Source organism: Kitasatospora sp. DSM 101779, assembly GCF_025655475.1.
Classification (GTDB): Bacteria; Actinomycetota; Actinomycetes; order Streptomycetales; family Streptomycetaceae; genus Kitasatospora.
In genome coordinates this window covers 7,016,530-7,067,521 of sequence record NZ_JAHTIK010000001.1, presented here as the reverse complement: position 1 = coordinate 7,067,521, position 50,992 = coordinate 7,016,530, and the positions used below count along the sequence as shown (strand labels likewise).

45 protein-coding genes are annotated in these 50,992 nt (G+C 75.2%); 14 read left to right on the top strand and 31 right to left on the bottom strand.

Going from position 1 to position 50,992, the window contains the following annotated elements:
- From KSNIM_RS32025 to KSNIM_RS32015, 3 genes are all read left to right on the top strand, one after another.
- On the top strand, nucleotides 1-576 hold a 576-nt coding region (locus KSNIM_RS32025), incomplete at its 5' end, for an MFS transporter (RefSeq protein WP_263106642.1).
- 29 nt (nucleotides 577-605) lie between these two features.
- Nucleotides 606-1,880, top strand: a complete 1,275-nt coding sequence (locus KSNIM_RS32020) for a cytochrome P450 family protein (RefSeq protein ID WP_263106641.1) — start codon at nucleotides 606-608, stop codon at nucleotides 1,878-1,880.
- Between the two features lie 61 nt (nucleotides 1,881-1,941).
- Nucleotides 1,942-2,904: an isocyanide synthase family protein gene (locus KSNIM_RS32015; RefSeq protein WP_263106640.1), complete on the top strand. Its 963-nt coding sequence runs from the start codon at nucleotides 1,942-1,944 to the stop codon at nucleotides 2,902-2,904.
- Between the two features lie 11 nt (nucleotides 2,905-2,915).
- On the opposite strand, the gene KSNIM_RS32010 is transcribed toward KSNIM_RS32015, so the two are convergent.
- The gene (locus KSNIM_RS32010; protein WP_263106639.1) at nucleotides 2,916-3,767 is read right to left on the bottom strand and encodes a hypothetical protein; all 852 of its coding nucleotides are present in this window, start codon (nucleotides 3,765-3,767) and stop codon (nucleotides 2,916-2,918) included.
- A gap of 177 nt (nucleotides 3,768-3,944) precedes the next feature.
- On the opposite strand from KSNIM_RS32010, the gene KSNIM_RS32005 reads away from it, so the two are divergent.
- Nucleotides 3,945-4,523, top strand: a complete 579-nt coding sequence (locus KSNIM_RS32005) for a hypothetical protein (RefSeq protein ID WP_263106638.1) — start codon at nucleotides 3,945-3,947, stop codon at nucleotides 4,521-4,523.
- A 19-nt stretch (nucleotides 4,524-4,542) separates the two neighbouring features.
- Here KSNIM_RS32005 and KSNIM_RS32000 read toward each other — a convergent pair whose 3' ends face one another.
- The 3 genes from KSNIM_RS32000 to KSNIM_RS31990 are packed head-to-tail and all read right to left on the bottom strand — an operon-like array spanning nucleotide 4,543 to nucleotide 7,466.
- Nucleotides 4,543-5,322 carry an ABC transporter ATP-binding protein gene (locus KSNIM_RS32000; RefSeq protein WP_263106637.1) on the bottom strand — a complete coding sequence of 260 codons (780 nt, stop codon included), beginning with the start codon at nucleotides 5,320-5,322 and terminating at the stop codon, nucleotides 4,543-4,545.
- Nucleotides 5,319-6,389 carry a FecCD family ABC transporter permease gene (locus KSNIM_RS31995; RefSeq protein WP_263106636.1) on the bottom strand — a complete coding sequence of 357 codons (1,071 nt, stop codon included), beginning with the start codon at nucleotides 6,387-6,389 and terminating at the stop codon, nucleotides 5,319-5,321. Before KSNIM_RS31995 ends, KSNIM_RS32000 begins: the two co-directional genes overlap by 4 nt.
- Nucleotides 6,390-7,466, bottom strand: a complete 1,077-nt coding sequence (locus tag KSNIM_RS31990) for an ABC transporter substrate-binding protein (protein ID WP_263106635.1) — start codon at nucleotides 7,464-7,466, stop codon at nucleotides 6,390-6,392.
- A 289-nt stretch (nucleotides 7,467-7,755) separates the two neighbouring features.
- Between KSNIM_RS31990 and KSNIM_RS31985 the strand changes: the two genes are divergently transcribed.
- The gene (locus tag KSNIM_RS31985) at nucleotides 7,756-8,403 is read left to right on the top strand and encodes a DUF4360 domain-containing protein (protein WP_411543897.1); all 648 of its coding nucleotides are present in this window, start codon (nucleotides 7,756-7,758) and stop codon (nucleotides 8,401-8,403) included.
- A 378-nt stretch (nucleotides 8,404-8,781) separates the two neighbouring features.
- Here the strand turns inward: KSNIM_RS31985 and KSNIM_RS31980 are convergent, their stop codons facing one another.
- Nucleotides 8,782-9,978 (bottom strand): ROK family transcriptional regulator, encoded by a 1,197-nt coding sequence (locus tag KSNIM_RS31980; protein WP_263106634.1) that lies wholly within the window; start codon nucleotides 9,976-9,978, stop codon nucleotides 8,782-8,784.
- A gap of 222 nt (nucleotides 9,979-10,200) precedes the next feature.
- On the opposite strand from KSNIM_RS31980, the gene KSNIM_RS31975 reads away from it, so the two are divergent.
- Entirely contained in the window at nucleotides 10,201-10,416 is a 216-nt protein-coding gene (locus KSNIM_RS31975) for a hypothetical protein (RefSeq protein ID WP_263106633.1), read from the top strand.
- Here KSNIM_RS31975 and KSNIM_RS31970 read toward each other — a convergent pair.
- Nucleotides 10,394-11,665: an MFS transporter gene (locus KSNIM_RS31970; protein ID WP_263106632.1), complete on the bottom strand. Its 1,272-nt coding sequence runs from the start codon at nucleotides 11,663-11,665 to the stop codon at nucleotides 10,394-10,396. The two genes, KSNIM_RS31975 and KSNIM_RS31970, sit on opposite strands and share 23 nt — an antisense overlap.
- A gap of 129 nt (nucleotides 11,666-11,794) precedes the next feature.
- Here KSNIM_RS31970 and KSNIM_RS31965 point away from each other — a divergent pair, with 129 nt between their 5' ends.
- Nucleotides 11,795-12,550 (top strand): AraC family transcriptional regulator, encoded by a 756-nt coding sequence (locus KSNIM_RS31965; protein WP_263106631.1) that lies wholly within the window; start codon nucleotides 11,795-11,797, stop codon nucleotides 12,548-12,550.
- Nucleotides 12,551-12,570: 20 nt separating this feature from the next.
- Here KSNIM_RS31965 and KSNIM_RS31960 read toward each other — a convergent pair whose 3' ends face one another.
- Entirely contained in the window at nucleotides 12,571-12,735 is a 165-nt protein-coding gene (locus KSNIM_RS31960) for a hypothetical protein (RefSeq protein WP_263106630.1), read from the bottom strand.
- 81 nt (nucleotides 12,736-12,816) lie between these two features.
- On the bottom strand, nucleotides 12,817-13,302 hold the full coding sequence (locus KSNIM_RS31955) for a MarR family winged helix-turn-helix transcriptional regulator (RefSeq protein ID WP_263106629.1): 486 nt from the start codon (nucleotides 13,300-13,302) through the stop codon (nucleotides 12,817-12,819).
- A 62-nt stretch (nucleotides 13,303-13,364) separates the two neighbouring features.
- Here KSNIM_RS31955 and KSNIM_RS31950 point away from each other — a divergent pair, with 62 nt between their 5' ends.
- Nucleotides 13,365-14,807, top strand: a complete 1,443-nt coding sequence (locus KSNIM_RS31950; RefSeq protein WP_263106628.1) for a DHA2 family efflux MFS transporter permease subunit — start codon at nucleotides 13,365-13,367, stop codon at nucleotides 14,805-14,807.
- A gap of 304 nt (nucleotides 14,808-15,111) precedes the next feature.
- On the top strand, nucleotides 15,112-17,709 hold the full coding sequence (rph, locus tag KSNIM_RS31945) for a rifamycin-inactivating phosphotransferase (protein ID WP_263106627.1): 2,598 nt from the start codon (nucleotides 15,112-15,114) through the stop codon (nucleotides 17,707-17,709).
- Between the two features lie 66 nt (nucleotides 17,710-17,775).
- On the opposite strand, the gene KSNIM_RS31940 is transcribed toward rph, so the two are convergent.
- From KSNIM_RS31940 to dacB, 8 genes are all read right to left on the bottom strand, one after another.
- A complete protein-coding gene (locus tag KSNIM_RS31940; RefSeq protein WP_263106626.1) occupies nucleotides 17,776-18,210 on the bottom strand; it encodes a VOC family protein in 435 nt (144 codons plus the stop codon).
- Nucleotides 18,211-18,295: 85 nt separating this feature from the next.
- On the bottom strand, nucleotides 18,296-19,618 hold the full coding sequence (locus KSNIM_RS31935) for a M20/M25/M40 family metallo-hydrolase (RefSeq protein WP_263106625.1): 1,323 nt from the start codon (nucleotides 19,616-19,618) through the stop codon (nucleotides 18,296-18,298).
- Between the two features lie 120 nt (nucleotides 19,619-19,738).
- Nucleotides 19,739-20,572 carry a M55 family metallopeptidase gene (locus tag KSNIM_RS31930; protein ID WP_263106624.1) on the bottom strand — a complete coding sequence of 278 codons (834 nt, stop codon included), beginning with the start codon at nucleotides 20,570-20,572 and terminating at the stop codon, nucleotides 19,739-19,741.
- The gene (locus KSNIM_RS31925) at nucleotides 20,560-21,534 is read right to left on the bottom strand and encodes an LD-carboxypeptidase (RefSeq protein WP_263106623.1); all 975 of its coding nucleotides are present in this window, start codon (nucleotides 21,532-21,534) and stop codon (nucleotides 20,560-20,562) included. The genes KSNIM_RS31930 and KSNIM_RS31925 overlap by 13 nt, the downstream gene beginning before the upstream one ends.
- Nucleotides 21,535-21,541: 7 nt before the next feature.
- Nucleotides 21,542-22,498, bottom strand: coding sequence for an ABC transporter permease (locus tag KSNIM_RS31920; protein WP_263106622.1), 957 nt, complete (start codon nucleotides 22,496-22,498; stop codon nucleotides 21,542-21,544).
- The gene (locus KSNIM_RS31915; protein WP_263106621.1) at nucleotides 22,488-23,417 is read right to left on the bottom strand and encodes an ABC transporter permease; all 930 of its coding nucleotides are present in this window, start codon (nucleotides 23,415-23,417) and stop codon (nucleotides 22,488-22,490) included. The genes KSNIM_RS31920 and KSNIM_RS31915 overlap by 11 nt, the downstream gene beginning before the upstream one ends.
- A 52-nt stretch (nucleotides 23,418-23,469) precedes the next feature.
- Nucleotides 23,470-25,101 carry an ABC transporter substrate-binding protein gene (locus tag KSNIM_RS31910; protein WP_263106620.1) on the bottom strand — a complete coding sequence of 544 codons (1,632 nt, stop codon included), beginning with the start codon at nucleotides 25,099-25,101 and terminating at the stop codon, nucleotides 23,470-23,472.
- Nucleotides 25,095-26,660 carry a D-alanyl-D-alanine carboxypeptidase/D-alanyl-D-alanine-endopeptidase gene (gene dacB / locus KSNIM_RS31905; protein WP_263106619.1) on the bottom strand — a complete coding sequence of 522 codons (1,566 nt, stop codon included), beginning with the start codon at nucleotides 26,658-26,660 and terminating at the stop codon, nucleotides 25,095-25,097. Before dacB ends, KSNIM_RS31910 begins: the two co-directional genes overlap by 7 nt.
- 206 nt (nucleotides 26,661-26,866) lie before the next feature.
- Here dacB and KSNIM_RS31900 point away from each other — a divergent pair, with 206 nt between their 5' ends.
- Entirely contained in the window at nucleotides 26,867-28,369 is a 1,503-nt protein-coding gene (locus KSNIM_RS31900) for a glycoside hydrolase family 10 protein (protein WP_263106618.1), read from the top strand.
- A 78-nt stretch (nucleotides 28,370-28,447) separates the two neighbouring features.
- Here KSNIM_RS31900 and KSNIM_RS31895 read toward each other — a convergent pair whose 3' ends face one another.
- Nucleotides 28,448-29,026, bottom strand: a complete 579-nt coding sequence (locus tag KSNIM_RS31895; protein WP_263106617.1) for a chloramphenicol phosphotransferase CPT family protein — start codon at nucleotides 29,024-29,026, stop codon at nucleotides 28,448-28,450.
- 92 nt (nucleotides 29,027-29,118) lie between these two features.
- Between KSNIM_RS31895 and KSNIM_RS31890 the strand changes: the two genes are divergently transcribed.
- Nucleotides 29,119-30,129 carry a hypothetical protein gene (locus tag KSNIM_RS31890; protein ID WP_263106616.1) on the top strand — a complete coding sequence of 337 codons (1,011 nt, stop codon included), beginning with the start codon at nucleotides 29,119-29,121 and terminating at the stop codon, nucleotides 30,127-30,129.
- 103 nt (nucleotides 30,130-30,232) lie between these two features.
- On the opposite strand, the gene KSNIM_RS31885 is transcribed toward KSNIM_RS31890, so the two are convergent.
- Nucleotides 30,233-32,149, bottom strand: a complete 1,917-nt coding sequence (locus KSNIM_RS31885; protein WP_263106615.1) for a glycoside hydrolase family 5 protein — start codon at nucleotides 32,147-32,149, stop codon at nucleotides 30,233-30,235.
- Between the two features lie 135 nt (nucleotides 32,150-32,284).
- Complete coding sequence (locus KSNIM_RS31880; protein ID WP_263106614.1) at nucleotides 32,285-33,499, bottom strand: serine hydrolase domain-containing protein; 1,215 nt, start codon at nucleotides 33,497-33,499, stop codon at nucleotides 32,285-32,287.
- Between the two features lie 201 nt (nucleotides 33,500-33,700).
- Between KSNIM_RS31880 and KSNIM_RS31875 the strand changes: the two genes are divergently transcribed.
- A complete protein-coding gene (locus tag KSNIM_RS31875; RefSeq protein ID WP_263106613.1) occupies nucleotides 33,701-34,243 on the top strand; it encodes an AAA family ATPase in 543 nt (180 codons plus the stop codon).
- 145 nt (nucleotides 34,244-34,388) lie between these two features.
- Here KSNIM_RS31875 and KSNIM_RS31870 read toward each other — a convergent pair whose 3' ends face one another.
- The 12 genes from KSNIM_RS31870 to KSNIM_RS31815 all read right to left on the bottom strand — a co-directional run bounded on the left by KSNIM_RS31870 (nucleotide 34,389) and on the right by KSNIM_RS31815 (nucleotide 48,898).
- Nucleotides 34,389-36,386 (bottom strand): acyl-CoA dehydrogenase family protein, encoded by a 1,998-nt coding sequence (locus tag KSNIM_RS31870; protein WP_263106611.1) that lies wholly within the window; start codon nucleotides 36,384-36,386, stop codon nucleotides 34,389-34,391.
- A 64-nt stretch (nucleotides 36,387-36,450) separates the two neighbouring features.
- Entirely contained in the window at nucleotides 36,451-39,783 is a 3,333-nt protein-coding gene (locus KSNIM_RS31865) for a non-ribosomal peptide synthetase (RefSeq protein ID WP_263106610.1), read from the bottom strand.
- Nucleotides 39,780-40,940, bottom strand: coding sequence for a M20/M25/M40 family metallo-hydrolase (locus tag KSNIM_RS31860; RefSeq protein WP_263106609.1), 1,161 nt, complete (start codon nucleotides 40,938-40,940; stop codon nucleotides 39,780-39,782). The genes KSNIM_RS31865 and KSNIM_RS31860 overlap by 4 nt, the downstream gene beginning before the upstream one ends.
- The gene (locus KSNIM_RS31855; RefSeq protein ID WP_263106608.1) at nucleotides 40,937-41,782 is read right to left on the bottom strand and encodes a [LysW]-aminoadipate kinase; all 846 of its coding nucleotides are present in this window, start codon (nucleotides 41,780-41,782) and stop codon (nucleotides 40,937-40,939) included. Before KSNIM_RS31855 ends, KSNIM_RS31860 begins: the two co-directional genes overlap by 4 nt.
- A gap of 33 nt (nucleotides 41,783-41,815) precedes the next feature.
- The gene (argC, locus tag KSNIM_RS31850) at nucleotides 41,816-42,847 is read right to left on the bottom strand and encodes an N-acetyl-gamma-glutamyl-phosphate reductase (RefSeq protein WP_263106606.1); all 1,032 of its coding nucleotides are present in this window, start codon (nucleotides 42,845-42,847) and stop codon (nucleotides 41,816-41,818) included.
- Complete coding sequence (lysX, locus tag KSNIM_RS31845) at nucleotides 42,844-43,713, bottom strand: lysine biosynthesis protein LysX (RefSeq protein ID WP_263106605.1); 870 nt, start codon at nucleotides 43,711-43,713, stop codon at nucleotides 42,844-42,846. The genes argC and lysX overlap by 4 nt, the downstream gene beginning before the upstream one ends.
- Nucleotides 43,710-43,889: a lysine biosynthesis protein LysW gene (locus KSNIM_RS31840; protein ID WP_263106603.1), complete on the bottom strand. Its 180-nt coding sequence runs from the start codon at nucleotides 43,887-43,889 to the stop codon at nucleotides 43,710-43,712. Before KSNIM_RS31840 ends, lysX begins: the two co-directional genes overlap by 4 nt.
- 34 nt (nucleotides 43,890-43,923) lie before the next feature.
- A complete protein-coding gene (locus tag KSNIM_RS31835) occupies nucleotides 43,924-44,934 on the bottom strand; it encodes a transketolase family protein (RefSeq protein ID WP_263106602.1) in 1,011 nt (336 codons plus the stop codon).
- On the bottom strand, nucleotides 44,931-45,833 hold the full coding sequence (locus tag KSNIM_RS31830; protein ID WP_263106601.1) for a transketolase: 903 nt from the start codon (nucleotides 45,831-45,833) through the stop codon (nucleotides 44,931-44,933). The genes KSNIM_RS31835 and KSNIM_RS31830 overlap by 4 nt, the downstream gene beginning before the upstream one ends.
- Nucleotides 45,830-47,122 (bottom strand): DegT/DnrJ/EryC1/StrS family aminotransferase, encoded by a 1,293-nt coding sequence (locus KSNIM_RS31825; RefSeq protein ID WP_263106600.1) that lies wholly within the window; start codon nucleotides 47,120-47,122, stop codon nucleotides 45,830-45,832. The genes KSNIM_RS31830 and KSNIM_RS31825 overlap by 4 nt, the downstream gene beginning before the upstream one ends.
- Nucleotides 47,123-47,187: 65 nt before the next feature.
- On the bottom strand, nucleotides 47,188-48,252 hold the full coding sequence (locus tag KSNIM_RS31820) for a BtrH N-terminal domain-containing protein (RefSeq protein ID WP_263106599.1): 1,065 nt from the start codon (nucleotides 48,250-48,252) through the stop codon (nucleotides 47,188-47,190).
- Nucleotides 48,242-48,898, bottom strand: coding sequence for a hypothetical protein (locus tag KSNIM_RS31815; protein WP_263106597.1), 657 nt, complete (start codon nucleotides 48,896-48,898; stop codon nucleotides 48,242-48,244). The genes KSNIM_RS31820 and KSNIM_RS31815 overlap by 11 nt, the downstream gene beginning before the upstream one ends.
- Before the next feature lie 330 nt (nucleotides 48,899-49,228).
- Here KSNIM_RS31815 and KSNIM_RS31810 point away from each other — a divergent pair, with 330 nt between their 5' ends.
- Nucleotides 49,229-49,984: a sulfotransferase family protein gene (locus KSNIM_RS31810; protein WP_263106595.1), complete on the top strand. Its 756-nt coding sequence runs from the start codon at nucleotides 49,229-49,231 to the stop codon at nucleotides 49,982-49,984.
- A 51-nt stretch (nucleotides 49,985-50,035) separates the two neighbouring features.
- The gene (locus KSNIM_RS31805; protein WP_263106594.1) at nucleotides 50,036-50,959 is read left to right on the top strand and encodes an alpha/beta fold hydrolase; all 924 of its coding nucleotides are present in this window, start codon (nucleotides 50,036-50,038) and stop codon (nucleotides 50,957-50,959) included.
- The last annotated feature ends 33 nt before the right edge of the window (nucleotides 50,960-50,992 follow it).

Sequence of the window (50,992 nt, the reverse complement as noted above, 5' to 3'; positions counted from 1 at the left end):
CCCGCCGGCCGCGCCACCGCCGCCCTGCTGGCGCCGGTGCACGGCGCGGTGGCGGCCCTCGCGGCCGGTGTCGCCGCCATGCAGTACCTCACCGCGCTGGGCCTCCAGCGGGACACCGCGGCCAGCGCCACCGCGGCCGGCCTCGCCATGCTCTGCTTCCCGCTCGCGATGGCCCTGGCCGGCCGGGCCGGCGGGCGGGTCGCCGACCGCCTGGGCACCCGGTGGACCGCCTGTACGGGTGCCGCCGTCACCACCGCCGGACTGCTGCTCCTGCTCGGCTCCGACGGGACGCCGCCGGACAGCGCCTGGCGGCTCGCCCTCGCCGGCTGCGGCATGGGCCTGTACGGCGGCCCGGTGCAGGCCCTGGCGCTCGCCGCCGCCCCGCCGGGGCAGATCGGCGCCGCCGGCTCCGCCGTCCAGCTCGCCCGCAGCCTCGGCTTCGCCCTCGGCCCGGCGCTGGCCACCGCCACCGCCACCGCCGGCGATGGGAGCCCGCGCACCGGCCTGGCCGCGGCCGCGGCCTGTGTCGGCACGGCGGCGGTGCTGCTCGCCGCCAGCGGCCGTCCGACGTCCTGACCGTCCGTCACTTCCGGAGGAGTTCCGCCATGCCCGCGCCCGAACCCGTCTGCCCGTTCGCCGACGGCGCCCCCACCGAGCCGGTGCCGCTGTCCGGCCGGGAGTACAAGCGCGACCCGTACCCGCTCTACCGCCGGCTGCGCGAGGCCGGTCCGGTGCACCGGGTGCGCTTCCCGAGCGGTGTGGCCGCCTGGCTGGTCACCGGCTACACGGCCGCCCGGGACGCCCTGACCGATCCGCGGCTGGGCAAGAACCACGCGCTCGGCAACAAGGCCTGGCGCCGGCGTGCCTCGATCATGCCCGAGCCGCAGCACTCACAGCTCCAGGTCCACCTGCTGCACCAGGACGCCCCCCGGCACACCGAGCTGCGCGCCCTGCTCGGCGACGCCTTCGCACCCCGCCGGGTCGCCGAACTCCGCCCGCGGTTCCAGCAGTTCGCCGACATGCTGGTGGACGCACTGCCCGCCACCGGCGGCGCCGACCTGGTCGCGGGGTTCGCCGCCCGGTTCCCGTTCCTGGTGCTCGCCGAAGTGATCGGCCTGCCGGAGGAGTTGGCGGCCCGCTTCGACCGGGACTGGGGCAAGGTCGTCCAGCCGGTCGGCCCCGAGGACCCGGGCCGTCCGGCCTACGAGGCCCGGCTGCGGGCGCTCCAGGGGTACATCGCCGACGTGGTCGCCGCCAAGCGCGCCGGGCGCGCCGGGTGCACGGACGGGGGCCTGCTGGGCCGGCTGGTCACCGCCCACGACGACGGCGCGCTGACCCGCGAGGAACTGGACTCGATGTTCTTCCAACTCCTCGTCGCCGGCCAGGAACCGGTCACCAACCAGATCTCCATCATGCTGATGACGCTGCTCCGCCACCCCGGGCAACTGGACCGGCTGCGGGCCGAACCCGGGCTGCTGCCCCGAGCGGTCGAGGAACTGCTGCGCCACGACGGCGCGTTCGAGCTCACCACCTGGCGCTTCTTCGCCGAGGACAGCGACCTGCACGGCACCCGCATCCCGGCCGGCGACTCGGTGATCGTCTCGCTGGCGGCAGCGGGACGCGACGGATCGCAGTTCCCGGACGCCGACGCTCTCGACCTCGGCCGCACACCCAACGCCCACCTGGCCTTCGGCCACGGCACGCACTTCTGCCCCGGCGCCGCGCTCGCCCGCGCCGAACTGCAGATCGCCCTCGGCACCCTGCTCTCCCGGCTGCCGGGGCTCCGCCCCGCCGGGGACCTCGACGCCGTCGAGTGGATCCCCGCCGTCCTCGCCCGCGGCGTCGACCGCCTCCCGGTGGCCTACGACCGCCGGCTCTGAGCGCGGCCCCACGACCACCACCTGACCACCGCCAGCACCCACCACACCTCCGGAGTCCCGCATGCCGCCCGCCGGCACCCTCACCGCGCCGCCCCGCACCCCGACCCCGACCACGGTCGAACGCACCAGCAGCGCCGTCCTGGAGCTGCTGCTCCCCCACCGGCGCTCCTCCGGCGGCGCCCGCGACCTGCCCGCCACCGCCTTCCCGGCCCAACTCCGGCGGATCGCCGACTTCGTGGCCGCCGGGGAGCCGGTCGTCCTCACCCTGCCGGGCTTCCCCTGCAAGTCGCCCAGCCCGGCGAAGGTGCTCGGACACCTGCCGGACGAGGGCGAGCGGCTCTCCCTCGCCTTCCTGGACGGGCTCTGCGCACAGGTCGCCCGTGTCCACCCGCCGGGCGCCCGCCTGGTGATCTGCTCGGACGGCCACGTCTTCGGCGACCTCGTCGGGGTGCCGGACACGCACATCGACGAGTACGCCGACGAACTCGCCGCCACCGTACGGCGCGGGGGCCTGCGGCGGCTCTCCCTCTTCGACCTGCGCGACGTCCTCGGCGACCTGCCGTACGACGCCAAACGCGCCCTGGTCGACGCCCGCTACGCCCCGACGCTGGAGGAGCTGCGGGCCGAGGTCCGCAGCGACCCGGACGCGCTCGCGCTGTACCGCGGCATCACCCGCTTCCTGCTCGACGACACGGTCGGCTTCACCGGCACCCGGTCCGCACTCCAGCGGGAGTGCCGGCGCCGCGCGTACGAGGTCGTCCGGCGCAGCCGCGCCTGGGGCGCCCTGATCGAGGAGCACCACCCGCGGGCCGTCCGGCTCTCCATCCACCCGCAGCGGGCCGGCGCCGAGAAGTTCGGCCTGCGGCTGCTCGACAGCGCCGACCCGTGGACCACGCCGTGGCACTCCTGCCTGGTGCACCACCCCGACGGCAGAACGGAGTTGATGCACCGCGTCGAGGCCGAACGGCTCGGCCGCACGGTGCTGCGCGACGGCCGGCCGAGCCACGTCGAGGCCCGCGGCTGAGGGCCGGCCGCTCAGATACGGGGCCGGCCGGTCAGGTCCCGGGTGGTGCGGGGGTCGAGGTCGGCGGCGAGGCGGGCCAGGTGGTGGCGCCGGTCGTCGTCGAGGCCGAGGGCGGGGTCGTCCGCGACGCGCAGCAGGGCCGCCGCGGCGGCGCCGCGTCCGGCGGGCCCGAGTGCGGTGGTGAGCGCCTGACGGCGGGCGTCCTCGTCCTGGCTGCCCTGGTGGGCGAGGACCAGTTCGAAGACGTAGAAGGCCCGTTCGGTGACGCCCCGGTGGGCGTGCCGGGCCCGGGGGTCCGCGGAGTCGTCGATGCCGAGGGCGAGCCGGGCGCCGTCCACGGCCTTCTGCCGGGCGGCCCGGGCGGCCCCAGCGCGTTCGCCCGAGGCGACGGTCTCGGTCAGTTCGTCGGCCAGCAGGGGGAGTTCCTCGGCCCGGCGGTCGGCCGCGGTGGACGGCATCGCGGCCGTCAGGGCGCAGGCCGCGAGCAGGGCGGTCCGCTCCCCCGGGTGCAGGTCGGGCGGGGCGGCCGTACCCGCCGCGCCGAGGACCACGGCTGCGGTGAGGCTGCGGTACTCCTGTTCGTCCAGCCGGCCGGCGCCGCCGACGACGTCCTGGCTGCTGGCCCGTGCGATCACCCGGGCGGTCCCTTCCAGGGCCCGGCCGTGGGCGGCGGCGGCCTGCCGACCGGCGAGGCGGCGAACCCAGGCGGCGGCCCGTGCACCGGCCGCGGCGGCACGGTGCATCGCGGCGAGTTCCTCGCCGGCGGTCGCCCGCGCACCCTGCTCGAAGCCCCGTCCCACCACCCGGGCGACCTGGTCGAAGGTGGCCGGCAGCGGCAGCCAGGGCAGTGGAGAGATCGTCATACCGGGTCCAACCGTCGGGCGCCCGGGCGGGTCACGGTCCGGGCCGCAGCCGACGTCCCACCGGGCCCGCTCCCGTTCCGGTGTGCGTCCGCCGAACACCGCAGCGGGCCGCAAGGAGGGCCGCGCCGAGGGAAAACGCCTGGCGGCGCGATCGTCCGGCCCGGAGAATCCACCCGCATGGGAGCCGACATCCACGGCTTCGTGGAGTGCCGGGCCACCCACGGAGTGCTCGACGAGGACGACGACATCCGCTGGTGGCCGGCGGTGGGCCTCGATCTGCTGTACGGCGGCCGGTGCTACGACGCCTTCGGCTGCCTGTTCGGCGTGCGCAACCACGCCGGGTTCCGCCCGCTCGCCGACGGGCGGGGCCTGCCCGAGGACGTGACGGCCGAGGTCCGGCGGGAGTACGAGGCCCGGGGCCGGGACGCCCACGGCGCGTCCTGGATCTCCTGGGCGGAGCTTGCGGCAGTGGACTGGGACGAGCCGGCCGAGGCCGTGGACGCGCGGGTCGAGGAGTACTCCCTGGTGCCGACCCGCGGCTGGGTGCTGACCGGCAAGTCCTTCCGCGACGCCGGGGGCCGGCCGGAGGGCGCCGCCTGGATCCAGGACGGGAAGCTGCTGCGCACCGTCCGCATGGTGCGCCGCGACGCCGTGCCCGCGGACGGCCCGTGGGCCCCGGTGTGGCAGGTCATGGGTGCCCTCGCCGGGGTCCACGGCGCGGCGAACGTCAGGCTGGTGGTCTGGTTCGACAACTGACGCACTGACCTCGGGCCGTTCAGCGGCCGGTCCGGCCCCGGTGGTCGAAGGCGATCAACGGGTCGCCGGTGAGCGGGTGTTCGACCACCGCGGCGCGGACGCCGAAGACTTCGGCGAGCAGCTCGGTGGTGAGCACCTCGCGCGGCGGGCCGGAGGCGACCACGGCGCCGTGGTGCAGCACGTGCAGGCGGTCGCAGAGCGAGGCCGCGGCGTTGAGGTCGTGCAGCGAGATCAAGGTGGTGCGGCGGCGGGCCCTGAGCAGGGCCAGCAAGTCGATCTGGTGCTGCACGTCGAGGTGGTTGGTGGGCTCGTCCAGCACGAGGACCTCCGGTTGCTGGGCGAAGGCCCGTGCCAGCAGTGCCCGTTGGCGTTCGCCGCCGGAGAGCGAGGCGAAGCCGCGGTGTTCCTGGCCCTGCAGGCCGACCTCGGCGATCGCCGCGGCCACCAGCTCGCGGTCGGCCGCGGACTCGCCGGCGAAGGCCCGCTGGTAGGGGGTGCGGCCCAGCGCGACCATCTCGCGGACGGTGAAGTCGGCCTCCGCGCCGCGCTCCTGCGGCAGCGCGGCGACCTGCCGGGCGGCCTCGGAGGCGCCGAGCGAGCGCAGGTCACGGCCGGCCAGCAGCACCCGGCCCGCGTGCGGCCGCAGGTGGCGGTAGACCGTGCGCAGCAGGGTGGACTTGCCGCTGCCGTTGGGGCCGACCAGGCCGACGGTCTCCCCCTCGGCGGCGACCAGCCGGGCACCGGTGAGCACCTCCCGGCCGGCCAGCCGGACGGTCAGGTCCTCGATGTCGATCCTCATCGGTGCTCCGGTCGTCGGTCGAGCAGGTACAGCAGGACGGGCGCGCCGAGCAGCGCGGTGACCACGCCGATCGGGACCTCCTGGGTGGCGAGGGCCGTCCGGGCGAGGGTGTCGACCGCGGTGAGCAGCACGGCGCCGGTGAGCGCGGCGAGCGGCAGCAGCCGCCGGTGGTCGCCGCCGACGAGCAGCCGGCAGACGTGCGGCACGAGCAGGCCGACGAACCCGATCGCCCCCGACACGGCGACCATCACGCCGGTCAGCAGGCTGGTGACGGTGAACAGTTCGCGGCGCAGCCGGGCGACGTCGACCCCGAGGCCGGTGGCGGTCTCGTCGCCGACCGCCAGCGCGTTCAGCGCCCGGGCGCGGGCCTGCAGGTGGACGGCGCCGAGCAGCACCGCCGCTGCGGGCAGCGCGAGTTGGCTCCAGGTGGTGCCGCCGAGGCTGCCCATCAGCCAGAACAGCACGCCGCGGGTGCGCTGCTCGTCGCCGGCCTGCAGGACGAGGAAGCTGGTGAACCCGGCGAGGAACTGGCCGATGCCGATCCCGGCGAGCACCAGCCGCAGTGGGGCGAATCCTCCGCCGCGCCGGGCGATCGTCCAGACCAGGGCGAAGGCGGTGAGCGCGCCGGCGAAGGCCGCGCCGGAGAGGCCGAGTCCGAGGCCGCCCCCGGCCGCGGTGCCGAGCACGGTGACGGCGACGGCGCCGAGCGTGGCACCGGAGGAGATGCCGAGCAGGTAGGGGTCGGCGAGCGGGTTCCGGACGAGGGCCTGGACGGCGGTGCCCACGAGGCCGAGTCCGGCGCCGACGACGGCCGCCAGCAGGGCGCGCGGCGCGCGCAGTTGCCAGACGATCAGGTCGCGGGTGCCGGGCTCCGGCGGGCGGCCGGTGAGGTGGCGGGTGACGACGCTCCACACCTCGCCCGGCGGGACGTCCACCGCGCCGAGCGAGACGGCGAGGGTCAGCGCGAGCGCCAGGGCGAGGACGAGGACGCCGGCCGTCGTACCGGTGCGCAGGGTGGCGGACCGGTGCACGGCCGGGGCCGCGTCCGGTGCTCCGGTGGCGGCCATCTACCGGCCGTCCACGGTGAGGCCGGGGTGCACGGCGCGGGCGACGGCGAGGACGGTGTCGGCGTTGCGGACGCCCGCGATGGTGGTCACCTCGGAGCCGATCCGGACGAAGTGGCCCTCGCGGACGGCCTTCAGCTCCCTGGTCGCGGGGAAGTCGCGGAGGAAGGCCTCGGCCTGTTCGTAGGCCTTGCGGGTCTCCGCCTCGCTGCCGCGGTTGCGCACGCCGAGCTGGATCCAGTCGGGGTCGGCGGCGACGACGTCCTCCCAGGAGACGGGTTTGAAGGTGCCCTTGCAGTCGGCGAAGACGTTGCGGGCGCCGGCGAGGGTGATCACCGCGTTGGCGACCTGGCGGCCGCAGGCGGCCATCGGCTGCTTGGTGCCGGCATCGGCGTCGAAGAAGAAGTAGGAGGGGCGGCGGTCGGCGGGGACGGCGGCGACCGCGGTGCGGACGGCGCCGACGGTGCGCTCCATCCGGGCCACCAGTTCCTCGGCGCGGGCCGTGGTGCCGGTGATCGCACCGAGCCGCCGGATGTCGGCCGTCACCTCGGAGAGGTCCTGCTGCGGGCCGGGGAGCCGGTCGGCGCAGGCGGTGGAGTGCAGTTGGACGTGCTTGATGCCGGCCGCGGCGAACTCCTGCCCGGTGGGGGCGGCGCCCATCGCTCCGCCCATGGCGCCCATCGAGGCGAAGGTGTCGACGTACAGGTCGGCGCCGGAGCCGAGCAGCTTCTCCTTGGCGATGACGGCGCGTCCGAGGACGGGGACGGCTGCGGCGCGCTCCGCGAGATCGGCGGGCATCGTGCCGGTGCCCGGCGGGAATCCGGTGCCGATCACCCGGTCTCCGGCGCCGAGCTGGAGCAGCATTTCGAGGGCGGCTGCGTTGCTGGTGACGATCTTCCGGGGCGCCGTGTCGAAGACGGTCTCCGCGCCGGCGCAGTCGGCGACCCGGACGGGGAATCCGCCGGCGGCGGCCGGTGGGGCGGAGCCCGCGTCCGTGGCCGGGGTGCCGCCGCTGCTCGCGCAGGCCGAGGTGAGCAGGGCGAGGGCGGCGGCCAGGCCGCACAGGGCGCGAGCGCGCATGGGTGTCTCCGGGTGGTCCGTGGTGCTGGGGCGGCGGCTGCCGGCCCGGTGCAGGTAGTCGGACGGATCCGGCCCGCGGTTCCGGCCGGGGAGGGGATTTCGGCGCGGGCCCGACCGGTGGGGAGCGTCCCGCCGTTCGTCCACGCTCCGTCAGGGATTCCTGACGGAGCGTCGTCGCCCCTCTGTACGCGGGACCGGTGGTCGTGATGACATGTACGCGACAGACCGCCGGGGCGGAGTCCCGCCCGGCGGCCGTGCACGATCGGAAGGAAACGCCTTGATCGTTCGCATGCTCGTCGCCGTCGGCGCCACCGCCGCCTCGCTGGTCGCCGCGCCCGCGGCCTCGGCCGCGGCGCCCACCGGTCCGTGGACCACCCCTCCGCCGCCGGACAAGATCGTGATCAATGTGGCCACCGTCAACGGCTCCGGGTGTCCGGCCGGTACGGCCGCGGTCGCGGTCTCCCCCGACAACACTGCCTTCACCGTGACCTACAGCCAGTACCTGGCACAGGTGGGCGTCGGCTCCAAGCCGACCGACTTCCGCAAGAACTGCCAGCTGAACCTGAACGTGCACGTCCCACAGGGCTTCACCTACGCCATCGCCTCCGCCGACTACCGCGGCTTCGCCCACCTGGAGCGCGGCGCCGTCGGCACGCAGAAGGCCAACTACTACTTCCAGGGTTCGCCGCAGACCACCTCCAGCAACCACCAGTTCAAGGGCCCGCTGGACGACAGCTGGCAGGCCACCGACTCGGTGGACGTGGCCGCCCTGGTCTTCGCGCCCTGCGGCGAGCAGCGCAACTTCAACATCAACACCGAGCTGCGGCTCAACGCCGGGACCTCCGACACCAACAAGACCACCAGCTTCATGACGATGGACTCCACCGACGGCGACATCAACACCGTCTACCACCTGGCCTGGAAGACCTGCCCCTGACCCTGCCGCACCGTCCCGACTCCCGCTCGGTCCCGCCCCCCCCGGCCACCATCGGGGCCGAGCGGGCCCACGCACCAGCAGCACGTCACAGCAGGGGGCGCCGAGGAGAGCCGGCGCCCCCTGCACCAGGTGCCCGGGCGGGGCCGCCGCGCACGCGGGCCGGCCGGCCCGGCCCCCTGTCGCCCGCCTCCGCGGTCGGTGCACCCGGCGCCCTCGGACCGCCCTCACAGCCTTTGCGTGGACGGGCATTCCTGTCCCAGCCGCAGTCCGGCGACAGCACCCGGACAGCGTCGCGCGGGCCACCGGCCACACCGCGGTGCACCGCATCCGGAGTGCCGCATAGGGAGTGCCGCGCCCGGGGCCGGCGGCCGTCCCGGGTCAGGCGGTGACGGTACGGCGGGCCTCGGCGGCGGTGACCAGGGCGCCGTGGAGCTCGGCGCGGACGCCGAGGGTGCCGGCGGTGATCTCGACGGCGTCGGCGACCGCGGGCTGGGCGTAGCGGTCGATGGACTCGCGGACGCCGGTCACCAGGGGCGTGCCGGCCTGGCCGAGCTCCCCGCCGATGATGATCGCGGCGGGGTTGAGGCAGTTGACCAGGTCGGCCAGCACACGGCCGAGGGTCCGGCCGGCGTCGGTGATCACCCGGGCCGCGGCCGGGCGGCCGCCGAGTTCGGCGAGCGGCGGGATCTCCGCGGGCACGTTGCCGCGGTCGGCGCTGGCCAGGACGTGGGTGAGCCGGCGCCGGACCTCCGCGACGGAGACGACCGTCTCCAGGCAGCCGCGGTTGCCACAGCGGCACCAGTTGGTGGCGCCGGGCAGCTGGATGTGGCCGATCTCGCCGGCGAGGCCGGTGGCGCCGCGGTAGAACTGGCCGCCGAGCACGAGGCCGCTGCCGACGCCGTGCGAGGCCTTGACGTAGATGAGGTCGTTGAGGCCGCGGCCGGCGCCGAGGGCGCGCTCGCCGCGGGCGCCCATCTCGGCGTCGTTCGCCACCGCGACGGGCAGGCGGAGCCGGCGGGCGAGTTCGGCGGCCGGGTCGAGGCCGATCCACTTGGCGAGGATGGTGGGCGCCCGGACGGCCCGGGTACGCAGGTCCATGGCGGCAGGGATGCCGGCCGCGGCCGCACCGACGGCGTCCGGCCGGCAGCCGGCCTGCCGCATCGCCTCGACGGCGAGGTCGGCGGCGGTGTCCAGGGCGCGCTGCGGATGGTCGTCGATGTCGAGCAGGGCGGTGGCCTCGCCGAGCACGGTGCCCTCGCCGGTGCCGACCGCGGCGGTGATGTGGGCGTGCCCCAGGTCGAGGCCGAGGACGAGTCCGGTGTCGCGGCTGAGCGTGACCACGGCGGCCGGGCGGCCACGGCCGGTGACGGGGCCGGTGGGGGCGGGCTGCTCGGTGACGGCGCCCTCGGCGCGCAGGTCCGCGACCGCACTGCTGACCGCGGACCGTGAGAGGCCGGTGAGCCGCCCCAGGTCGGCGCGGCTGAGCGCGCCGTACTCGGCGAGCACGGCGAGCAGGGCGGTGCGGGTGCGCAGCCGCCGGGCGGACAGGGCGGCCGACTCGTGGAGGTCGCTCATACATGCACCGTACTGGCTCCCGAACGAATTCATCCGTCGGACGGAATATTTACTCCATATCTCGTCCTCTTGACGGACATATTTCGCCCTCATACGGTGATACGGATCGCACAGGTCCGAACGCCACGGAGCTCCAACGCCCGTCACGTCCGCACGGGAGAGGAAGCACGTCCGATGACCAAGAGGTCCCGACCGGCAGCGCCCCATCTGTTCCGCTGGCGGGTGGAAATACCGCACCAGTCCGGCGACGCCGGGCCGGACGGCACGCCCGACACCGGTGTCCACCTCTTCATCGTCGACGCCTCCGAGGCCGACCACGCGTTGGAGCAGGCACTCGCCCGCGCGGAGTCCGAGGACGCCCGCCGGCACCGCCGCCACACCCCGCTCGCAGTGGACCTGCACCGGGTCTCCGTGGTCAAGCTCTGCCACGTGGCCTGAACCGCCCGGTCCCGGCCCCGTCCGGCTCCACCAGAGCGTACGCCAGCAGCAGGCCGAGCACCGGCACCGCGCACAGCGCCGCCAGGACGCCCTGCGGCCCGTGCGCCCTGGCGAGCAGCCCGAGCAGCGGCCCGCAGAGCCCGCCGGCGCTCACGCCGAGCCCCAGGGTGACCCCGGCCGCGGTGCCGGGTCGCGCCGGCAGGTAGTCCTGGCCCAGCTTCACCATCACCGCGAACGGCACGTTGAGCGCCGCCCCGGTCAGCACCGCGAACAGCAGCGGCACCAGGCCGCCCGGCGCCAGGCACAGACCCGCCAGCGCGGGCAGGGTCAGCGCGGTGCCCAGCCGCACGGCGGCCACCGCACCGATCCGGTCCGCCAGCCTGCCGCCGAGCAGCGTTCCGGCGACGCCACCCCCGAGGAAGCCCGCCAGCGCCGTCCCGGCGAGCGCGTGCGAGGCGTGCAGGTCGCGCAGCCAGTGCAGCTCCAGGAAGGTGCTGACCCCGAAGAACACCACCGAACGCGCCACCTCGACGCCGGTCAGCACCAGGAAGGGCGGCCACCGGTCGGGCCCGGCCGGAACGGTCGCCGCCGCGGGGGCCGCGGCCCGCTGCCGCTGCCGGTGGCGCAGCAGCACCCAGCCGGCGATCAGCGCCGGCGGCACGAACAGCACCGTGGAGCGCACGCCCCAGACCGCCAGCACCGGCGTGGCCAGCACCGGCGCGAGGAAGAAGCCGACGCTGCCGCCCGCCGCGAACACGCTCATCGCCGTGGTGCTGCCGCCCGCCGCCTCCCGCGCGGACCGCCCGGCCGCCGGGTGGAACATCGCCACCCCGAGGCCGGAGAGCAGCACCAGCAGCCAGACCGCGGCGTACGAGGAGACCAGCCCCGCCGCCCCGAGACCGACCCCGGCCAGGGCCACGCCGAGGGCGGCCGTCCCGCCCAGCCGCCAGCGGTCCACGGCCAGCCCGACGAACGGCTGCGGCACCGCGCTGCCGACGGTGGCCGCCATCGCGAGCCCGCCGACGGCCACGTAGTCGTAGCCGCGGTCGAGCGCGAAGTACGGCACCACCGCGGGGACGAGCCCCTGGTAGAAGTCGTCGACGGCGTGCGCGGCGCCCCACAGGCCCATCCGCCGCCAGATCCCGCCCGGCGCCGGGGACGCCTCGGGCGGCCCGGGTGCCTCGGCTGGTTCGGATCGTGCGTGCGCCGTGCCGGTGTCCGTCCGGCGTGCGGTGCCGTCCAGGGTCATCCCGTCTCCTCAAGGGGTTCGTCGACTCAAGGGCTCGTTGCCCCAAGGGCTCGTCGGCCCGGGGGCTCGTCGACGGTGACCAGCCTGGCCCGGGGCGCCGGGTACGGGCTTCCGATACTCTGCCGATCCATGTCGCCAACCCGCCAAGAGCTCACCGGTCCGACCCGGCAGCCGCTGGCCCACCGCGAGCGGATCGGCTGGCACTTCCACACCGTCAACCAGCTGATCTGCCCGGGGCGCGGCGTGCTGGAGGTGTCCACCCCGCAGGGCAGCTGGGCGGTGCCCGCGCACCGCGGGGTCTGGCTGCCGGCCGGCGTGCCGCACGCCCACCGGGCCCACGGGCCCAGCGAGTTGCGCAGCCTGAGCTTCCCCGCCGAGGTGAATCCGCTGGGGCTGGCGCGGCCGGCGGTGCTGGCGGTGAGCCGACTGCTGTGGGAGGTGGTCGAGGTGCTGAGCGGTCCCGAGCCGCCGCAGGGCGAGCAGTTCCGTGCGCTGGAACGGGTGGCGCTCGACCAGCTGTGCCGGGCACCCGCCCTCGGCCTGGAGCTGCCGACGCCCTCGGACCCGCGGCTGCGGGACCTCGCCGACATCCTGGCCGCGGACCCGGCCGACGACCGGACACTCGCGCAACTCGGCGCCGCCGTGGGCGCCTCCGAACGCACGCTGAGCCGACTGTTCCGGCGGGAGACCGGGATGAGCTTCCCGCAGTGGCGGGCGCAGCTGCGGCTGCACCACGCACTGACCCTGCTGGCGGCGGGGCGTTCGGTGACTTCGGTGGCGGTGGCCTCCGGCTGGTCCTCGCCGAGCGCGTTCGTCGAGGCGTTCCGGCTGGCCTTCGGCACCACGCCCGGCCGCTACCAGCGGGAGGGCGGCCCCCTGCGGTGAGGCCGCCCGCCGCCCGGTCTTCAGGCCTGGTCGTCCTCCCTCTCACTGCGGGCGCCGGCCCGCGCGGCGGCGAGGAAGACGGCGAGGGCGAGGACGGGGCAGGCGAGGCCGAGGCCCAGCAGGACGTAACGCGAGGTGATCTCCTCCTTCGGGTCAGGATCACCTTCGGCAGGACGATCCGTCACCCTGACGGCCGAACCGTCGGTTTCACCCGTCCGATACCCGGACGCGGCACAGCCTTGCCGCGGCCGGGAGCACCGCAGGTGTCACACGTCGGCGTCGGCGTCGGCAGCCGCCCCCTCGCCGACGGCGGTGCGGATGCGGGCGAGCAGGGTGCGCAGGTGCTCGCGCTCGGCCGGGTCGAGGGTACCGGTGGCGGTGGCCAGGGCCGCGCGGTCGAGCTCTTCGGCCTCACGGTGCCGGCGGGCGCCCTCCTCGGTGAGGGTGAGCAGGAAGGCGCGGCGGTCCTCCGGGTGCCGGACCCGTTCGACGAGGCCGTCCCGCTCCAGGCTGTCGACGATCGTGGTGGTGGTCCGCGGGGCGTTGCCGACCAGCTCGGCGAGGTCGCGCATGCGCAGCGGCTCACCGGCCCGGGCCAGCACCCGCAGGGTGCGCAGCCGCGAGACGGAGGCGCCGTGCTCGCGCAGCCTGCCGTCCACGAAGGCGCGGAGCCGCTGCGTGGTGGCGAAGAGTTCGTCCACCAGGACGTCACTGCTGCCGAAGTCGCGCTGATCCGCCTGCCGCTGTGCCATGCCGTGTCCGTCCCCGTCCCCAGTCTTTCTGAGCATCATCATAGTGAGTATGCTCAGCTTCTATGAGCACCCGCCTGAGCCAGCGCCGTGTCGTGCCCATCATGACGGTCCTGACCACCTTCATCTGCATCGTCGACGGTGCGATCACCACCGTCGCGCTGCCCGGCATCGCCCGGCAGTTCGCGCTGACCCCGGCCGCGCTGACCGGGGTCGTCGTGGTCTACCCGGTCTGCCTGGCGATGGCGGTCCCGGCCTCGGCCTGGCTGGTGGAGCGGTTCGGCGGCCGGCGGATGCTGCTGCTCTCGCTCGCCGCCTTCACCGCCGCCTCCGCCCTGTGCGGCGCCGCGCCGGGTCTGGGGGCCCTGGTCGGCGCCCGGGCACTGCAGGGCCTGGCCGCCGGTCTGCTGATGCCGACCTCGCAGGCACTGCTCTTCCGCACCTTCACCCAGGCCGAACAGGTCCGGCTCGCCCGGCTGCTGATCATCCCCCAGCAGATCGCCCCGGCCGTCGCCCCGCTGCTCGGCGGCGCGCTCGTCACCGGGCTGTCCTGGCGCTGGGTGTTCTGGGTCAACGTCCCGGTCGGCGTGGCCGCGGTGCTCTTCGGCCTCGTCTTCCTCGCCGAGCACCGTGACCACGCCGCCGGGCGGCTCGACCTGCCGGGCCTGCTGCTGAGCGCCGCGGGCACCGCCACGCTGATGTACGGCGTCTGCACCGGGCCGGAGCTGGGCTGGGTGCGGCCGCAGGTGCTCGGCGTCCTGGCGGCCGGCGCCGCGCTGCTCTCGGCGGCGGTCACGGTGGAACTCCGTACGGCGGAGCCGATCCTGCGGCTGCGGCTGTTCCGCGACCGGCTGTTCCGCGACACCAACCTGATCTGCCTGGTCGGCTACGTGCCCGTCATGGGCGCGATGTTCCTCGGCCCGATCTACATCCAGGAGGCCCGCGGCGGCAGTGCGCTGGACAGCGGCAGCACCACCTTCACCGAGGCGTTCGGGGTGCTGCTCACCATGCAGCTGGTCGGCGCGGTGTACGCCCGGGTCGGCCCGCGGGTGATCATCGGCGCCGGGATGCTGGGCGTGGCGGGGGTGCTGCTGCTGTTCGCCGCCGCGGACGAGCACACCGGGCTGTGGGCCTTCCGCGGCTACATGTTTCTGCTCGGCCTGGCGATGGGCGGGATGTTCGTGCCCACCACCCTCGCGTCGTTCAGCACGGTCGCGAAGGCGGACGTCGCCCACGCCGCCACCCTCAACACCGTCGTCCGGCAGACCGGCAACGCGCTCGCCCCCGCCGTCGTGACCACCGTCCTGGTGCTCGGCGCGGGCGGCCCCGAACAGGCCCACCCGCCGCTGGCGGCCTACCGGACGGCCTACCTCGTCCTTGCCGCGATCGCGGTGGCCACCGGCCTGTTCGCCTTCACCGTTCCCGACGCCCAGGCCCGCCGTGCCGCGGTCGCCCCACCGGCGGAAGGCACCTCGGCGCCCACCCGCGAGCGGGCGGCACGCCTCTGAGCCGCCGGCACCGTGGTTGCGTCCGCCGGTACCGCGATCGGATCCTCCGGCCCCGTGGCCGCATCCGCCGGCCGGCGGCGCGTCCGCCCGGGCGAACGACGCCTACCCCTACCCGGCGTGCCACCGCTTCGCGAGGTGCTCGTCGGGTCCACTGGACGGCATACGGCAAAGGCAAGGAGAACGCTCTCCTTGCCACTCCCAACGTATAGCGCGCCGGGGGGCTTGCCGCAAGACCCGGGTCGCGGCGCAGAATCGTCGGCCCACGGCCGGTGCGACGGAGCACGGCCGCCCCGGAGGTGTCGCAGTGGTCGAGCAGTACGTGGTGGATCTTCACGAGGTCGACGGGACGCAGGTCGCGCTCGTCGGCGGGAAGGGCGCGCAGTTGGGCGGGCTGTCGCGGATCGAGGGCGTCCGGGTGCCGGCCGGCTTCTGCGTGACCACGGACGCCTACCGGCGGATCGTGGCGCGGGCGCCGTCGCTCGACGACCTGCTCGACCGGCTGTCACTCGTGGACCCGGACGACCGGGAGGCGGTCCGTACGCTCAGCGCGCGGATCCGCCGGACCGTCGAACGGACCGCCGTCCCGGACGATGTCGCGGCGGCGATCACCGGCGCGCTCGGCCGGTTCGGCGACCAGGCCGCCTACGCCGTCCGGTCCAGCGCGACGGCGGAGGACCTGCCGACGGCCTCCTTCGCCGGCCAGCAGGACACCTACCTGAACGTCGTGGGGCCGGCGGCCGTCCTCCGGCACGTCAGCCGGTGCTGGGCCTCGCTGTTCACCGAGCGGGCCGTGACCTACCGCCGGCGCAACGGCATCGACCACCGTACGGTCCGGATGGCCGTGGTCGTGCAGCGGATGGTCCTCCCCCGGGCGGCCGGCGTCCTGTTCACCGCCGACCCCGTCACGGGCAATCGGACGGTCGCCACCGTGGACGCCGGCCTCGGCCTCGGCGAGGCCCTGGTCTCCGGCCTGGTGAACCCGGACGTCTTCGCGGTGCGGAACGGCGAGGTCGTCACCAGGACGATCGTCGCCAAACGGCGCGCCCTCCGGGCCCTGCCGGGCGGCGGCGTGCAGGAGGTCGCGGTCGATCCGCAGCTCCAGGAGCAGCCGGCGCTGACGGATGCACAGGTCCTGCGGCTCGTAGGGCTCGGACGCCGGATCGAAGCGCACCTCGGCCGCCCGCAGGACATCGAATGGTGCCTGGCCGACGACGACTTCCGGATCGTCCAGAGCCGGCCGATCACCACCCTGTTCCCCGTCCCCGAGGCCGGCGACCGGGAGAACCACGTCTACGTCTCCGTCGGCCACGGGCAGATGATGACCGACCCCATGAAGCCCCTGGGGCTCTCCATGTGGCAGCTGACGGCCATGGTGCCGATGCACGAGGCCGGCGGGAGGCTGTACGTCGACGTCACCCGGCGCCTGGCCTCGCCCGCGAGCCGCGCCGGCCTCCTGGACGTCCTCGGCCGGGGCGATCCGCTGATCAGGGACGCCCTGGAGACCGTCCTCGCCCGCGACGGCTTCGTCCCGTCGCTCCCGGACGCGGGCCCCGGCGTACCGCCGGCCGGCGGTACGCCCGCCCCGATCGCGACCGACCCGGCCGTCGTCGCCGAGCTGATCGAGCGCAGCCGGGCCTCCGTCGCCGCCCTGGAGAGCGACATCCGGACGAAGACCGGACCTGCGCTGTTCGACTTCCTGCTGGAGGCCTTCGAGGAGCACCGGCGGATCCTCGCCGATCCGCTGAGCATGCAGGCGATCATGGCGGGGATGGAGGCCACCTGGTGGCTCAACGACAAGCTGCAGGAGTGGCTGGGCGAGAGGAACGCGGCCGACACGCTCACGCTCTCCGCCCCCGGCAACATCACCTCGGAGATGGGCCTGGCGCTGCTCGACGTCGCGGACGCGATCCGCCCGCACCCGGAGGTGGTGGCCTTCCTGCAGGACGTCCGGGACGAGGACTTCCTGGACGGGCTGGCGAAGCTCGCGGGCGGCGCGGGAGCGCGCGACGCCGTCGAGGCGTACCTCGACCGGTACGGCATGCGCTGCGTCGGCGAGATCGACATCACCCGGCCGCGCTGGCGCGAGCGACCCACCACGCTCGTGCCCGTGATCCTCGACAACGTCAGGAACTTCGAGCCGGGCGCCGCCGAGCGGCGCTTCGAGCAGGGGCGGCACAAGGCGCAGCAGAAGGAACAGGACGTGCTGTCGCGCCTGCGGGCCCTGCCGGACGGGGACCGGAAGGCCGACGAGACCGCGCGGATGATCGACCGGGTCCGCACCTTCATCGGCTACCGGGAGTACCCGAAGTACGGCATCGTCAGCCGCTACTTCCTCTACAAGCAGGCCCTGCTGGCGGAGGCCGGGCGCCTGGTGCAGGCCGGCGTGCTCGCCGAGCCGGAGGACGTCTACTACCTCACGTTCCAGGAGTTCCGCGAGGTCGTGCGCTCGCACCGGGTGGACGAGCGGCTCGTACGGCAGCGCAAGGACGCGTTCCGGTCGTACCACGCGCTCACCCCGCCCCGGGTGCTCACCTCGGACGGCGAGGCCCTGACCGGGGCGTACCGGCGCGACGACGTGCCGGCCGGCGCCCTGGTCGGCCTACCGGTCTCCGCCGGGACGATCGAGGGAAGGGCCCGCGTCGTCCTCGACATGGCGGACGCCGATCTCGAGGCGGGCGACATCCTGGTCACGACCTTCACGGACCCCAGCTGGTCGCCGCTGTTCGTCGCGGTCGCGGGCCTGGTGACGGAGGTCGGCGGACTGATGACCCACGGCGCGGTGATCGCCCGCGAGTACGGCCTGCCGGCCGTCGTGGGCGTGGAGCGGGCCACCCGGCTGATCCGGGACGGGCAGCGGATCCGGGTGCACGGAACCGACGGCTACGTCGAGATCCTGCCGTGACCGCCGCGGACCGGGGAAGGCCCGTCCCGGGGGAGACGGGGCCCACCGTGCCGACCCGCAGGGTGCTCAGTCGAGACAGAACTCGTTGCCCTCGACGTCCTGCATCACCATGCACGACTCGTTGTCCTCGTCGGCCGTCAGCAGTCGCACCCGTACCGCGCCGAGTGCGACCAGCCGTGCGCACTCGGCCTCGAGCACGGCCAGCCGCTCCTCACCCACGAGGCCGGTGCCGACCCGCACGTCGAGGTGCACCCGGTTCTTGACGACCTTGCCCTCGGGAACGCGCTGGAAATACAGTCGCGGGCCGACACCCGCCGGATCTGCGCATGCGGACCAGGCACCCCGGTCCGCGGGCGGCAGCGAGCGGTCGAACTCGTCCCAGCTGTCGAACCCCTTCGGGGGCTGCGGGACGACGTACCCCAGCACCTCGCACCAGAAGCGGGCGACCCGCTCGGGTTCTGCGCAGTCGAACGTGACCTGGACCTGCCTCACCGATGCCATTCGGCCACCATAACAGCGGTGTCTGCTCAATCACCGGTGGGTGTGCGCAGGTTGACGGGCAGAGCCTGTCGTGAGTGACGGTGTCTCAGTAGCCGCCGAGGAAACGGTCCAGGACGCGCACCCCGAAGGAGAGCCCCGCCACGGGGACGCGTTCGTCGACGCCGTGGAACATCGTCGGGTAGTCGAGCTCCGGGTCGAGCAGCAGGGGCGCGAAGCCGTAGCAGGTGATGCCCAGCCGGTTGAAGGTCTTGGCGTCGGTGCCGCCGGACATCAGGTAGGGCACCGGATGTCCGGCCGGGTCCTCGGCGCGCAGGGCTGCGGCCATCGCGGCGAACGCCGGGCCGGAGTGGTCGGCCGCGACGGCCTCCTCCAGGTTGATGAACTCCCGTGTCACGCCCGGCCCGAGGAGTCGCTCGACGGTCTCCAGGTACTCCTCGCGGGTCCCGGGCAGGAAGCGCCCGTCGACCTGGGCGGACGCGCTGCCGGGCACCACGTTCACCTTCTGCCCGGCCTGCAGCACCGTCGGCACCGCCGAGTTGCGCACGGTGTGGGCGAACAGCGCACCGGCCCGGCCGAGTCGGGCCGCCTCGGCCTCCAGGCGGTCCCGGTCGATCCGGGTGCCGAGGACGCCCTCGAGTTCGGTGATCAGCGCCTCCACCGGCGGGGTGAGCCGGACGGGCCAGGAGTGCGCGGCGAGCCGGGACAGCGCGTGCACCAGGGTGGCGACGGCGTTGTCCGCACCGGCGCGGGAGCCGTGCCCGGCGGTGCCGGTCGCGGTCAGCCGCATCCAGGCGGTGCAGCGTTCGCCGACCGCCACCGGGTAGAGCCGCCGCGTGCCGCCCGCTTCCCCCGCCGGCACCGAGTAACCCCCGGATTCGCCGATCGCCTCCGTGCAGCCCTCGAACCACTCCCGGTGCCGCTCGGCCGCGAAGCGGGCGCCGTACTCGCCGGTCGACTCCTCGTCGGCGAGGAAGGCGAGCACCAGGTCGCGGCGCGGTCGCCGCCCGGTGCGGGCCCAGTCACGGACGAGCGCCAGCGTCATCGCCAGGGTGCCCTTCATGTCCACCGCGCCGCGGCCCCACAGGCAGCCGTCGGCGAGTTCGCCGGAGAGCGGGTGGTGCGTCCAGTCGTCGGGGTCGAAGGGCACGGTGTCCAGATGGCCGTGGACGAGCAGCGGCGCCAGCGTGCGGTCGGTGCCGGCGACCCGGGCGAGCACGTTCGCCCGGCGCGGCGCGGACTCGGTGAGCAGCGGGTCGAGTCCGGCCTCGGCGAGCCGGGCGGAGACGTACTCGGCGGTGGCCCGCTCGCCCGGCCCGCTGCCGTCGCCGGGGTTCACGGTGTCGAGGCGCAGCAGCTCGTGGCAGAGCACGGCGACGTCGGTGTCGAGGGCCTGCGGGGTGACGGTCACGGGTGGCTCCCTGTCGGGCACGGTCGGGTTCTGGGCCGTACCGGCCCAGGAGGCGCTTGGGTGGTCACTTCAGGGGCGCGTGGGGCCCCTGAAGTGACCCCGCCCATGACCGATCACGCCCTATCCGTACTGCTGCTCGGCGGCCGCGCGGGCGACCACCGTGCAGACCTTGAAGGTGCGGGCGGCGCGGGTGGCGCCGGGCGCGGTGTAGCCGACGGTGCACGGGCCGACGAGTTCGACGGTGGGCACCGCTGCGACCGCCTCGGCCTGCTGGGTGGCGTGGAAGTCGATCTCGAACCGGTGCGGGCCGGTGACGGGCTCGGGGCGGCCGAGCATCCGGTGGTCGCGCATGGCGAGCTCCGCCCGGTCGCGGATCAGCGCGGCGCTGCGCTCCGGCGGCAGGCAGACCGCGGCGTACCTGCTGACGCACTCCTTGACGGCGGCGGTACGGGCCTCGGGTGCCCAGGCCGCCGCGGCGGTGCAGGTGAGGTCGTCGCCGGTGACGAGGATGACGGGGACGCCGTGCTCGGCGGCGATCAGTGCGTTCATTCGGCCCTCGTCGGCGTCCGTGCCGTCGATCCGGAAGCCGGTGAGGCCGGCGCCCAGGTAGGTGTGGGCGAGGACGCCGCGCTCGCCGGCACCGGTGTGGTAGCCGAGGAGGACCGCGGCGTCGGCGTCCTGGACGCCCTGCATCATGCCGAGCGGCTTGTGCCGGCCGATCAGCAGCCGGGCCCGGGGGTCGAGTTCCTCCAGCAGGATGTTGCGCTGGGTCTCGTGCGCCTCGTTGACCAGCACCTCCTCGGCACCGCCCGCGAACAGGCCGGCGATGCAGGCGTTGACGTCACCGGTGAGCAGTCGGCGCATCCGCTGCCAGGCGGGCGCGCCCGGTTCGACGTCCTCCGGCCAGGTGGTGCCGGTGGCGCCCTCCATGTCGGCGGAGATCAGGACGCGCACGCGGCCTCCTCGGCGGTCGGCCGGCCCGGGGAGGGCCGCGGGGCGAGCGGGGGTTCGAGCAGGGTGAGCACGCCGTCGCCGAGTTCTGCGGCGGTGCCGAGCGGGACGGTGAGCTGGAGCGGGCCGTGCCCGGCGGGCAGGCCGGCCGCGACCGGGATGCCGAGGCCGCCGAGCCGGTCGGCGAGCACCGCGCGGACCTCCTCCTCCGGTCCGCAGTCGGTGAAGTCGCCGAGCACGATGCCGGCGGCCCGGCCGAGCACGCCCGCGCGCACCAGCTGGGTGAGGATGCGGTCGAGCCGGTACGGCTCCTCGCCGGTCTCCTCCAGCAGCAGCAGGCAGCCGTCCGGCGGCAGGGCGGTCGGGGTGCCGACGGAGGCGGCGAGCAGGCTGGCGTTGCCGCCGGCCAGCCGGCCGCGGGCGGTGCCGGGGGCCAGCACTTCGCCGGTGAGCGGCAGTTCGGTGACCCGCTCGGGGTGGAAGAGCACGGTGCGCAGGTGGTCGGCGCTGGCCGGGCTGTCGACCAGGGCGCCGGTGGCGGGCATCGGGGCGTGCAGGGTGCTGGTCCCGAGCCGGACGGCGAAGGCCTCGTGCAGGGCGGTGATGTCGCTGGAGCCGATCAGCAGGGCGGGTTCGGCGGCGGCGGCGATCGCCTTCCAGTCGACCAGGTCGACCATCCGCTGGGTGCCGTAGCCGCCGCGGGCGCAGAGGACGGCGCGCACGCCGGGGTCGGCGCAGGCCTCGGTGAGGTCGGCGGCGCGGTCCTCGTCACGGCCGGCCAGGTGGCCGAGGTGGCTGTCGCGGACGTGCGGCAACACCGTCACCTCCAGTCCCCAGGAGGCGAGCAGGGCCGCGCCGCGGTCGAGGAGTTCGGGGTCGGGCGGGCCGGCGGGGGCAGCGACGGCGACCCGGTCGCCGGGGCGCAGGGCCTGCGGCACCGCTCGGGGGCGGTCGGGGGTCGGCATACGGGCCTCATCTCAGCTTCGGGTCGTACGCGTCCCGGACGGCGTCGCCGAGCAGGATGAAGCTCAGCACGGTCGCCGACAGGAACAGCGCGGGGAAGGCGAGCAGGTGCGGGAAGTCCAGGACGTACGCCTGGGCCGCGTTGAGCTGCAGACCCCAGGAGACCGCAGGGTACTGCAGGCCGACGCCGAGGAAGTCCAACGTGGCCTCGCCGGAGATGACGTTTCCGACGTTCAGCATGGCGACCACCACCACCGGGGTGACGGCGTTCGGCAGCAGGTGGCGGGTCATCAGGCGCAGCGGTCCGGCTCCGGTGGAGCGGGCGGCCTGCACGTAGTCGGCCTGTTTGAGGCCGATGACCTGGGCGCGCATCACCCGGGTCATGGTGGTCCAGCCGAGGGCGACGAGGACGAGGGTCATCGCGCCGAGCCCGTGGTCGGGGAAGGCGACCAGGACGACGGTGGCGCCGAGCACGAAGGGCAGGCCGAAGAAGACGTCGGTGAGGCCGGAGAGCAGGGTGTCCACCCAGCCGCCGAAGAAGCCGGCCAGCATGCCGAGCAGGAGGGAGAGCAGCAGGGCGCCGGCGGTGACGGCGAGGCCGATGACCAGCGAGGGGCGGCTGCCGCGGACGACCTGGCCGAGGTAGTCGCAGCCCTGCAGGTCGAAGCCGAAGGGGTGGTGCAGGTTGGGGCCGACCCGGGAGTCGGCGAGTTCGCAGCGGCCGCTGTCGTCGGTGAGCAGGGCGACGAACGGCTCCGGGAGGGCGGCCATCAGCGCCATCACCAGCAGCACACCGGTGCAGGCGAGGACGAGCGGGCGCCTGCGCAGGTCCCGCCAGGCGCCGGCGGAGGGGGACTCGCCGCGACGGGGGCGCCGCTTCGGCGGCAGCGAGAGGTCCCGGACGGGTGCGGGCGGCGCCGGGGCGGGGGCGGGCGGCGGTGCGGGGGCCTGCGGGCTACTGGTCATGGCGGATCCTCGGGTCGAGCAGGCCGTACAGGACGTCGACGACCAGGTTGGCCAGGCAGTAGACCAGCACCAGGGCGGTGGTGATGCCGACCACGGTCGGGCCCTCGCGCAACTGGATCGCCTGGAAGACCTGTTGGCCGACGCCGGGCAGGTTGAACACGTACTCGGTGACGACGGCACCGGCCATCAGCGAGCCCAGCTCGATGCCGAGGAAGGTCACCACCGGGATCAGCGAGTTGCGCAGGGTGTGCCGGACGACCACCCTCCACCGGGGCAGGCCCTTGGCGCCGGCGGTGCGCACGTAGTCGGCGCGCAGGTTCTCCAGCAGGGAGGCGCGGGTGAGCCGGGCGACGTAGGCGACGCCGAAGGAGGCGAGGACCAGCCCGGGCAGCAGGTAGGCGGTCGGCCAGCCGTCCTCGGCGCCGGCCACCGGGAACCAGCCGAGCTTGACGCCGAACAGCAGTTGGGCGAGGTAGCCGACGATGTACACCGGCACGGCGATCACCAGGGTGGTGCCGGCCAGGACGGCGTTGTCCGCCCAGCGGCCCTTGCGCAGCGCCGCCCAGACGCCGAGCGCGACGCCGAGGACGGTCTCCAGGAACCAGGCGGTGAGGCCGAGCCGCAGGGTGACCTGCCAGCGGCCGGCCAGGGTGTCGGCGACCGGCTCGCCGGTGAAGGTCCGGCCGAGGTCGCCGGTCAGCAGGCCGCCCAGGTACTTGGCGTACTGCACGACGAGCGGGTCGTCGAGGTGGTAGCGGCGGTGCAGTTCGGCGAGGACGGCGGCCGGCACCGGCCGGTCCCCGGCGAGGCCCTGGATCGGGTCGCCGGGCAGCACGAACACCATGGCGTGGATGAGGAAGGTGGTCGCCAGCAGTACGGGAACGGCGTACAGCAGGCGGCGGGCGATGTATCGGCCCATCGGCGGGCGCCCCCGGATCGTGTGGTCGCGACGGTGGTGGGAGAGGCCTCGGTCAGTGCCGCACGGTCACCTTCTCCAGGTGCAGCCCGGCGACGTACGGGTCGACGAGGACGTTGCCGATCCGGCTGCTCCAGGCGGTCTGGTCCTGCCAGTTCCAGAGCGGGATCAGCGGCAGCGCCCGGAGCGCGATGGACTCGGCCTCGTGGTAGTGCTCCTCGGACTCGGCGGCGGTCGGCGCCGCGTTGCCGAGGGCGAGCGCCCGGTCGAAGGCCGGATCGGACCAGCCGGAACGGTTGTTGGGGCCGAGCAGCCCGGCGAGGTAGTTCTGCACGCTGGGGTAGTCGACCACCCAGTTCTGCCGGTACGGCCCGGTCGCCTTGTGCCCGTTGAGGATCGGGCCGAGGTCGGCGCCGGACATCTTGCGGAAGGCGATGGCGCGGATGCCGAGGTTCTGCTTGAGCTCGTTGGCCACCGCGGTCATCCACTGCTCGTACGTCGGGTCGGAGTTGGCGAAGTACAGCTCCAGGGTGCCGGTGAAGCCTCCGGCCCGGTCGAACAGTTCCTTGGCGCGCTCCGGCCGGTACTCGCAGGTCTCGCCGCAGGCACCGGCCCGGTGGCCGGGGATCATCCCGGCGACCAGCGAGTCGGCGGGCGCGAACACCTCGTTGAAGATGGCCCGGGTGATGCCCCGGCGGTCGATCGCCATCGAAATGGCCTGCCGCAGCTCGGGTTTGGCGTAGCGGGTGTCCCAGAGCGGCAGGCCGAGGTAGTCCATGGTGCCGCTGGGCCGCACCGAGTACCGCTTGCCGAAGGTGCGCTTCGCCTCGTACGCCCGGGAGGGCGGCACGCTGGCCATGAAGTCGACGTGACCGGCCCGCAGTTCGGTGAAGGCGGTGTCCTTGCTGGTGAAGATCCGGAAGTGCACGCCGTCGGCGGTGGCCGGGCGCGGGCCGGTGTATCCCCCGGCGCGGCGCAGGTCGATCCGCTGCTGGTGCCGCCAGTCGCCGTCCATCGCGAACGGGCCGTTGCCGACCGGGTGCAGGTCGTACCCGGCCGGGTCGGCGAACGCGGCCTTCGGCAGCGGCGCGAACGCGGGGAAGGCGAGCAGCATCGGGAACTGGCTGAACGGCGCGCCGAGGGTGACCTTCAGGGTGCTGTCGTCGACCACCTCCAGGCCGGACAGCCGGTCGGTCGGGGGCTTGGCTCCGTCCGCGGGGTTGAGCGCGGCGTAGCCGTCGATCTGGCTGAAGTAGCCGTTGGCCTCCCAGCCGTTGGGGCCGTACGCCGCCGCGTTCCAGGCGTCGGCGTAGCTGGCCGCGGTGACCGGCTCTCCGTTGTGGAAGCGGGCGCCGGGCCGGAAGTGCAGCGTCCACACCCGTTGGTCGTCGGTGCTGATCGACTCGGCGGCGAGCGGCACCGCGTGGCCGTCGGCCGGGTCCAGCGCGAGCGGGGTGTCGAACAGCCCCTCCAGTACCTGCAGGGAGTAACTGCTGGTCGTACGGCCGGGGGTGAGGTGGTCCGGCTCGGTGAGGGCGACGGTGAACGTCCCGCCGGGCACGTCCGGGACGGGCCCGGGGTCCTCGTCCGAGCGGCGGACGCAGCCCGCGGCGGCCGAGCCGGCGACGGCGAGCAGGGCGAGGGCGAGCAGGGCGGCCGGCAGCCGGCCGGCGCGGGCCGTCAGCACCTGGCCTCCACCAGGCAGGCGGTCTCCCAGTCCCGTGCCGACACCTCGGCCGGCGGGGCGGTGCGGACGGTCGCCGCGGAACCCCCGGCCAGTCGGACGGCGAAGGCGTCGATCACCGGACGGGGGCTGCTGCCCGCGAAGCCGTTGACCAGCACGGCGAAGGCCAGGGTGCGCCCGTCGGCCCGCTCGGCGTAGCCCGCCAGGGCGTCCACCCCGGTCATCGAGCCGGTCTTGGCGTGCACCCGGCCCTCGGCGGCGGTGCCGCGCATCCGGTTGGTGAGGGTGCCGCCGACGGCCCGCCGGGCGTCCCCGGCCACCGGCAGCGCCTGGTACCAGGTGGCGAACCAGGGCCGGGTCCGGGCGTAGGTCAGCAGCGCGGTGAGCCGTGAGGCGGTCAGCAGGTTGTGCCGGGACAGCCCGGAGCCGTCCACCTGCCGGGCCTCGGTCGGCTCCAGGCCCGCGCGGTGCAGGAAGTCGTTCACCCGGTCGGTACCGGAGTCCCAACTGCCGCTGCCGGCCCGCACCCGGCCGATCTCCTTGACCAGGTGCTCGGCGATGCCGTTGTTGCTGAGCTTCAGGAAGGGCGCCATCAGAGCCGAGAGCGGCGCCGAGTCGTGGGCGGCCAGGACGGCCGCGCCGGCCGGCGCCCGGCCCTCGCGGGGCGGGCCCTGCACCGTGACCCCGTGCCGGGCCAGGGCCGCGGCGAACACCCCGGCGGCCACCAGCGCCGGGGAGTCCACGGCGATCCACTCCTCGCTCGGGCCGCCGTCCGCCGGGACGCTGCCGGAGAGCAGCAGTTCGTTGCCGCCGAGCCGCCGGTCGACCACGGCGGTGCGGGCGCTGCCCGCCGCGCCGGTCGCGACCAGGCCGGTGAACCGGACGGGCGCCTCGGCGGGGACGACCCGCACCGCGGCAGGCTGCCCGGACGCCCCGCCGGGCGTCAGCACCACCCGCACGGTGCCCGGGTCGTAGTCGGTGTCGGTGGTGAGGGTGAGCGCGGAGATCTGCGGGCTGTAGTACGCCGCCTGGTCGTCCCAGGACCAGCTGGGGCCGAGCGGCACGTCGTCCCAGCGGCTCGCGTCGGCCAGCAGGGCGCCGCCGACCTCGGTCACCCCGGCGGCGGCCACCGCCGTGGCCAGCGCGTCGAGGTCGGCGGGCAGCAGCGTCGGGTCGCCGCCGCCGCGCAGCACCAGGTCACCGTCGATCCGTCCGCCCGTGCGTGGACCGGCGGCGAGCACCTCGGTGGTGAACCGGTGGTCGGGGCCGAGCAGTTCGAGGGCGGCCGCCGCGGTCACCGTCTTCTGGGTGGAGGCGGGCAGCAGCAGCGCGCCGGGCGCCCGCGCGTACAGCACCTCGCCGGTGGCCGCGTCGGTGACCAGCGCGGACACCTGGGCGCCCGTCAGCGCCCGGTCGGCGAACAGCGCGTCGAGGTCGGAGCCGAGGCTCCGGGCGGCGGCGGTGGTCCGCGTGCCGCTGCCGGGAGCCGCCCCGGCGGGCAGCAGCGCGGCGAGCACGACGGCGAGCGGCACCGCCAGCAGCCGGACGGGCAGGGTGAGCACGGTGTTGCCTCCCGAGGAGTGGAGCCGGGCACCACCTTCTCCCCGATCGGACGTCAGAAGTCGCCGATGGCGCGGTGATCGGCGACAATTCACCCCGCAATTCCCCCGTGCGGAGGACCCCGGCGGCGCGGTGCCGCGACGGCACCGGCCACCGGCGGCGAGAGTGGCGCCACCTCGCCGCGCCGCCCTCACCCCCGGGAGCCGCCATGCCGCTGCGTCCGTCCCGCCGGCTCCTCCTGGGCGGCCTCGGTGCGCTGACCCTGACCGCCGCTGCGTGGCCGGCCAGGGCCGCCGAGCCGCCGCCGCGGCGGCTGCGCGGCGTCTGGATCGCGTCGGTCGACCACATCGACTGGCCGCCCGCGCCGGGCCTCCCCGAGGCGCGGCTCCGGACCGCCTTCGCCGACTTGCTGGACGCCGCGGCGGCGGCCGGCGCCAACGCGGTGTTCGTCCAGGTCCGGCCGACCGCGGACGCGTTCTGGCCCTCCCGGTACGAGCCCTGGTCGCAGTGGCTGACCGGCGTCCAGGGGCAGGACCCGGGCTGGGACCCGATGCGCTTCCTGGTCGCGGCCGCGCACGCCCGCGGCCTCGCCTTCCACGCCTGGTTCAATCCGTACCGGATCGCGCAGCACGACGACCCCGCGCGACTCTCCGCCCGGCACCCGGCCCGCCGCCATCCCGCGTGGACGGTCGCCTACGGCGGGCGGCTCTACTACGATCCCGGCGTCCCCGCCGCCCGCGCCTTCGTCGAACAGGCGATCCTGGACGCGGTGGCCCGGTACGACATCGACGGCGTCCACCTCGACGACTACTTCTACCCCTACCCCGTCGCCGGCCGCCCCTTCCCCGACGACGCCTCCTTCGCCGCGTACGGCGCCGGCGCCACCGACCGGGCCGCCTGGCGGCGGCGCAACGTCGACCTGCTGATCCGCGAACTCCGCGACCTGGTACGGGCGGTGCGTCCCGAGGCGGCCTTCGGCGTCAGCCCGTTCGGCATCTGGCGCAACGCCACGACCGATCCGCGGGGATCGGCCACCACCGCCTTCCAGTCCTACGACGGGCTGTTCGCCGACTCGCTGGGCTGGGTGCAGGACGGCCTGCTCGACTACGTCGCCCCGCAGCTGTACTGGCACCTCGGCCACCCGCAGGCCGACTACGCCGTCCTCGCCCGATGGTGGGCCGCGCGGACGGCCGGTCGCGACACCCTGCTCTGGACGGGCCAGGCCGCCTACCGCGCCGGCGCCGCGGGCGAGGCCCCCGCCTGGCAGGACCCGGCCGAGCTGTCCCGCCACCTCGACCTCGACGCCGGGCTGCCGCAGATCGGCGGCCAGATCCTGTTCAGCGCCCGCAACGTCCGCGCCGACCCGATCGGCACCGTCGCCCGCCTCGCCGCCGACCACTGGCACCGGCCCGCGCTGCCCCCGCTGCTGCCCCGGCTCGCCCACGGCACTCCCCCGGCCGCCCCCGCCCTGGCCACCGCGGACGGCACCCTGCGGATCATCCCCGGCGGCCCGCCGCCGTTCCGCTACGCCCTCCACCGCCTCCCGCAGCCACCCGCCGGCCGGCCGCAGCTCACCGCGGCCACTCTGACGGCCTGCCTGCCCGCCGCCGACTGCGCCCGGCCGCTGCCACTCCCGCCGGGCCGGTACACGGCGACCGCCCTGGACCGCGCCGGCCGGGAGAGCCGACCCGCCACACCCGTCCGGGTGTAGGGCATGGCCTCCACGGGTCACGGGGACCTTGAAGGGGCGCGGGGAAGTGCGCAATTCGGATGCGGGCCACCGTACAGATCACGGCTCGCCCAAGGTCCCACCGCCCGTCAGGTACTTCTCGCGGAGCCGGGTGAACGCCGTCGGCGTCGGACGCTGCGGCAGGAATTCCTTGATGCGCTCGGCACAGGCGCGGGGGCTCGCCGCACCGGTGTCGCACTCCAGGTCGTAGTCGCCGTGCCGGTGCACCAGCCCGTACTGGTGCACCGCCAGGCCCGGCGGCCGGTCGCCCCGGTCCCGTTCGCGCCGGGCCAGTTCGTCCGGCGGGCAGTGGACGCCGACGAAGAGCACGTCCTCCGGGGGCAGCACCGCCAGGCAGTCGAGCAGCCGCCACTCCTCGCTCAGCACGTGGTCGACGACGAGGTCGTTGCCCGCGCCGGCCATCGCCGCGACCGAGCGGTGGAAGCCCTCCCTGGTACGGCGCAGCGCCGCACCGAGTTCCTCCTCGCCGAGTTCGCGCTTGGTACGCATGGCGTTGAAGCCGTCGACCGCCAGGTGGAAGAAGACCCCGTCGTCGAGGATGTCCAGGAGCTCCCGCGCGATGCTGGACTTGCCGGAGCTGGACGTGCCGTTGAGGAAGATGATCCGACCGGATGCCATCCTGACATGATCACATGCACCGCCGCGGCCTCCGCGGGCCCCTTGTCGGCGGTGGCCGGGCCGCCCGGGCGCGGCCGACGTACGGTGGAGCGGTGAGTGCCGAGAACGCCCGGCCCTCGCCGCAGGCGTTCCAGGTGCCCCGGCGGGCGGTGCTGCTCGGTCTGGCGGGGGTCCTGCTGGGGGCCTGCACCAGCCGGACGGGCACCGCGGCCGGCTCCGCCTCCCCGCCCACGCCGGCCGCCCCGTCCCCGCCCGGGACCTCTCCCGTGACCTCCTCGGCGGCACTCCCCGCCACCATGCCGTGGCAACCCGGGCCCGGTGAGATCGACCCGGACGTGAAGCTGCGGGCGACCCAGCTGGTCGAGGCGCTCGGCGCCTGGCCCGCCGGTGGACAGGGCCTGGCCGCGGCCCGGGACCGGGTCCGCGCCCTCGGCCTCGACCCGTCGCTCGCCGGCCAGGCCGGACCGCTGCTCGGAGCCGCCCCGCAGGCCGTCCTTCAGGTCGTGAACGCCCAGTGGGGCGGGCACCTCACCGACTCCGCCAGCGTGATGGTCCCGTGCCGGCAGTGGACCACGGAGGGGTCGGGGGGCACCACCGTCGACGTGCGGCTGGTCCGGGCGCAGCCGCGCTGGAACGTCACCGCCCTGCACCCGGCGCAGCCTGCCCCGCCGGCCGCCGTCCTCTCCGACGCGGCGCAGCGGGTACTGGCCGAGCCGCGGATCCAGCTGCCGCCGGCCGCGATCGCCGACGTCCGCGGCGGCGGCGTGCACGAGAGCGTCCTCGGCTCGATGCTGACGCTGGCCGCCCGGTACTCGTACGCGGTGACCGTGCTGCGTTCCGGGCACCCGATCGACGTGTTCGGCACCTCCCGCCCGAGCGACCATCCGCCGGGGCGGGCCTTCGACGTCTGGCGGATCGACGGCCACCTCGTGGTCGACCCGGCCACCCCGCACGACCTGGTCGACGGCTTCATGCGGGCCGCGGCGGCCAGCGGTTCCTACAACGTCGGCGGCCCGCGCCAACTCTCCGGCGGCACCACCCCCCACCAGTTCTTCACCGACGACGCCCACCACGACCACGTCCACGTCGGCTTCCGCAGCTGACGGCCGGGCATCCCCGGGTCCCTTCCCTGCCGTCGGCCGGCAGGGAAGGGTTCGACGTCCCGACGGCGGTCGGTCCGGTGTGCCCGCTGCGCCGTGACGCGGCTCAGGAGAGCGGGCGGCAGAGCAGGGCGTCCGGGGTGCCGGAGGAGCCGATCCGGGTGGTGAAGGCGATGCCGGCGGCGTACTCGGTGGGGCCGCACTGGCCCTTGTAGGCGCCGTGGGCGAACTCGCCGCCGGGGTTCGCGGACGGGCGGTTGTCGCCGCGGTCGAACCAGACCGTGCGGGTGCCGGTGCCGAGCGGGCGGCGGGCCGTTGCGCAGAGGGCGGCCGAGACCCGGGAGCCGCGCAGGCTGTACCCGATCAGGAACTGGCCCTGCGCACACTGGTACTTGGTGTAGCCGGAGGCCCAGTCGCCGCCCGCGGGGACGTTGCGCTCGTCGCGGACGACGACGGCCTCACCGGTCACGGCCCGCAGGTCGCCGCCGGTCGCGGTGTCGGTGCACAGTCCGCGGCCGCCGGTGTGGGCGAGGCCGACGAGGCGTTCGCCGTCGGGGCAGACGGCCTTGCGGGCGCCGCTGTCCCAGTCGCCGGCCGCGCGCACCCGCAGGGACTGCACGGCGTCGGCGTGGTCGGTGGTCAGCAGGTGCCAGGCGTCGGCGGCCGGCACCTGGCCGGTGAGGCCGGGCGCGGCGGTGAGACGGCTCCAGGCGTCCGCGCGCCAGTCGGCGCCGTCCAGAACACCGGAGCGGCTGCCGGCCGCGGTGTACCGGAGCAGGGCCCAACTGTCGCCGCGGCCCGGGTCGTTCCAGCCGACCAGCGGCCAGTAGGCGAAGTCGGTGTCCAGCGCGGCCAGGCGGTCGGCGAGGTTCCCGAACCAGGTGCGCGGCGCGGCGGCGCCCTCGTCCGCGCCGATGCCGAACTCGCTGACCCAGACGGGTGCGGTGAAGTGTTGGCCGCTCTCGGTGGCGACGTAGAAGGCCTCGTCGTCGAGGACGCGGTAGAGCTCGTCGCGGCCGAGGTCCTGGTAGCGGGCGTCGTGAGTCTCGCCGAGGCCGGTGGCGCCGCTGTGGTTCGGGCCGGTGTAGCCGTAGAAGTGCGCCGAGTAGACGAGTTTGTGGGAGGCGACGAGGGTGTGCGAGAGGGTGCGGACGGGGGTGAGGGTCGGGCGGCCGTGCGGCAGGCCGTCCGCGGGGATGCCCGTCCAGTTGATGCCCTCGACCACGATCAGCAGGTCCGGGCTGCCCTCGGTGAGGATGCGGTCTCCGGCGTGCTGCGCGGCGGCGTACCAGTCGTGGGCGTCGCCGAGGCCCCAGTTGGGGTCGTCGAGGACGTCGCGGCGGACTTCGTTGTACAGGTCGGCGCCGACCACCCGCTTGTTGTCGCGGTACCGCCGGGCCATGAACACCCAGTCGTCCTCCCACTGCGTGGTGGACTGGCTGCTGTTCCACCGTTCGTTGCCGTCCAGGCCGCAGCACCAACGGGTGGTGTTGGTGTGGTTGTTGAGGATCACCGCGAAGCCGTCAGCGGTGAGCGCCCGCACCACCGCGTCGTAGACCTGCAGCGGGGTGAGGCCGCGCAGCTGGGGGTTGGCCGCGACGGCGGTGTCGGGCACGGGCGCGGTGGTGCGGATCATCTCGTTGGAGAAGGGCAGCCGGATGCTGTTGAGCCCGAGACGGTGGAAGTCCGCCATCAGGGCGGGTAGCTGGGCGCGGTCGAGGCCGAGCGGGATGCCGTGGGAGTCCTGGCCGCTGTGGTGGTTTGCCGGGTCAGCGACGCTGCCGGATCCGGTCCACGAGCCCTGGGCGCCGTCCCAGTTGCCGGCCCGGAGCCTGAAGCGGGCGCCGGTGGCGTCGACGATGTACCGGCCGCGGGTGGAGAGCGGCGCGGTCCATCCGACGGCGAGGCCGGCGGCGGGCGTGGCCGCGGCTGCTTCCGGCGGGGCCGCCGAGGCGGCGGGTGCGACGAGCAGCGCCGCCGGCAGGGCCAGCGTCAGTGCGGTGCGGAGGAGGTGCCGGATCATCGGGCCTGCCCGGGTGTCGAGAGTGTCGGACTCATACCAACGTGGCGTCGGCAGAGCCGAGTTACCCGGCGGTAGGCCGGCTGAACCGCGTCCGGCCGGCTCCCGTCGCGGAGCCGGCCGGCGAGCGGCCCGAGGTCAGGCGATGACCAGCGGGTTCTCCGGCGCGAGCAGCTCGGAGATGCGTTCGGCGACGATCTGCGCGGTGTTCTCGTCCGGCGCCTCGGGTCCCCTGGTGGTGGACACGGCGATGGAGAGGCCCTGCTGCGGCAGATAGGCCTGGATGGCCGCGTATCCGGAGAACGACGGGTTCTGCAGCACCCAGTCGTCGATCACGATGACACCCATGCCGAAGTGCTTGGCCTCGGTGTTGACCAGGCAGATGTCCGCCGGGCAGGTCGCGGTCGCGCCGCCGAGGCCGACTGTGCCCGGGTCGAGCTGCTCCCGGAAGGCGCGGCGGGAGAGCAGCTCGCCGCTGCCGATGGCCCGGGCGGAGCGCTCCAGGTCACAGATGTGCATGGCGAGGACCGCCCCGGGAGCGGTCGTCCACGACGGGTTCCAGAAGGTGGACTCCTCGTACGTGCCGCGCGAGGCGGTGAAGGCGTGCTGGACGGGCTCCTCGATCTCCGGGGTGAAGCTGTTGCGGGTGTTCCGGAGCCCGAGCGGCCCCATCACCCGCTCCTCCAGCAGCCGGTCCAGCCGGGTGCCGGTGATCCGCTCCAGCGCCGCCCCGAGCAGGACGAAGTTCGCGTGCGAGTAGCTCCAGCTGGTGCCCGGCTCGTACCAGAGCGGCTGCGCGGTGGAGATGCCCACCAGCTCCTCCGGCGTCCACTGCCGGAACGGGTCGGCGTCGAGCGCGGCCAGGAAGCCCGGGTCGCGGACGTAGTCGACCAGGCCGGAGGTGGAACTGCCGAGCATCCGCAGGGTGATCTCGCCGCCGTGCGGCAGATCGGGCAGCCAGCGGGAGACGGGCTCGTCGAGGTCGACCCGCCCCTCCTCGGCGAGTTGCATCAGCACGGTGCCCATGTAGGCGATGCCCACCGACCCCGCACGGAAGTGCATGCCGGGCTCGGCGGGGACACCGGTCATCGACTCCCCCTGGGCGCCGGTGACGATCTCCCGACCGCCCTCGGTGACCTTGAACAGGACGGACTTCAGCCCGAGTTCGTCCTTCACCCGGCTCACGATCCGGTCGACCTGACGGGCCTTCCCGCGGAGCGGCTCCGGGGTGCTGACGCAGGCGTGCGCATCGTGCCCGCCGCCACCGGCGGCGACGGCCACCCCGGCCGTGGACTGCAGCGTGGCGGCGAACAGTGTGGCCGCGCAGAGCAGCGCGGTCTGAGTACGTGTCATACCCCACCGTGCGAGCATCCCCGCTCCGCCCCGGCCCCGACACCCCGCCACCTCCGCCGTTCGGCCGGACCCACCGTCCCCCGGGAGAGTGGTCGGACCTCCCCGCACTCGGCCGGGCCGTTGTCCCGCTCGCACGGTCCGGCGTCCGGGCACTCCTCGGCTTCACCGCCGGACCGTCCCACGGACCGCTAGAGTGATCGGGTGGTCACGGTGCTGGTCAACGGGCTTCCCGGAGCGGGGAAGACCACGCTCGCGCGGGCCTTGGCGGCCGAGATGGGCCTACCTCTGTTCAGCAAGGACGCGATCAAGGAGACATTGGCGGACACGCTGGCGGGCCTCCGCCCGCCGGAGTGTCCCGACCTCGAATGGAGCCGGGTCCTGGGGGGCGCCGCCGGCGAGGCCCTGTGGACGTTGCTGGGCGACGCGCGGGGCGGGGCCGTTCTGGAGAATTCGTGGTTGGCCCATGTGCGGCCGGTCGTGCGGGCGGGACTCCGGCGTGCGGGCGTGGCCGACGTGCGGGAGGTCTGGTGCGAGGTGCCGCTGGAGGTGGCCCGTCGGCGGTTCGCCGGCCGGACTGCCGAACGACACCCGGTGCATCCCGAGAGTCCTGGCGGTTTCGGCGGCGACTGGCCGTTGTGGTCCCGCGGCGCCGAGCCACTCGGGCTGGGGATCGTCCACCGTGTGGACACCACCGGGCCCGTCGACGTCCCGGCCCTGGCCGCGTCGATCACAACCGCCCGTTGACGGCGGCAGCCTGCGGGGTGGACTCGTGGCGGAGCCGTCCCGCCGCGGCCGCCGTCAGGGCACGCCCGTGGAGGGACGGGGTGGCACGGTCCTCAGCCGCATCCGGCGGGTGAGCGCGCCCACGACGGTCGTCTGTGCACAGCCGTCAACGGAGCGGATGCTCCCTGTTGCGGATCTGGCCGGCCTGGTCCGCGAGGCGGGTCAGGCCCGCCTCGTGCCAGAGGGTGGCCGGGGTGGCGAGGCGGACGGCTTCGGTGCGGGCGAGGCGGTAGTGGCGGTGCAGGGGGGTGGCGTTGGTGAGGCCGCGGACGCCTGCGGTGTGGACGGCGGTGCGGGTGGCGTCCAGGGCGGTTTCGGCGGCGGTGGCCAGGGCCTCGGCGGCGGAGCGGGTGAGCGGGGTCTCGGGGGCGGCGGAGTCGGCCAGGGCGGCGGCGCGGCGGACGAGCAGGCGGCCGGCCTCGATCCGGGTGAGTTCGCGGGCGAGCGGCAGTGCGACGCCCTGCCAGTGGGCCAGCGGGCGGCCGAACTGCTCGCGGCGGTGGCTGAGCCCGATCGCCTCGCCGGTGGCGCCGGCGGCCAGCCCGATCAGGTACGCGGCCTGCCGGATCCGCTGCCGGGCGACGGCGGGCCCGGTCGGCGGAGTGGCAGGCGGAGCGGCCTGCGGCGGCGTTCCGGCGCAGGCGGCCTCCGCGGCGGGGCCGACGGCGTCCGGGCCGAGCAGGTCGAGGGCGGCGGCGGTGTCCAGGTAGGGGCCGCGCAGCGCGGCCCGTCCGAGTTCCTCGGCGACGACCGTGGCGGCGGCGAGGCCGAGATCGAGTCCGCCCGCCTCTGCGGGCACCTCGAAGAGCGGGGCGCCGAGTTCGGTGAGGGCGGCCCAGGAGGGGCAGTCGGGGCCGTCCTCGGCGGGTGCGTCGTGGACACCCGGCCGGGGACTCCCGGTGACCGCCCGGTCGAGCAGCTTCCGTACGGCCTGGCGGAGTTGCTGCTGCAGCAGGTCGTCGCCCGGGTCGAGGGCGCCGGCCCCGGCGACGACCTGGAGCATGACCTCGGAGGTGCCGGCCGAGAGGGTGAGGCCGGGCGCCTCCCGGTAGCCGGCCTCCAGGCCCGGGTCGGTGCCGGGCGTCGAGAGGCCGTGGGCGGCGGCCCAGCCGGCGACGGACTGGGCGAGTTCGCTGGTGTAGTACTTGGCCGCGGCCGAGAGCGGCTCGTCCACCTCGGCGGTGTGGCCGTCACCGTCCGCGGGGGCGGGGACGCCGGCGGTGAGGCGGGCGGCGAAGAGGGCGGCGGCGTCCACGGCGGCGCCGTACCGGGCGATCTCCTCGGGCCGGTCGAGGCCGTGCGCCAGCACTGCGCGGTACCACCGTTCGGCCTTCAACGCGTAGTCCAGGCCGGTGCGTTCGACGGCGAGCGCCTGGGTGAGCAGCGGCCAGCCCTCGTGTTCGGCGCCGACCAGTGCGTCGGCCCCGACCCGGACGCCGCGCAGTTCGATCCGGTGGAACTGCTCGTCGGCGAGGCCGGGGATCACGCTGCGCTGCACCCCGTCGGCGGTGAGGTCGAGCAGGAAGAGGCTGATGCCGTGGTAGCGGCCGTCGACCGGGCCGGTGCGGGCGGCGCACAGGCCGAGGTGGGTGCGGTCGCTCTTCAGGCTGAACACCTTGACGCCGTCCAGCCGCCAGCCGGCGCCGGGCTCCGAGGCACCGGCCCGGACGGCGGTGGTGCGCAGCGCGGCGAGGTCGGAGCCGGTCTCCGGCTCGGTGTAGAGCACGCTGGCGAAGCGCTCGCCGGCGGCGATGGCGGGCAGGTGGGCGGCCTTCTGTTCGGGGGTGCCCGCCATCAGCAGGAAGAGGCCGACGATCTGGACGGTGTTGACGTGCAGGGTGTCGGGGATCCCGGCCCGGACGAGTTCCTCGTAGAGGGCGGCGGCCTCGGCGCGGCCGAGGCCGCGGCCGCCGTACTCGACGGGCCAGTCGGGGGCGAGCAGCCCTTGCCGGCCGAGTTCGCGGTAGAGCGGCCGTTCGTCGGTGTCCGGTCCGGGGGCGGCGCGCCAGGCGTCGAGGGCGGCCCGCACGCCGGGGCTGCGGAGCCGCTCGCGGACGTCCCGGCGGAAGGCGTCGAGCCCGTCGGTGGTGGTCGGCTGGTCCATGGTCTGCTCCTCCGAGGGCTCGAACGGCGCTGGCGAAGAGAGGGGCGGCGGCGACGGGAAGGGGTCAGGAGGCGGGTCCGCCGCCGGCGAGCAGCCGGGCGGCCTCGTCGTCGGACATCCGCTCGATCAGGCTGAGCAGGGCGTCGTCGTCGAGCGCGGTGGCGCGGGCGCGGTCGATCAGCGCGGCGAGGTGTTCGACGGTGGGGCCGCGGAAGAAGTCGGCGAGCGGTACCTCGACGCCGAAGCGTTCGCGGATCCGGGCGAGCAGCCGGGTGCTGCGCAGGCTGGTGCCGCCGAGGTCGAAGAAGCTGTCGTGCACGGAGATCCCGTCGACGCCCAGGACTTCGGCGAACACCTCGCCGACGAGGATCCGTTCGGTCTCGGTGCGGGGTGCGGTGGCCGGTCCGCCGCGCGGCCGGGCGGCGGGGTCGGGTTCGGGCAGGGCGCGCCGGTCGACCTTGCCGCTGGTGGTGAGCGGGAGGGCGGGCAGGGCCACGTAGTGGGCGGGGAGCATCCAGCCGGGGAGGCGCTCGGCGAGGGCGGCGCGCAGGGCGGCCGGTTCGGCGGGTTCGGCGCCGTCGGCGGGGGCGGTGTAGGCGACCAGGTGGCGTTCGCCGAGCGGGTCCGTCCAGACGGCGGCGGCGGCCTGGCCGATGCCGGGGGCGGCGGCCAGGGCGGCTTCGATCTCGCCGAGTTCGATCCGCAGGCCGCGGAGTTTGACCTGCTGGTCGATCCGGCCGAGGAAGGTGATGGCGCCGCCGGGTTCGCGGCGGACGAGGTCGCCGGTGCGGTAGAGGCGGCCGCCGGGGGCGGTGCCGAAGGGGTCGGCGACGATCTTCTGTGCGGTGAGTTCGGGGGCGTTGAGGTAGCCGGGTGTCAACCCGGCGCCGCCGATGACGAGTTCGCCGGCCACGCCGTACGGGACGGGCTGCAGGTGGTGGTCGAGGACGTGGGCGACGTGGTTGTCCATCGGCAGGCCGATCGGCGGGCTCGCCGTCCAGTGGCCCGCGCACTCCTGGACGATCATGGTGACGGTGCACTCGGTGGGGCCGTAGCCGTTGAAGAAGCGGCGGCCCGGGTTCCAGCGGTTGACGAGTTCGCCGGAGAAGGCCTCGCCGCCGACGAAGACGATCCGCAGGGCGGGCAGCCGCTCGGGCTCCAGCAGCGCCATCACGCTGGGCGGCAGATCGACCACGGTGACGGACTGACTGATCATCAGTTCCTGGAGCCGGGCCGGGTCGAGGCGCTCCTCGTCGGTGGCGAGGCAGAGCCGGGCGCCGGTCAGCAGGGCGGCGAAGATCTCGAAGACGGAGACGTCGAAGGCGGCGGAGGCGAAGCCCAGCACCCGGTCCGCCGGGGTGAGGTCGAAGAGCCGGCGGACGGAGTCGGCGAAGGCGACGGCGCTGCGGTGCCGGATCGGCACGCCCTTGGGGGTGCCGGTGGTGCCGGAGGTGTAGATGACGTACGCGGTGGCGTCCGGGCCGGCTTCTCCGCCGGGCAGCGACAGCGCCACCAGGGCTCCGCCCTCGGCGTGCCAGCGGCCGTCGCGGTGGACGATCCGGCGGGCCGGACCCTCGGCGGGCAGGCCGTGTTCCGTCCCGTCGGTGGCGAGGACGGCGACGGGCGTGGCGTCGGCGAGGACGGCGGCGATCCGCGCGGGCGGGCTGGCGGCGTCCAGCGGCACGTAGGCGGCTCCGGTGCGCAGTACGGCGAGGACGGCGGTGACGAGTTCCTCGCTGCGGGGCAGCAGCAGCGCCACCCGTTCGCCGGGCCGGGCACCGGCGGCGCGCAGGATCTCGGCCAGTGCGTCGGCAGCGGCGTCGAGTTCGGCGTAGGAGGTGTCGCGGCCGGAGACGGTGAGGGCGACGGCGTCCGGGGTGCGGGCGGCCTGCTCGGCGAAGGCGGTGGCGAGGGTGCCGGCGGGGAGGGGGCGGCGGGCGCCGTCGAAGGTGCCGCCGGTGAGTTCGGCGTGCTCCTCGGCGGAGAGCAGCGGCAGCCGGCCCGCCTCGGCGCCGGGGTCGGCAAGCAGGCCGTCGAGCAGGGTGCCGTAGTGGGCGGTCATCCGGTCGACGGTCTCCGGGTCGAACAGGGCCGTGGCGTACTCGACGTAGAGATCGAGGCCGTCGGCGCGTTCGGTGGCGTTCCAGCTCATGTCGAAGCGCGAGGTACCGGGGTCGACGGCGTACTGGTCGACCGTCAGGCCGGGCAGGTGCAGCGGCCGGTCGGCGTTCTGGTAGGTGAAGGCGAGTTGGACGAGCGGCGAGCGCGAGGGGTCGCGGGGCGGCCGGGCGGCGTCCACGATCTGCTCGAAGGGCAGCTCGCCGTGGGCGAAGGAGTCGCGGACGGCGGCACTGACCCGGGAGATGACCTCGCGGCCGGTGGGTCCGCCGTCCAGGTCGACCCGGATCGGCAGGGTGTTGACGAAGAAGCCGACCAGGTCCTCGATCTCGACCCGGTCGCGGTTGGCGGTCGGCGAGCCGACGACCAGGTCGTGCTGGCCGCTGTAGCGCTGCAGCAGCAGCAGGAAGGCGGCGAGCAGCACGGTGTACGGGGTGACGCCCTCGCTGCGGGCGAGTTCGCGGACGCGGGGGGCGAGCGCGGCGGGCAGCAGCCGGCTGCGGTGGGCGCCCTCGTACCGGACCTCGGGCGGGCGGGGGCGGTCGGTGGGCAGGTCGACGGTGGGCAGTCCGGCGAGCCGCTCGCGCCAGAAGCCGCTGAGCCTGGCGAGTCCGGGACCGGTGAGGCGGGCGTGCTGCCAGAGGGTGTGGTCGGCGTACTGGACGGGCGGCGGGGTGACGGCCTCGCCCGTGTAGCCGGCGGCGAGTTCGCGGGCGACGACGCCGAGCGACCAGCCGTCGCAGACGATGTGGTGCACGGCGAGGACGAGCAGGTGGCGTTCGGGCTCCAGGCGGAGCAGGGCGGCCCGCCAGAGCGGTCCGGCCGCCAGGTCGAAGGGGCGGCGGGCGAACTCCTCGGCCCAGCGCTCGGCCCAGGAGGCACGCTCCTCCGGGGAGGCGCCCTCGGCGGGCACCGGCGCCAGGTCGACGAACTGGTGCCGGGCGATCTCCTGGACGGGCCCGTCGGGCGTCTCGCGGACGCGGGTGCGGAGCGCCTCGTGGCGGTCCACCACGCCGGCGAGGGCGCGGGTGAGGGCGTCGGTGTCGAGCGGCCCGTCGAGGCGGTAGGCGGTGGTGACGTTGTAGGTGGCGAGGCCGGGGGCGAGCCGGTCGAGGAACCAGAGCGGGGCCTGGGCGAAGGAGAGCGGCACCGGGCGGTCGCGGTCCTCGCGGGGGCGCAGCACGGCCTCGGGCCGGGCGCCGGCGCCGCGCAACTGGGCGAGGAAGGCGGCGCGCCGCTCGCCCGGGAGCTTGGCGAGGCGGTTGATCAGCTCACTCATCGCAGGACGCCTTCCGGCTGACGGGCCGCGGGGGCGGCGGGGTGGGTGTCGGGTCGGGCGGGGCGGGTGTCGGCTGCTGCGGCGCGGGTGTCTGGTGCGACCGCCCGTGGCGGCAGGGCGGCGAGGTGGCGCAGCGCGGTGCGCAGGACGGTGATGCCGCGCAGGTAGTCGTCGACGGCGATGTGCTCGTCGTCGGAGTGGTCGAGGGCGCTGTCGCCGGGGCCGTAGGTGGCCATCGGGACGTCCCAGACCTCGGCGAGGGTGTTCATGTCGGAGGTGCCGGTCTTGCGGGTGGGCCGGGGGGTGCCGCCGGCCGCGCGGACACCGGCGGTGAGGGCGCGGACGACCGGGTCGGTGCGCGGGGAGAGCACGGCGCCGACGGCGTTGAGGACGTCGAGGGTGCCGCCGTCGGCGCGTTCGCGCAGCGCCTCGGTGAAGGCCGGGATGTCGAAGCCGACCGGGGTGCGGACGCCGATCTCGAGTTCCGCGGCGGCGGCGTCGCCGTGCATGGCGACCAGGGTGGCGCCCGGGGTGCCGAAGGAGGCGTGCCCGGCGTCGGGGCCGATCAGGTCGAGCAGGTGCTGCCAGAAGGCGGCGGCGACCTCGGTGGCCTTGGGTTCGGGGTTGCTGGGGTGGGTGGCGGCGCGGGCGACCCGGTAGCGCAGGTCGAGTTTGCCCTTGTAGCCGAGGACGACGCCCTGCCAGCCGCCGGGCTCGCCGACGATCAGCGCGTCGGGCGCGGGCCGGGTGCGGCCGAGGTGGACGGCGCCGCGCGAGCGCGGGGTCTCCTCCTCGACGACGCCGGCGACGACCAGCCGGCCGGGGAAGTCGGCCTCCGCGGCGACGGCGCTGATCATCGCGGCGAGCGGCCCCTTGGCGTCGACGGCTCCGCGTCCGGTGATCACCCCGCCGGTGCGGCGGACCGGCAGCTCGCCGGGGACGGTGTCCAGGTGGCCGACCAGCATCACGGTCGGACCGGGGCGGGGCGCGGTCTCGCCGATGACGTTCCCGGCCGCGTCGATGCTCGCGGTGAGCCCGGCCGCGCGCATCCGGGCGGCGAGGTGGACGGCGAGCGGGTGCTCCTCCCCGGAGGACGAGGGGATCGCGAGTGCGGACTCCAGCAGCTCGACGGCGGCGTCGGCCTCGGCGGGGGTCATGCGCCACCTGCCGGGGCGGGCCGGGTGGTGAGCGCGATCTCGGTGCCGGCGCCGTCGAGGGCGCGGGCGAGCGCGCCGGGGGTGCGGCCGTCGGCGACGGTGACCCGGTCGACGCCGGCGAGCAGTGCCTCGCGGGCGGCGACCAGTTTGAGCGCCATCCCGCCGCGGGCGAAGGCCCCGGGGGCGCCCTCGGCGGGCACCTCGCAGCGGTCCAGCAGGCTGCCCGGGTCGGCCGGGTCGGCGAGCACGCCGGGGGCGCCGGTGAGCAGCAGCAGCCGGTCGGCGCCGAGCGCCCCGGCGACGGCGGCGGCGGCGCGGTCGGCGTCGACGTTCACCGGCCGGCCGTCCTCCGCGGCGGCCGGCGGGGAGACGACGGGGACGAACCCGGCGTCGAGCAGGGCGGTGAGGACGGCGGTGCGCACCTCGGCGATCCGGCCGCTGTGGTCGTCGCGGACGAGCACGGTGCGGCCGTCGACCACGGCCCGGTGGGCGCGCTTGCGGCGCGCCCGGAGCAGTCCGCCGTCCAGCCCGGTGAGGCCGACCGCGGGGACACCGTGGTCCTGCAGTTCGGCGATCAGCCGGGGTTTGACGGCGCCGGCCAGGGCGAGCGTGACCACCTCCAGGGTGGCGGTGTCGGTGTGCCGGGCGGAGACGCCGTCGGGGGCCGTGAGGCGGCGGTGCGGGACGCCGAGGCGGTCGCCGAGCCGGTCGATCTCGGCGGAGCCGCCGTGCACGAGCACGACCCGCCGCCCGGCCCGGACGAGCGCGGCGACGTCGGCGCAGATGCCCGCGGCGTCGACCTCGCGGTTGCCGCCGCACTTGACGACGGTGAGGGGTGCCATCGGCGTCCTTTCGCTTCGCTGGGCGGATCTTCGTCAGATCGGGTGCAGGCCGGGGAAGGAGAGGCCGAGGCCCTCCGGTCGGCCGGTGCGGATGTTGAGGCACTGCACGGCGTTGCCGGCGCCGCCCTTGACCAGGTTGTCCAGGGCCGCGATCAGCACCAGCCGCCCGGTCCTCTCGTCGTAGACGTGGCCGACGTCGCAGAAGTTGGAGCCGAGCAGGATCTTGGGCTCGGGGTAGCGGTAGGTGCCGCGGCGCTGGGCGACGATCCGCACGAAGGGCTCGTCGCGGTAGGCCTCCCGGTAGGCGCGACGGATCGCCAGGTCGTCGACGCCCTCGGCGGCCTCGACCCGGGCGACCACCTGGACGCCGCGCACCGCCTCCACCCCGGTGGCCGTCATCCGCACGGCCAGGCCGGTGAGTTGGGCGATCTCCGCCTCGTGCCGGTGGCCGACGGGGGCGAACACCCGCATGGCGCCGCTGCGTTCGGCGTGCAGGTTGGCCTCGCCGGCGGTCACCCCGGAGCCGCTGGAGCCCGTCCGGGCGTCGAGTTCGACCCGGCCGGTGAGCAGGCCGCGCGCGGCGAGCGGGGCGATCGCCAGCAGTCCGGCGGCGGCCATGCAGCCGGGGACGCTGATCCGGTCGGCGGTGCGCAGTTCCTCGCGGTACAGCTCGGGGATGCCGGGGGTGAAGGTGCCGAGCAGCTCGGGCACCGGGTGCTCGGCTCCGTAGTAGCGCTCGAAGACGGCGGCGTCGCGCAGCCGGAAGTCGCCGGACAGGTCGATCACCGTCTTCGCCCGGTCCGACCAGTCGCGGACGAGCTCGGCGGTCTTCCGGTGCGGGGTGGCGAGCAGCACGGCGTCGTACGTGTGCCGGGCGGCCTCCTCCGGGTCGGTGAACACCAGGTCGGTGACGGCGCGCAGGTTGGGGTGGACGGTGTCGACGCGGCGGGCGGGGAAGCGGGAGGAGACCGCGGCGGCGACCTCCACCTCGGGGTGGCCGACCAGCAGCCGCAGCAGCTCGCCGCCGATGTAGCCGGCGGCGCCGAGCACCGCGACCCGGGTCATCGGGCGGCCTCCTCGATCAGGTGCCCGGCGATCGCGGCGCCGATGTCGACGCGGTCGCCCGCGGCGGCCTGCAGGCCGGCGAACTCCACGCGGTGGTTGACCTCGATCACGTACAGGCCTCCTCGGGCGTCCTCGACCAGGTCGACCCCGGCGATGCCGGCGCCGACGCCGTCCGCGGCGGCGACGGCGAGCTTGGCGAGGTCGTCGGTGAGCGGGCAGGGTTCGGTGGTGGCGCCGCGGGCGACGTTGGTGCGCCAGTCCGCGGAGCGGCGGTAGACCGCGGCGACCGCGCGGCCGCCGATCACGGCGACCCGGATGTCGCGGTCCGGCTTGTCGACGTACGCCTGCAGGTAGACCAGCCGGCCGGCCGGCGAGGGCATCGCCTCGCAGTACTCGAACAGGCTGCGGGCGGTGTCCCGGTCGCGCAGCAGGGCGACCCGGCGGCCCCAGGATCCGGTGAGGGGCTTGAGGACGACCGGGTAGCCCATCTCCTCGGCGGCGGCCTCGGCGGCCTCCGGGGTGAGGGCGAGGGCGGTGCGCGGGGTGGGTACGCCGGCCCGGCTCAGCGCCACGGAGGTGCGCCACTTGTCGCCGCAGGTCTCGGTCGCGGCGGCGCTGTTGAGCACCCGGGCGCCGGCGGCTTCGAGGGCGAGTGCGGAGTACAGCGCCCGGGTGGCCGAGATCTCCCGGTTGAGGACGGCGTCCCACGGCGCCGGGGCGGCGTCCAGCTCCCGGTGCAGGGACCGGGTGTCCAGGTGGGTGCAGCTGAGGCCGTGCCGGGCCAGGGCCTCCAGGATCCGCTTCTCCTCGAAGCCGATCCTGGAGGCCAGCAGGGCGATCCGGGGCCTCGGGGAGGCCCCGCTCACTCGCCCCAGTCCTCCTCGACCTCGGGCGCGAGGGCGAGCAGCACCGGGTCGGTGGCGACGACCTCCAGCTCGGTGCGGCACTCGGCGCATTCGGTGATCTCGGCAAGCATCGGCGGGGCGGCGAAGGCCACTTCGGCCTCGCAGCTGGGACAGACGAGGACGTCGGTCGCGGGCATCGGGCTTCCTCTCGTGAGCTGATCTGACGATGCGTCAGTCGGTGGTCGGGGCCGGGCCGAGGCCCAGCGCGCCGCGGACGGTGTCGGCCACCCGGGCGGGGGTGATGCCGTAGTGGGCGAGCAGGTGCTCGTGGCCGCCGACGGTGTCGGTGAAGGTGTCGGGCATGCCGATCCGCAGCACCCGGGCGGGCGCGGCCTCGGCCAGCGCCTCGGCGACCGCGCCGCCGAGGCCGCCGCTGCGCCAGTGCTCCTCCACGGTGACCACCAGCCCGCTGTGGTCGGCGGCCTCGACCAGCGCGGCGGTGTCGAACGGGCGCAGCGTGTGCACGTTGAGCACGGTGCACTCGACACCCTCGACGGCGAGTTCGGCGGCGGCGGCCAGGCAGGCCTGCACCGGGTACGGGCCGCAGGCGGCGAGCACCGCGTCCCGGCCGCGGCGCAGCGTCTGGGCGCGGCCGGGGACGGGCGGCGGGGTGCCGGGCGGCAGGGCCGGGGTGGCCTTGCGGCCGAGCCGGACGTACAGCGGGCCGGGCAGGTCGAGGCTGCGGTCGACGAAGGCGGCGGCCTGCGCGGCGTCCGCGGGCACCAGCACGGTCATGCCGGGCAGTGCCCGCATCACCGCGAGGTCCTCCAGCGCCTGGTGGGTGGGGCCCAGGTGACCGGCGGCGAGGCCGCCGTGGGTGGCCATGATGCGCACCGGGAGGGCGTTGTAGGCGATGTCGATCTTCACGGCCTCCAGCGCCCGGGTGGCGGCGAAGGCGGCCATGGTGTTGACGAAGGGCATCCGTCCGCTCGCGGCGAGGCCGGCGGCGATGCCCATCAGGTTGTGCTCGGCGATGCCGAGGTCCAGGTACTGCCGCCCGGCGGCGGCGACCTGGTCCGGCCCGAACAGGCCGGTGTCGGTGTCGAGGCAGATCAGCCGGGGGTCGGTGGGCAGCAGTGCCAGCAGGCGGTCCCGGTAGGCGGTGCGCGTCGCCTCCGGCCGCGCCGGGTCGACGGGCGTGGCCTGCTGGGGCGGGGCGGTGGCGAGCGCCGACCAGCTCATGCCGGCCTCCCCGCGACGACGGTACCGGCGGTGACAGTGGCGGCTCTGGCGGCAGTGCCACTGTCCGCGCGCAGTGCGGCGCGGGCGCGGGCGTGGTTGCGGGCGGAGAGGGTGACGTAGTGGGCGGCGGGCCGGCCCTCCAGGAAGGGCACGCCGCGGCCCTTGACGGTGCGGCAGATCAGCAGGCTCGGACGGCCGGGCTCCCAGGGGGCGGAGCCCAGGTGCCCGACCAGGGCGGCCGGGTCGTGGCCGTCGGTCTCGCGGACGGCCCAGCCGAAGCTGCGCCAGCGCTCGGCGAGCTGCTCCATCGGGGCCTTCCCGTCGGTGGGGCCGGTGAGTTGGAGGCCGTTGCGGTCGATCACGGCGACCAGGTTGTCGAGGCGCAGCGAGGCGGCGGCGATCGCCGACTCCCAGACCGAGCCCTCCTGGAGTTCGCCGTCGCCCATCAGCACGAAGCTGCGGGCGGACCGCCCGTCGAGGCGCTGGCCGAGGGCGAATCCGCAGGCGAGTGCGAGGCCGTGGCCGAGCGAGCCGGTCGGCATCTCGACCCCGGGGACGGCCCGGACGGGGTGGCCCATCAGCCGGGTGCCGGGGCGGCCGTAGTCGGCGAGTTCGGCGGTCGGCAGGTAGCCCCGTTCGGCGAGCACCGCGTAGAGGCCGACGGCGGCGTGGCCCTTGCTGAGCACGAAGCGGTCGCGGTCCGGGTCGGCCGGGTCGGCCGGGTCGGTGTTCAGCACGGCGAAGTAGAGCGCGGTGAGGATCTCGGTGCTGGAGAAGGCGCCGCCGAGGTGGCCGCCCTCGGGGCCGGCGCACATGTCGACGACGTGCTCCCGGACCCGGCGGGCGGTCGCGGCCAACTCCTCGGCACTGCACGGCAGGACGGCCGTGGGCGCGGTCATCGGGCGGCCCCCGCGAGCCGGGCCACCGTGTCGAGGTTGCCCCACACCTTCTCGAAGGCGTCCGCGTAGTGCTGCAGCAGCGGGCCGGAGCCGGGGTTGAGGTGGCGCTTCTGGATGGTCAGCGAGTCCTCGATGACGGCGCGGGTGACGGGGTGGTCGCCGGGCTCCGGGGCGTCGGCACCGAGCACCGTCCAGGGGTAGCCCTTGCCGAAGCCCTCGCGGTCGCGGAAGACCATCTGCTCGGGCAGCGGGACGAGTTGGTACTGCGAGACGGGGACGCCCTCGGCGCGCAGCAGCCGGCGCAGCACGGTGCGGAAGCGACCCGGGGCGACACCGTCGAGGCCGGCCGCGGCGGGGTCGAAGCGGAACCTGAGGATGTGCCAGACGTGCACGGTGCCCGGCAGCGCGGTCGGCACGGTGAGGCCGGGCAGGCCGTCCAGCCGGGCGAGGAAGCGGGTGACGTTCTCCTGCCGGGCCTGCTCGTAGCCGTCGAACCGGGCGAGCTGGGAGGAGGCGAAGGCGGCCTGCAAGCCGTTGATCTTGTGGTTCCAGCCGAGCCGGTAGGAGATGTAGTCGCGGTCCCGGCCGGGCTCGATGACCTCGCCGAACTGCCGGCCCTTGCGGGCGGTCTCGGCGAGCGCGTCGTCGGCGGTGACGAGCAGGCCGCCCTCGCCGCAGGTGGGGATGTTCTTGGTGACCTGGAGGCTGAACGCGCCGAACTCGCCGATCCCGCCGACCGGCCGGCCGCGGTGCAGCGCGCCGGGGGCCTGCGCGGCGTCCTCGACCAGGGCGAGTCCGTGCCGGCGGGCGATGTCGCCGAGCCGGTCCAGGTCGGCGGGGGCGCCGTGCAGGTGGACGGGCAGGATCGCCCGGGTGCGCGGGGTGATCCGGCGCTCCACGTCGTCCGGGTCGAGGTTGAAGGTGACGGGGTCGATGTCGGCGAAGACCGGCACGGCCATCTGGTGGACGGGCGCGAGGCCGGTGGCGATGAAGCTCAGCGCCGGCACGATCACCTCGTCGCCGGGCCCGACGCCGAGCGCGGACAGCGCCAGCGAGAGCGCCGCGGTGCCGTTGGAGACGGCGATGGTGTGGGCGAAGCCGAACCGCTCGCTCCACCGGCGTTCCAGGGCGCTGACCGGCGTCTCGCCGTCGGCGTTGGAGACCAGCCGGCCGCCGTCCAGGGCGGCGAGAACGGCCTTGCGGTCCTCGTCGTCGATGACCGGCCATTCGACGTCGCGCTGCTCGCGCGGTACGGCCGGGGGGCCGCCGAGCACGGCGAGCCTGTTCATGCGGGACTCCTCGGGGATCGCGGTGGGGGGTGCGGCGCTCGGAACGCGGTGCCCGGACGGGCCGCTCAGGCGGGTACGGGCAGCGCGTCGAGCGCCTCGTGGACGGCCTCGACGGCCTCGGCGTAGCGGCGGCGCAGCACGGCGGTGTGCCGGGCGAGGCCGCCGGCGGCGGCGGCCGGGTCGTCGCGCCCGTGCGCGCCGGTCATCCGCACGCCCGTCCAGGCGTGCGCGACGGCCTCCACGGCTCGGCCCGCGCCGGCCAGGACGGGCAGCCGCCAGGCGGCGCCGAGCCGGCGGAGCAGTTCGCCGTGCAGCGAGGCCTGCGCCTGCATGCCCCAGCCGAACGGGTAGAGGTCGCGGATCGCGGCCGGGTCGCCCGCCCGGGAGCGGTCGACGAGCTCCTCGGTGAACCGGGCGAGGCCGGCGAGGCCCGCGGCACCGTCCGGCCCGTCGGCCTTGCCGGTGGTGAAGAGCTCGGCGTCGGCGCGCAGCACCGCGGCGAGCCGGGCGGGCGTGGTATCGGGGTACGGGCCGCCGACCCGGACGTCGAGCCAGCGCCGGCCGATCCGGGAGTCGCTGAAGAAGGCGTCCTGGACGTCCGAGGGATTGGCCGAGTCCCACGCGGCCAGAAAGGCCTCCAGCGGGACGGCGCCGCGGAAGGCGGGCGGGGTGGCGTCGGCGACGTGCACCAGCCCGCGGTGCTCGTCCAGGCCGAACACCGTGACCAGGTGGGCCGCGTGGACGTCGCGGTAGGCGGGCCGGAACGGCAGGTGGTGGTTGTCGACGGCGGCGATCACCAGCCGGTCGGCGTCCAGCGCGGCGCGCAGGCCGGCCAGCGGGTCCGCCGGGTCGTCCGGGGTCCGCCAGGCGGAGGTCAGCGGGTGGTGCGGGGCGATGCCGCGGCCGAGGTCGCCCTCGTAGCGGGTCGGGAAGTAGAACTCCTCGGAGCGGACCTCGCCGGGTCGGTAGAGGAACTGCCAGGCGGTGCCGAGGACTTCGAGCGGGTCGTGGCCGGCGCGCAGCAGCACCGAGCCGAAGGTCGCCTGCAGGCAGCTGGCCAGGTCGCGGTACCAGAACTCGGGCGGGGCACCGGTGATGTGGTGCACCCGGGGCGGGTGGTCAGTGGTCACGGCCGTCCTCCTCCCTGCGGGTGGCGGGCAACCCGGCGGTGCCGGGCGGCGGTTCCTGCACGGTCGCGGCGAAGACGTGCACCGCGATGTTCCGCGGCAGCCGCAGGCCGGCCAGTGCGGTGCGCCGCGGCACCGGAACGCGCTGCGCCCACAGGTGGGCACCGATCCCGGGCTGTACGTGGTACGGGTAGTGCATGACGGGCGTCCGGTAGGCGGGCAGTTCGCCGAACCAGGCGGGCGCCGACCAGAAGTCCGAGACGCGCAGCCACTCGGTGTCCACCGAGCCGTCGGCGTAGTGCAGTTCGACGGTGTCCTCGGCGCGGCGCTCGGCGGCGGCCAGCAGGTGGATCCAGTCGTAGCGACCGGCCGGCACCTCGACGAACTGGCCGTCGCAGCGCACGTTGTCGTAGCCCTCGCCGACCGGCGGGAAGCTGAACGGCACCCCGCCGACCTCCACCTCGGACCCGCCCGGGGGCAGGTGCTCGACAGGGAAGGAGTTGCGCCAGACGTTGAAGCCGCCCGCCCCGGTGGTGTGCATCCGGGAGGCGGCCCGGTTGTTGCGGTGGGCGGCCAGCTCCACCACGCGGTAGCGCGGTGCACCGGCCGGCGGTGTTGCTGTGCCGGGGGGTGTGGATGTGTCGGTCACATTCCCTCTTCACGTGGACTCGGCCGCACTGCTGCATCGAAAGCTAGCCGGAATCAACGGAGTTCGTCCTCCGCCCCGGCAGTGATTTCCCGGTCAACGGAATGCTTCGGTCCGATCCGCGGGCGTACCCGAATCGTTCAATTCCACGACGGCAGGTCAACGGAAGTCCACCACCCGTCGGCGGCCGGGCAGCGGTTCCCCAGGTCGCGGCCGTAATCGTGGCGTTGACGCGGCGAATCGACGTGCGGTCGAACGCAATTCCGGGGTTCCCGGCCGGCCCCGGGCGTTGCTAGCCTCGCCGCACCGAGCCACCCGGGAAAGGAATGCGCCATGAGTGCCGAGGAACCGCCGACCACCATCGGGGCGATCGCACTGTGGAGCGCACCCCGCTCCCGGTCGACCGCATTCCTGCGGATGATGATGCAGCGCCCCGACGTACTGACCCTGCACGAACCGTTCTCGCACCTGGCGGACTTCGGCAGCACCGAGGTCGACGGCGCGGCCGTGCACAGCGAGAGCGAACTGATCGCCGCGATCCTGCGGATCTCCCGGGAGCGCCTGGTGTTCTTCAAGGACACCACCGACTTCCACTACCCCGGCGTCCTGGCGGACCGCCGCTTCCTCACCGAGGTGCGGCACACCTTCATCATCCGCCGCCCGGACGAGGTGATCGCCTCGCACTACGCGCTCAACCCCGCACTCACCGAGCCGGAGATCGGCTTCGGCCGGCTGCGCGAACTCTTCGACGCGGCCGCCGCGGCGACCGGGTCCGTGCCCGCCGTGGTCGACTCGGACGCGCTGCTGGACGACCCGGAGGGCACCGTCCGGGCGTACTGCGAGCGCACCGGACTCGACCACCGCCCGCAGGACCTCAGCTGGCAGGCCGGCGCGCACGACGGCTGGGGCAGGGCACAGCGCTGGCACGTCGACGCCGAGCGGAGCACCGGCTTCGTCCGCTCCGAGCGCAGCTACCCGCACACGGTGGCGAACACCCCGCTGCTCGCCGACTACCACCGCGCCCAACTCCCGCACTACGAGGCGCTGTACCAGCACCGCCTGGTCCCCGCCGGAGCGCCCCGGCCGTGACCGTCCGCCACCCGTGACCGTCCGCCACCCGTCGACCGCGCAGGAGAGACCGTGCCGCCCGGACCAGCCGTGCCGCCCGCCGACAGCCGGGTGGCCGCCCTCTCGCCGCAGAAACAGGCCCTGCTGGACGCGCTGCGGGCCGGCCGCAGCGGCCCGACCGCACCAACGGCCGCCCACGGCACCCTGGTCGAACTGCAACCCGGCACCGACCCAGCCGCGGGCGCCGTGGTGCTGTGCCCGCCGATCGGCGGCGGGGTGTTCTGCTACACCGGGCTGGCCCGACTGCTGGCCGGACGCCGCCCGGTGCTCGCCGTCGCCGCCGAGGAACGCCCCGAGGGACCCGCCGCGGTGGAGTCGATGGCCGAGGACTACCTCGCCCTGCTGGCCGGCGCCGGACACCGCCCGGCGGTGCTCGCCGGCTGGTCCTTCGGCGGCCTGGTCGCCTACCAGGCGGCCCGCCGGCTCGCGGCCACCGGGGCACCGCCCCCGGTCGTCCTGCTGGACACCATGAGCTGGCCCGCCTCGGTGCCCGCCTGGGACGGCCCGGCCACCCTGCAACGCTTCGTCGCCGACCTGGTGGACTCCGCCGGCCCGGCCGACGCTCTGCCGGACGCCGGCGACCGGCTGCCGGTCGACCCCGCGGTGTGGCGACTGCCGCCGGACCGGGCACTGGACGCCGCGGTGGCCAGCCTGCGCGAACGTGGCATCGACCTCGGGCTGGACAGCACCGACCTGGCCGCCCGGTACCGCGGCTACCGGGTCGCCACCCGCGCCATGCACGCCCACGTGCCCGGCCCGTACGCCGGACCGGTCACCCTGCTGCACGCCGAGGACTCCGCCGTCGACCCGGCCGAGTGGCGGGCCCGGGTGAGCGGCCCGCTGCACGTCCGCCGGGCCCCGGGCGGACACTACGACGTCGTCCGCGAGCCGGTGGTACGGATCGCCGCCGAACTGATCCGCACCGCCGCGCCCTGACACCCGCCGCACCCGCACGACACCGCGCCCGAC

What these genes read in the sequence shown, in the direction of transcription:
- KSNIM_RS32020 (WP_263106641.1), top strand. Translation starts at nt 606, where the DNA reads ATGCCCGCGCCCGAACCCGTCTGCCCGTTCGCCGACGGCGCCCCCACC.
- KSNIM_RS32015 (WP_263106640.1), top strand. Translation starts at nt 1,942, where the DNA reads ATGCCGCCCGCCGGCACCCTCACCGCGCCGCCCCGCACCCCGACCCCG.
- KSNIM_RS32010 (WP_263106639.1), bottom strand. Translation starts at nt 3,767, where the DNA reads ATGACGATCTCTCCACTGCCCTGGCTGCCGCTGCCGGCCACCTTCGAC.
- KSNIM_RS32005 (WP_263106638.1), top strand. Translation starts at nt 3,945, where the DNA reads ATGGGAGCCGACATCCACGGCTTCGTGGAGTGCCGGGCCACCCACGGA.
- KSNIM_RS32000 (WP_263106637.1), bottom strand. Translation starts at nt 5,322, where the DNA reads ATGAGGATCGACATCGAGGACCTGACCGTCCGGCTGGCCGGCCGGGAG.
- KSNIM_RS31995 (WP_263106636.1), bottom strand. Translation starts at nt 6,389, where the DNA reads ATGGCCGCCACCGGAGCACCGGACGCGGCCCCGGCCGTGCACCGGTCC.
- KSNIM_RS31990 (WP_263106635.1), bottom strand. Translation starts at nt 7,466, where the DNA reads ATGCGCGCTCGCGCCCTGTGCGGCCTGGCCGCCGCCCTCGCCCTGCTC.
- KSNIM_RS31985 (WP_411543897.1), top strand. Translation starts at nt 7,756, where the DNA reads ATGCTCGTCGCCGTCGGCGCCACCGCCGCCTCGCTGGTCGCCGCGCCC.
- KSNIM_RS31980 (WP_263106634.1), bottom strand. Translation starts at nt 9,978, where the DNA reads ATGAGCGACCTCCACGAGTCGGCCGCCCTGTCCGCCCGGCGGCTGCGC.
- KSNIM_RS31970 (WP_263106632.1), bottom strand. Translation starts at nt 11,665, where the DNA reads ATGACCCTGGACGGCACCGCACGCCGGACGGACACCGGCACGGCGCAC.
- KSNIM_RS31965 (WP_263106631.1), top strand. Translation starts at nt 11,795, where the DNA reads ATGTCGCCAACCCGCCAAGAGCTCACCGGTCCGACCCGGCAGCCGCTG.
- KSNIM_RS31955 (WP_263106629.1), bottom strand. Translation starts at nt 13,302, where the DNA reads ATGGCACAGCGGCAGGCGGATCAGCGCGACTTCGGCAGCAGTGACGTC.
- KSNIM_RS31950 (WP_263106628.1), top strand. Translation starts at nt 13,365, where the DNA reads ATGAGCACCCGCCTGAGCCAGCGCCGTGTCGTGCCCATCATGACGGTC.
- KSNIM_RS31940 (WP_263106626.1), bottom strand. Translation starts at nt 18,210, where the DNA reads ATGGCATCGGTGAGGCAGGTCCAGGTCACGTTCGACTGCGCAGAACCC.
- KSNIM_RS31925 (WP_263106623.1), bottom strand. Translation starts at nt 21,534, where the DNA reads ATGCCGACCCCCGACCGCCCCCGAGCGGTGCCGCAGGCCCTGCGCCCC.
- KSNIM_RS31920 (WP_263106622.1), bottom strand. Translation starts at nt 22,498, where the DNA reads ATGACCAGTAGCCCGCAGGCCCCCGCACCGCCGCCCGCCCCCGCCCCG.
- KSNIM_RS31915 (WP_263106621.1), bottom strand. Translation starts at nt 23,417, where the DNA reads ATGGGCCGATACATCGCCCGCCGCCTGCTGTACGCCGTTCCCGTACTG.
- KSNIM_RS31900 (WP_263106618.1), top strand. Translation starts at nt 26,867, where the DNA reads ATGCCGCTGCGTCCGTCCCGCCGGCTCCTCCTGGGCGGCCTCGGTGCG.
- KSNIM_RS31895 (WP_263106617.1), bottom strand. Translation starts at nt 29,026, where the DNA reads ATGGCATCCGGTCGGATCATCTTCCTCAACGGCACGTCCAGCTCCGGC.
- KSNIM_RS31885 (WP_263106615.1), bottom strand. Translation starts at nt 32,149, where the DNA reads ATGATCCGGCACCTCCTCCGCACCGCACTGACGCTGGCCCTGCCGGCG.
- KSNIM_RS31880 (WP_263106614.1), bottom strand. Translation starts at nt 33,499, where the DNA reads ATGACACGTACTCAGACCGCGCTGCTCTGCGCGGCCACACTGTTCGCC.
- KSNIM_RS31870 (WP_263106611.1), bottom strand. Translation starts at nt 36,386, where the DNA reads ATGGACCAGCCGACCACCACCGACGGGCTCGACGCCTTCCGCCGGGAC.
- KSNIM_RS31865 (WP_263106610.1), bottom strand. Translation starts at nt 39,783, where the DNA reads ATGAGTGAGCTGATCAACCGCCTCGCCAAGCTCCCGGGCGAGCGGCGC.
- KSNIM_RS31860 (WP_263106609.1), bottom strand. Translation starts at nt 40,940, where the DNA reads ATGACCCCCGCCGAGGCCGACGCCGCCGTCGAGCTGCTGGAGTCCGCA.
- KSNIM_RS31855 (WP_263106608.1), bottom strand. Translation starts at nt 41,782, where the DNA reads ATGGCACCCCTCACCGTCGTCAAGTGCGGCGGCAACCGCGAGGTCGAC.
- argC (WP_263106606.1), bottom strand. Translation starts at nt 42,847, where the DNA reads ATGACCCGGGTCGCGGTGCTCGGCGCCGCCGGCTACATCGGCGGCGAG.
- KSNIM_RS31840 (WP_263106603.1), bottom strand. Translation starts at nt 43,889, where the DNA reads ATGCCCGCGACCGACGTCCTCGTCTGTCCCAGCTGCGAGGCCGAAGTG.
- KSNIM_RS31835 (WP_263106602.1), bottom strand. Translation starts at nt 44,934, where the DNA reads ATGAGCTGGTCGGCGCTCGCCACCGCCCCGCCCCAGCAGGCCACGCCC.
- KSNIM_RS31830 (WP_263106601.1), bottom strand. Translation starts at nt 45,833, where the DNA reads ATGACCGCGCCCACGGCCGTCCTGCCGTGCAGTGCCGAGGAGTTGGCC.
- KSNIM_RS31825 (WP_263106600.1), bottom strand. Translation starts at nt 47,122, where the DNA reads ATGAACAGGCTCGCCGTGCTCGGCGGCCCCCCGGCCGTACCGCGCGAG.
- KSNIM_RS31810 (WP_263106595.1), top strand. Translation starts at nt 49,229, where the DNA reads ATGAGTGCCGAGGAACCGCCGACCACCATCGGGGCGATCGCACTGTGG.